Here is a 54,718-nt window from a genome sequence, read left to right on the forward strand (position 1 = left end):
CGGGAAAGAGCACCACGGCCGGGACTCCGAGCGCGTAGGCTTCACCTGCTTCCTTGACCAATCCATCGATCGACCAGCGGGTGCAGCCGGGCATGGAGTCGATGGCTTCATCGACGTCTTTATCGTGCACAAAGAGGGGATAGATGAAATCGGAGGCCGAGATGGAATTCTCGCGAACGAGGGCTCGGACGGCGGGTGACTTGCGGTTGCGGCGTGGGCGGATCATGGGAATGGTGGATTAGGTAAGAATACTTTGGAGACGGACAGTGGTCGTCTGGCGATTGATTGAGGATGAAGCGACGTCGAGCACGAGCTGTTCCCAGTCGTCGATATCAAGCTCCATGGAGGGCAGCTGTCCATTTTCGCTTAAAACGACGAGGCAGGATGCGAGAGCGGTGCGTTTGTTGCCATCGAGGAAGGGGTGATTTTTACAGAGGTAGTAAAGATAGGCGGCACCAATTTCGATGATATCACTCATGATCGGCTCGCCTCCGAAGGTCGCTTGTGGGGCAGCAATGGCACTTTCGAGCAATGACTCTTCTCTCAAGCCCGGCATGCCACCGTGGGCGGAAAGCACGGCATCGTGAATAGCGAGCACGGACTCCAAGGTGAGATGCTTGATCATCTATTTGGACAGACGGTCGAAAAGTTTGTCGTTTTTGGCGATGATGTCTGTGGCGAGCTGTTTGGCTCGATCAGGATCGACTGTGGCGACTTCAGGAGTCATCGAAATCGTGCCACCTCTGTGCACGGTGATGTTGACCTTGTCGCCTTCCTTGAGATTGGCGAGCTCGAGCAGAGCGGCATCGAGGATGATGCCACGCGAGTTGCCAATTTTTGTGATGGTCTTGATCATGTTGTAACAATGTATTACATCATTGGATTTGTCAAGCTGGCGCTTCCGTCCCTGCGCTGGCAAGGGCTGTGCTAGGATGGTGTCAGCTCGTAGCCGTCGGGGCTGTCTTTGATGGTCCAGCCGAGGGCGGTGATTTCATCGCGGAGCTGATCGGAGGCGGCCCAGTCTTTGTTTTGCTTGGCGGCCAGGCGTTGATCGGCGAGGTCTTTGACTTCGGCGGGGATGTCGCTGCTTTCATCGTTGGCTACCGGGAGCTCGAGGCCGAGGGCTCTGAGGATGGCGTCGAAGGCGGCCAGGTTGGCGGCGGCTTCTTCACCTTCCAATTTCTGGGCGGCTTTGAGACCGGAGAAGAGGTGACCAAGCGCGGCCGGGGTGTTGAGATCGCGGTTGAGCGCGTCCCAAGCCGGCTGGAATTCCTTGAAGTCATCCGAGCTCAGTTTGGCATCTGAGTCTTGGGAATTGGAACTTAACACCTCGCGGCCTTTGGCGAGTTTGGCGAGCGCTTCCTTCGCGGCGTGCAGTGAGTCCAGGGTAAAGTTCAGCTGTTTGCGGTAGTGGCCGGAGATGAGGACGTAGCGCACTTCCATGGCGGTGTGGCCTTTGGCTTCGAGGTCATCAATGGTGTAGAGATTGCCTAACGACTTCGACATCTTACCGCCATCGACCATCAGGTGGGTGATGTGGAACCAGTGGGCTGCGAAGTCGCCACCGCAGGAGCATTGGCTCTGGGCGATTTCGTTTTCGTGGTGTGGGAAGACGAGGTCGACACCACCGGAGTGGAGGTCGAAGCTTTCGCCGAGGTATTCCTTGATCATGGCAGAGCACTCGAGGTGCCAGCCGGGTCGGCCTTCGCCCCATGGGGAGCTCCAGTAGTTCTCGCCGTCTTCCTCTTTTCTCGATTTCCACAGCACGAAGTCGGCGATGGAGTCTTTCTCATACTCATCGGCATCGGCGCGCTGGTTCTGAGTTTTTCCGAGATCGAGCTCGCGGGTATCGAGGTGGGAGAGCTTTCCGTAGTCGGGAAACGAGGAGACCTTGAAGTAAACCGAGCCGTCCTCGGAGGCGTAGGCGTGGCCTTTTTCGATCAGCTGCTCGATCATGGCGATCTGCTGGGGAATGTGCTCGATGGCACTGGGTTCGATGTGTGGTGGCTGGCAACCGAGCGCGGTGCAATCGGCGTGGAATTTCTCGGTCCACCCGGCAGTGAACTCTTTCAGCGTCTTACCGGCGGCCTGGGAGTCGCGGATGGTTTTATCATCGACATCGGTGATGTTTCTCACATGCAGAGTCTTCATGCCGCCTGTTTCCAAGACACGACGGAAAACATCGTGCATGACGAAGGTGCGGAAGTTGCCGATGTGGGCCGGGCCATAGACGGTGGGGCCGCAGCAGTAGAAGCGGAAGGTTTCGCCATCGAGGGGTTTCAGCTCGCGGTTACTGCGTGTCAGGGTGTCGTAGAGATTCATGGAGTGGTTGATTGATTGACTGGGCATTGGTTGACTAGTCATTGGTTGCGCTCTTGCGGATCGATGTGATGTAGGCGTTGAGTCGTTTGTGGAGAATTTCGAGTTGTTGGTAAAGCTCTCGACCTTGTTCTTTTGGGATCAGGTTTCTGTGGACGGACTTTTCGATCCAGGTCTGGGTTTCGGTCAGTGAACCACGTGAATAATGGCAGAATTTGATGTTCTCCTTGTAGTGATAGCGACCATGGCCCTCGGAGATATTGGCTGCAATCGAGCCGGCAGAGCGCACGAACTGTAGACCTACCGCATTTTTCGAAAAATGATCCCACTGGGCAACCAACGACCAGACCGTCTCACCAATGGTCATGGCTTCGCGGTAAACCTCTAGGTTATTGATCGAATCAGGCATGGCGTATTAGGATGTGAACCAATTAACTAGTCAACCAGTGAACTAGTCAACGCCGACATCGAGCCGTCTGACGGCGACTGGAAAGCCCTCAGGCCGAACTCGGGGAGGACGGCGAGGAAGTGCTCGAAGATGTCGCTTTGGATGTCTTCGTAGTGGGCCCAGGCGTTGTCATTGGTGAAGGTGTAGAGTTCGATGGGGACGCCGTGAGCGGTCGGCTGAAGCTGGCGCACGAGCAGGGTTTGGCGCTGGGCGATCTTCGGGTGTTTTTTCAAATACTCAAGCATGTAGGCGCGGAAGGTGCCGAGGTTGGTGAGTGCGCGGGAGTTGACTGGGCTAGTGAAGTCATCGCTGGCATGCTCGCTGTTCCACTCGGCGAGTTCTTTTTGTTTCCGGTCGAGATAGGGTTGCAGCAGGCGGATGTTGCGCATTTTTTCCAACATCGCATCGTCGAGCAGGGTCACGGTCGACATGTCGAGGTTGACCGAGCGTTTGATGCGGCGGACCCCGCTGTTGCTCATGCCGCGCCAGTTTTTGAAGCTGTCGGAGATCAGGGCGTAGGTGGGGATGGTGGTGATGGTTTTATCCCAGTTGCGCACCTTGACGGTGGTCAGGGCGACCTCGAGCACTTCGCCATCGGCGCCGAACTTGTTCATCTCGATCCAGTCCCCCCGCGCGACCATGCGGTTGGCCGAGAGCTGGATGCCGGCGACCAGGCCGAGGATGGAGTCCTTGAAAATCAGCATCATCACCGCGGTCATGGCACCGAGACCGGAGAAGATCAGCACGGGGGATTTGCCGATGAGGCTGGAGATGATGAAAATGATCGCCGCCACGATCAGGATGATCTTGATGACCTGGATGAAGCCCTTGATCGGCAGCTCCTTGGAAACCTCGAAACGGAGGTAGATCCTCTCGATGATATTCAGCACCGAGTTGAACGACAGCAGGGAGAGGATAATGATGAACACCTGTGCCGAGATGACAATGAGGTGGGAAACCTGAAGCGATCCCTCGTCCAGGGCATTGATCGCCAGAGGGGCTGCCCTGAGAATGATAGCTGCCGGGATCAACATGGAGATCCAGCTGGATAGCCGACTGTTCAAGATCTCGTCGTCCCAGGAGTTGGCGGTCTTTTTCAAGACCTTGGTGACGATGCGCATCAGCACCTTGCGGATGACCAGATATGCGAGGTAGGCGACCACGAAAACGGCGGCCAGTAGGATAAGATCCACCAAGACGCGTAGCATCCAGTTGACGTCTGCCTTGACGGCATCGCCAGAAAGTAAGTTAGTGAGCTTGTCGTGCCAAGATTGCATCGCGCAAATCCCTGCCACAGCTAGGCCTTGCACGCAAGGGGAATGCTGAGAGGTTGGGTTTTCAACGTTGCAGATCGGCCCCTGCCTGTGCAAGCTGCGTGTTAGATGAAACAAGCCATTCTCACCCTGCTCACCTTTGCGTTGCTCCTGTTGAACTCCTGCATTGATGGTGAAGAGGAGATCTTTCTGCATTCGGATGGCTCGGCCCGACTGAAAGCGGTCTACACCGTGCCGGTGTTGATTTTTTCAGATGAAGATGCGGCGGAGTTGGAGGCGATCATTGCGAAAGAAATCGGGGATGAGAAAGATCTCGAGTTGGTCACCAACACGGTGGCGAAGGTGAATGGTAAGCAGGTGATCACTATTGAGCTGAAAACGGATAACGTGGTCGATTTGGAAGGTTTGTTAGACGATCACGATGATCCGGGTGAAGGAGAGAGCGAGAGTAAATCCGATAAGATGCTACATGCTCTGGTGGGCAAGTTTGTGATCGAGCGCGAGGGGCTTCAGGCAGATATTCACAGGAAAGTCGACCTCGCACCGCTGTTGGAGCAATACATGGGAAAACGAGGTGTCTCCTTGCTCGGCGACTCCGAGTTCCGCTACACTATCCATTTCCCCCATGCCGTGGATTACAGCAATGCGCATGAGGTGCTCAACGAGGGCAAGACGCTGAAGTGGAGATACAAGCTGGCCGAGAGTAAAACCAAGCCGATTGAGCTGGTGATGGTGGCGACGGTGCCGCTGCCGTGGTGGCTCTACGCTGCGGCGGGTTCCGTGCTGGTGGTCTTGCTCCTGCTGCTGTGGTCCCTGATTCGCAGGCTCAGAGCTTGATCGGGGAGCTGTCGACGAAGGCTAGAGTCGCAGACAGAAAAAAACCTGCACCGAACGAACGGAGCAGGCTTTTGAAAAATATTTAAGTCAATTGGGGAAGTAATGACGAGTAACGGTCGGAAACCGTGACTGCGGGATTACTTCACGCCTTTTTTGCTCAGGCGAGTTCCCTTGGTAGCACCTTGACGGGCTTTGAACTTAGGGTTGCTCTTGCAGATCACGTAGAGCGTGCCTTTACGCTTCACCACCTGGCAATCAGTGTGGCGCTTTTTCATGGAGAGAAGTGAGGAAAGAACTTTCATGGTAGAGGTGGTGTTGGAAAACGGTTGACGCATCCGATTTTAAACCCTGATTTTCGGGCTGGGATGCAGGTCGGGGCGGGGAAAATACCCAGATTGGATACTGTGTAAAGCCTATTTCTGGGAAAATCCGGTTAAATTTCAATTGCAGTGACCGAGAGGACGCCCGGTGCGTCGGATAAGCTGGCGACGATTTCAGCGCTTGGGCTGGTGTCGAGCTCGATGACATTGAGGGCATTGCCTTCGGACTTGTTCCGTGCCAGCGAGAGGTTGGCAATGTTCAAGCCGGCGGAGCCGAGGGCACTACCGACAAGGCCAACGATGCCTGGGCGATCGTCATTGCGCACGATGAGGAAGTTCCCCTTGATGTTGGTATCGACGAACAGGTGATCGATTTCCACGATCCGTGGCGACTGACCGATGATGGTGCCGGCGACGCGGAATTTCTTACCATCCTTGCGCAGCTCGGCGACGATGAGTTCGGCGTATTCGGTCTGGGCGGTGATGGTGGACTCGACGGTTTCCAGCCCCATGTCGCGGGCGACTGCCGGTGAGTTCACGATGTTGACCTGGCCGTCCGGACGGGCGGCTTCAAGGTAACCGGTGAGCACAGTGCGGGAAATCAGGGATGTGTCCTTTTCCGCAAGTTCTCCGTGGTAGGAAACGCGGATGGAGTCCGGATTGGCTGGGCCGAGTTTGGCGAGGAACTTGCCGAGTGAGGTGGCGAGATCGAGGTAGCCGCCGATTTCGCTGAGTGCCGCGGCATCGAGCGATGGCATGTTGATCGCATTGCGGATCTCCCCGGTGGTGAGGAAGTCGCGCAGCTGCTCGGCCACTTGGATACCGACGTTTTCCTGAGCTTCATTGGTAGATGCTCCGAGGTGCGGCGTGAAGGAGACATGTTTTGGCAGGTTGAATAGCGGGTGGTCGGCTGATGGTGGCTCGTCTTCGTAAACGTCCAGTCCGCAGCCGGCGATGTGGCCGGATTCGATGGCGGCTTTCAGTGCGGCTTCATCGATGAGGCCACCGCGAGCGCAGTTGACCACCAAGGCTCCCTTGTTCATCAGGGCGAGGCGATCGGCGTTGATGATGTGCTTGGTGTCATCGGTCATTGGCACGTGCAGAGTCACCACGTCGGCGCCGGTGAGGGCTGCGTCAGGGCTCTCGGCGAGCTCGACCTTGAGTTGGTCGGCGCGGGCTTGAGTCAGGAAGGGGTCGTAGGCCACGACGGTCATGCCAAATGCTTGGGCGCGCTTGGCGAACTCTGCGCCGATGCGGCCCATGCCGATGACGGCGAGCCGCTTGTTGTTGATTTCGATCCCTTTGTAAGCCTTGCGTGCAGCAGGGAAGTCGCCAGCCAGCACTCCCGCGTGGGCGGGACCGATGTTGCGGGCTGCGGAGAGCATCAGGGTGAAGGCTAGCTCGGCGGTGGAGATGGTGTTCCCGGTGGGGGTGTTCATCACGATCACACCGTGGTTGGTAGCCGCATCACGATCGACGTTATCAACGCCGACACCAGCACGGCCGACGGCTTTCAGCTCGGTGGCGGCGGCCAGCACCTCGGCAGTGACCTTTGTCTGGGAGCGGATGATCAGGCCATGGTAGGATGGAATGATTTTCAGCAACTCCTCCGGGCTGAGGCCGGTGTTCACGTCCACCTCGATCTCCGGGTGGTTGCGAAGAAGATCTACACCGATGTCTGAAATAGGGTCTGAAACGAGAATGCGCTGCTTGGCCATGGCGTGCATTTACTGGCTGCACGGGGGATTGTCAAAGCGAAGGCGAGACATTTATGATAGATCTCTGTCAGTAGCAGGCTTTTCCATTTCCAAGACCATGAAGCGGGTTCCCAGCATCGCCGGGTGGGTCAAGGTCTGGAACTGGCGTAAAAGGTGGGGCGTCTCCGCAGTCAGTGTTTGTTCCAGTTCCAATAGCCACGACTTGGCGTGATGAGTCAGCCAGCTCGCCTGGGTGCTCAGGTTGAGCAGGTGAAATCCGGCGAGACGGGCTTCCTTTTCCAAGCGGGAAAAATCCACATGGCAGGTGATGTCAATCTCCCCGGGGCTGGCCAGTGGGTTGTCGGATTTCTGATGCTGGTGGTAGGTTTGCAGGGTGCCCTTACTGCGGTCCGGATGATAGTAGTCGTCCGCATGGTGGCCGTAATCGATGGTGATCAGCAGCCCACGCTCAAGCGTTTTCCCCGCGCTTTCGGCGAAGTCTCTGAGGCCGGGGTTGTATTCCGTGGTGTAGCCGTCCGGGTAGCCGTCCGGGTAGCCGTCCGGGTAGCTGGCTCGTTGGTCGAGCGAGTGGCAGAAGTCCGCCAAGGCTGGATCGCCGATAGCGGTTTCGATGAAGCTTAGGCCGTCGTCACCGTGATCCACCCGCAGCTCCTGCCATTGATCGTGGCGACGACGGATGAGGTCGACCGGAAAGGCGTCAATCAGTTCGTTGGAAAGAATGGCGCCGGTGACGTTTTGGATTTCCGAGAATGAGGACCGCGAGCTAAACTTGCCATCGAAGTCGGCCGCGAGCTTCTCCGCATGCTGGGTGCGAAGGCTGGGTGAGGTTTCGATCAGGTGGTAGTGCAGAGCCTGAAAAAAGTCGGGGCTGTTCTTGCGAGCTTCCGTCAAGAGATCGTGACACAGCGCGCCATCGTGAGCCCCTGGTTCGATGATGTGAAAGGCAGATGGTTTGCCAATTTTCGACCAATAATCCGCCAGTCTCCTTGCGAGGATCAGTCCGAAACAAGGGCCGATGCTGACGCTGGTGATGAAGTCGCCCTGCTTGCCCACACGCTGACTGGGTTGGGAATAGTAACCGCGAGTGGAGTCATAAAGTGCCGCCAGCATGAAATCGCGAAACCGCATTGGTCCGTGGGTCATGATCTGCTGACTCAGCGACTCAGCCAAGGGGGCGGTATCTGGAACTTCTTCACTGAAAGCGGGGGTTGCCATTGTCTTATTCTGAGAGTATGAGTTATGAAATCCCGAGGGTCGAGCCGCTGATTCGGTGCCCTCGAAGTCACATTCTATCATGGGTAAAATTCGATCCAGTCAAGGAGGAGCGCGAAGCGGTAACAGCAGAAAGGGCCGCAAGAGACGATTCTTCAAGCTCAAATGGCTGATGTATTTATTCATCCTCGGACTCATCTTGCTGGGCGTGGGGTATTTTGTTTTCCAGATTAAGACCCAACCGTTCAAAGACAAGGCGGCGGAGTATGACTTGAGCATGATCAACGATGTTGAGGTGGTCAGTCTGATTCTCGATCGCAAAGGTCGGGAGCTCGGTCGGATCTTTGTGGAAAACCGAGATGTCATCAGCATTAAGGATGTGCCGCAGACGATGGTGAACGCGCTGGTGTCCGGTGAGGATCAGCGGTTTTTTGAACACGACGGGGTCGATCGCCAAGGTGTGCTTCGTGCTGTTTGGCTCAACTTCAAGGCTGGTCGACAGACTCAGGGGGCGAGCACCTTGACCCAGCAGTTGGCGCGGAATGCATTTCACCTCAAAGAAGAAGCGGACGAGCAAGGCTGGAGTGGGATCGAACGGAAGGCCGTGGAAGCCTTCCTCGCTCAGCGGATCGAGAAGCGCTACAGCAAATCCGAAATTCTCGAGTTCTACCTGAACCGGGTGCCCTTTGGTAGTGGCTTCTACGGTATCCGGTCGGCCTCACTGGGGTATTTCGGCAAGGAGCCTCAAGACCTGACCGTTTCCGAATGCGCCTCGTTAGTGGGGTGTATTAAAAACCCCACCAAGATCTCTCCTTTGAATAATCTGGAGATGAACAAAAAAGCCAGGAACCAGGTTCTTAAGCGGATGGCTGCGGAGGGGTTCCTCTCGGACGGAGAGAGTGCTGAACTGCAGGAAAAGGAAGTGGTGATCAATCCCAAACCTCTCCAGCGAGGTGCCTCGCACTTGTATGAACGCATTGCTTCCGACGTGCGTAAGCGTCTGGGTGAGGATGCCATGACCCAAGGCGGTTTTACCATTCACACGACGATCGATCTGGATGTCCAGAAGGCCATGGAGGCGAGCTTGCTCAAGAGCCTAGCCACCGCGGAATCCGTGGAGGGCTACGATCATCCCAAGTATGAATCGTATCGTCGGGAAGACGGTAAGCCAGACTACCTGCAGGGGGCTGGACTGATGATGGATAACCGGAGTGGCGCCGTGATCGCCTACGTGGGAGGTCGGGACTTCACCCACAACCAATTTGACATCGTGCAGCTGGGCCGCAAACCCATTGGTACTGCCTTTTTCCCCTTCATTTATACGGCTGCGCTCGAGCAAAAGATGTCGGCCGCCTCGCTTCTTCTAGATGCCCCGATGAACAACCGTGCCATCATGCTGGATGGTCGCGAAGGTGTGCTGGGTGAGTGGGGGATGGAGATTCTTCATCCTCAGTATGAAGGCGAAATTACGATGCGCCGTGCCCTTGAGGTCTCGAAAATTGGAGCTTCGGTGAGGTTGGGGAAATCTCTCGGTCTGGGCACTGTGATGGAGACGGCTCGCAAGTTCGGGCTGACATTTCCAGAAACGAAATTGCTTACCCGGATGCTGGTGGGCACCGATCAATTTTCGCTGCCGGACATGGTGCGTGCCTACTCCGCCTTTCCCAACGGCGGTAGAACGACCAACCGGATGTTCATGATCGATCGCATTATCGACTCTTCAGGATCGGTGCGTTATCAGGCAAGTAAGCAGTCGGCGTCCGATCCAATCTTGGACGAGCAGACATCTTTTGTCATGCACAGCATGCTGCAAAGTTCGCTGAAAAGTAATTCAGGAGGAGAAGGGGCCCCCGTCTTGACTGACGATCCGTCGTTGGCGGGAAAAACCGGCACCACCTATGATTTTGCAGATAACTGGTATGTAGGCTACAACAGCCAAGTGACCTGCGCCGTCTGGGCTGGCTTCCTTCATGGTCGTCGCGATCCAATTTACCCCGGAGCATTCAGTCGGGAAACCGTGTTTCCTGTTTGGGCTGCGAGCATGAATGCCGCGGCGAGTGAGTTCCGGGGGCAAGCCATCGAAACTCCTGACGGATTGGTGAGTTTGGAAATCTGCAGGGCCTCCGGCTTGCGCAAAACGAAATACTGCCAAGAGTATAAACGCAATCCAGTCACGGGGAAAGAGACCTATGCCAGCACAGCTTTTCGCGAGTATTTCATCGAGGGCACGGCTCCATCCGGATACTGCGATGTTCACGGGGTGGTTGATGGCACCTTGGCGAAAAATTATGATTTCAGTGCCGATGGCACCAAGGCATCGACGTCACGCGCCATCCCCATCCAGCCCAAGGCTCCGTTGCTCTTGGGGAACGATCCCTATGGCACCGAGCAGCCGGATTTTGTTCCCAGAGATGCTGCGGCGGTCAGTCGTGGTGCCGGCATTGTGAACTTTGATCAGCTTGACGCCGAGGACAAGGATGCGGCGATTATTCTCGATCGTCCGCGCCGCGTCAGTATTCAGGAGGACTGATGACTGGTAAAGGCTTCGCATAGCGCGCTGCCTACAGGAAATCAGGTCAACTGCTGGCTTGCACTTTCAGGCACGCTGGAACATCGTTTTTTCCGTGCCGAATGCTACCCCAAAGAAAAGGACCTGGGCGGCCTGTGCCTGCCCTGTTTGCCGATTTGTTTTTCGCATACCGAAGAATCACCCCGGTGCGGGTGTCGTTTGTCCTGCCTGCCACTATCTTTTGAACATCCCCAAGGGGAAAACCACGCAGGTGCCTTCGAAGCAGGCGTCACACGCCACTCTACCACCAGCGCCTCGATCAGAACGGAAAGAAGGATCCATTCCCGCGAAGCCAATGGGGCAGGGGGATGTCGTGGCAACCGGATCCACGGTTGAGACTTCACAAGGTGCCTCCGATGAGCCACCAAAGGTCACGAAAGCACCGACCGATAGTCAGGAACCGCGTTCTTCAGGGCGCCGCCGTGTGCGCCAAGGTGGCCCCGCAACTGAAAGCAAACCGAACTGGGAGCAGGGTTCGGGTAAAAGCAGTAGCGAGTCAGAGGGTGACAAACCGGTGATGTGGATTGTTGGTGGATCGCTGTTAGGACTCAATGTTGTGGCCGTGGGAGCTTGGCTGATGTTTGGAAATAACGACAAAACCCCGACCTCCGTCGCAGACCCAAGCGAAGAATGGCAGCCCGCCGTGAGCGCGCTGGTTCCGGAGGAAAAGGATGAGCTCAGTGAGGAGGAGAAAAAGGAGAAGCAAGAAATTCAAAAGAACCTCGATCGTGGCAACGACGTGCTCGCCCAAGCGGATGAGGTGGTGAAGAAGTTTCTCAACGTCACCAAGGTGGAAGATTTCGAGTCGGTGGTTAGGCACCCCGAGGTCACCATGCCCAAGATCAAAGCCTGGTATGAAAAACATCCCTTGGAGCCCACACCAGTGAAACAGGTCGGCTACGGCGGTCGCGTCACCGTGAAAGGGAATATGGCCTCGCTGGCCCTACAAATGGAAGACTACACCATCCGACAAGTCGCCATGGTCAAGGGAGACGACGGTTATCGGGTCGATTGGGAAAGCTGGGTGGCTTGGACCGAGATGCCTTGGGACGAACTCTTCGAGAAGCGCCCGGTTGAGCCTCAGACGGTCTTCGTGCGCTGCTCGCTGGATACCTATTACAATCGCTATTTCAGAGACGATAGCAAATGGGTCGCAATCAAGATGACCAACCCTGGATCTGATCGAACCCTCTACGGCTACGCCGACCGCGATGACCCCACCTTGATGCGCTTGCTGGCGGATGTCGGTGGCCATTCCTCGGCCGCGGTCTTGAAAATTCGTTATCCTGAAGAGGCCGTGGCCGGAGACCAGGTCATCATCACCGAGCACGTGTTAAACGGCTGGGTGGCCCCTGAAGACACCGAACCGGAAGAGTGAACGAAGCAAAATTTATGAGCGACTACCAAGGACGGGACACTCCGTCTACCTACGATAAAGCCCTGCGGATCAACCTGGATGCTGAGAAATACGGCACCTTTGCGGAGATTGGAGCCGGCCAAGAGGTGGGCAACTGGTTCTTTCGCGTTTCGGCCTCCGCTGGCACAGTGGCCAAGACTATTTCAGCTTATGACATGACCATGAGCGATGCCATCTACGGCAAAGCCAAGCGTTATGTGTCCCGTCAGCGTGTGGCGTCGATGCTGAAATATGAATACGATCTGCTGGTCGAGCGCCTCTCGGCCGGTCGCGGCGATAACACCACCTTTTTCTCCTTTTGCAACACCGTGCGCGCCCGGGGCTACCAAGACACCGGCGAGTGTCACGGCTGGCTGGGGATTCGGCTGCAGCTTCGTCCCAATACCGATGCCTGTCAGATCCTGATTCACGTCAGATTGCTGGACGACGAGAATGTCGACCAAATGGAGGCGCTTGGCATCATCGGGGTGAACCTGCTGTATGCCGCGTTCTATTACCGGGAGAACTTGGTGAACTTTACCGAGTCGCTGATGGACGGGCTGACCAAGGAGCGAGTGGAAGTGGATATGCTCAAGTTCAGTGGCAAGGGGTTTGAGATGATCGATAACCGTCTCTGCCACCTGCAGCTGGTGCGCAGCGGCCTCACCGATGCGGCGATGTTTCTCCCGGACGGCGAGGTGGTGCCACCGGCGGAGGCGCTGTATCGCAAACCTTTGATTCTACTGCGTGGCAGTTTTGAGCCGGTGACCAACCTGCACATGGACATGCTCAAGCAGACGCGTGAGGTCTTTCAACAGAACCTGCCCGAAGATCAGCGCGATGCCACCATCGAGCTCTGTGAGATTTCCATGAATAACCTGCTGCGTGAAGGGGAGGTGGATCACCTCGCCTTCATCGATCGCGCCGACGCCCTGCAAGCTCTGGGGAAAACGGTGCTGATCTCACGCTGCCCGGAGTTCCATCGCATTGCCAGCTACCTGAGCCGATACACCACCAGTCCGATTGGCATTGTGCTGAGCATCGGTCTGTTGAATGAATTGTTTAAGGAAAAGTGGTCGGAGAACCTTGCCGGCGGGATTTTGGAGTCGTTTGGGCGCTTGTTCAAAAACGAGCTGTCGCTCTACGTCTACCCGTGGAAAAACCGCAAGACCAAGGATTTGGTGACGGCCGAGAATTTCCAGACTCCGGAGAACCTCAGTCACCTCTACACCTACTTCCGCGAGCAGGGGCTGATTCATCCGATCCCTTGCGGCGAGGACCGACTGCTCGATTTCACCGGGCGCGATATTCAGAGAATGATTGCCGAGGGCGATGAAACATGGAAGTCTCTCGTGCCGGAACAGGCTCGATTAGCGGCATTGCATCGCTAGCGGAAGCTTGCACCATTGAAACAATCACGATAATCAAGTTCTGTGTCCTGGGGAGATGTTAGAGGTCTGCTGCAATACGTTCCGCAATTTCGCGGGAAGGTATTTGTCATCCTTGTCGATGCACCGGTGACCGCCCTAGCGGAAACGATGCTGGATCTACTCTCCTTGCAAAACATCGGGGTGCAGCTGGTCATCGGCAGCACCGTGCACAGCACTGATGATCTGCTCGATCGTGCCGCCGAGGTGGAGTTGAAATACAGCCAGGCGGTGTATTCCGGTGGCGACTCCAGTGTGGAGGCTATCGGCGAAGCGCTCGCCGCCCTGCAGCGAGGTCAGGCGGTCGTGGCTGATTTCCATGGTTCCGACGCATTCAGCCCATCCGTGGCGCAATTTGCGGTGGCCATTGATGCCCGCAAGTTGGTTCTGCTGCACCCGGCCGACAGCATGCCGGCGCAAGGCGCCATCCGGGCCGCAGGTGTGAACGATTCCGAAAGCCCATTGATCCTCGCCGCTGCCAAGATTTGTGACTCCGGAGTCCCCCGGGTGCATATCCTCGATGGCAGCCTGCCTGCGGTCTTGCTCGATGAGCTTTTCTCCAATGAGGGGGTGGGCACCATGGTTTATGCCGATAGCTACCGGGTAGTTCGTCCGCTGCGGGAGGACGACATCGTCGAGCTGCTGGGAATGATCAGCCGCTCGGTGCGCAACTCCACGTTGGTTCCGCGGGGCTACAGCGATATTTTAGCCAATATCTCCGATTACTCAGTGATGGATATCGATGGCAACGTGGTAGGCAGCGTGGCACTGCATCACTATGAGGGGGCGGATATGGCGGAAGTGGCCTGCCTTTACGTCAAACAGGCCCACGAGGGACTCGGTTACGGGATCGAACTGGTCCGCCATGCCGAACAACAGGCGCAGCAGGCAGGTGCCGCCTCGGTCTTCGCCTTGACCAACCGGGCGGCAAAATTTTTCCAACAATTGGACTACCGCGAGCTGCCGGCCGATCAGATCCCGGCCAACCGTCATGAGCAGCTGCTTGCCAGCGGGCGCGACTCGCGGGTGTTCGCCAAGGTGGTGTCGACGCCCTAGGCCACCGCATTCACGGCCAGGCCGCAACGATGACGATGCCACCGACCAGCGAAACGCCAAAGGCCGTGCAGAGCGGTTGGATGAGCTGCTTTGGTCCCAGTAGGATGGCGATGCCGGCCTTGAACACGAGGTTGGCCATGCCGCCGATCAGAATAGACCTCCAGCCGGTGGCGGCGTCCAATTTCCCCTCGGCGACCAGCTGCGCGGACGATAGCGTGATGGCATCCATGTCGGTGAGTCCGGAAATGGCTGCAACAATGTAGACGCCCTGGTTGCCCAGGTGGTCGTTGGCGGCGGCTACTCCGATCAAAACCACGGCATAAAGCAGGCCGAAGACCACTGCCGCAGGAAGGTCGGACGGTGGTTTGTGCTGGGATTCCGGTTGTCGCTGCTTGCGTGTGCGCCAAAAAACGGCCGCGGAAACCAGCGCCATCCACAGCATCATCGCAATGATCGGATAAACAAGTTTCTGCCAATGGCTGGAAGCCACCAGGCCGATCTCAAACAGCACGCGGGCGAACACAATGGTCGAGGCAATCATGATCACGCAGGTCACCAATCCGGCGGGGATGCCTTCCTCGGACTTGGCCCGACGGGAAAAGGAGACCGTGGTGGCGGTGCTGGAGATCAAGCCGCCCAGCAGTCCGGCGGCGAGGGTTCCTTTTTTTGCCCCCATGAACTTGGAAACAAAATATGCCAGCAACGAGAGGCCCACGATCAGCACCACCATCATCCAGATCTTGAATGGATTGATTGCGGCGTAAGGGCCGTAGCTCTCGTTGGGTAGAAGCGGCAAGATCACCAGGCTGAGCAGGGTGAGTTTGGCGATCGCCTGCAGGTCAGCCATGCTGAGGTTTTTGGAAAATCGATGCAGCGGTCGTTTCGCCTGCAGCAAAAGCATGCAGCAGCCGGTCAATAGGATAGCAATCGGTTCTTGGCCGACTTTTAAGGTGGCGCCAATGATGAAGGCGAGCAGGCAAGCGATCTCGGTGGTGAAGCCGGGACCGTCTTCCCGCTCCGGATGCACGGAGCTGGCGACCAACATCGCAGCGACAGCTCCCAGGGCGATGGCCATCGACCAGCTGCCGAGCGCCGCCGATGCCGCACCGAGCAGGGTGATGAGAGGGAAGGTGCGGATGCCGGCAATGTGGCCCTTGATCGCTTCGCGCTGCAGACCCAGGAGCAATCCTAGCGCAAGCGCCAGGAGGTATGGTTGGAGTTCAGTCCATGCAATCATCTGAGTTGAAAGAGTGACTGGTCAATCTATCACAGCTTTTCCGGTAGATCGACGGCTTTCTGGGCGGCGCGGGCACAAAAAAAGCGCCGACTCGTTTGAGTCGGCGCTTGGAAATGAGATGAGTGGTTAAGAACGATTACTTGTTCTTCTCTTCCTCACGCTTCTTGACCTCGGCGATGACCTCGTCGGCCACGTTCTTAGGACATGCAGCGTAGTGGGAGAACTCCATGGAGAACTGGCCACGACCGGATGTCATGGTGCGAAGGTCACCGATGTAGCCGAACATGTCGCTCAGTGGAGCATCGGCTTTCACGCGGATGCCGGTAGGTGTGCGGTCCTGCTCCTTGATCATACCGCGGCGGCGGTTGAGATCGCCGATGACGTCACCCACGTTGTCTTCTGGAGTGAAGACGTCGAGCTTCATGATCGGCTCGAGGAGTGTTGGTCCGGCTTTCGGGATGGACTGACGGTAAGCGGCCTTGGCGGCAATTTCGAAGGCAATGGCGGAGGAGTCAACGGCGTGCTGAGCACCGTCAACCAGAGTCACCTTGAAGTTCAAGCAGGGGAAGCCGGCGAGAACACCTTTGTCCTTGGACATTTTGAAGCCTTTTTCAATCGCAGGCCAGAATTCCTTCGGCACATTACCACCGACAACTTTGGATTCGAATTCGAAATCGACACCTTCTTCCGGGTCAAGTGGCTCGATGATGTAATCAATCTTACCATACTGACCGGAACCACCGGACTGCTTCTTGTGGGTGTAGCTGTCTTCGATGCGCTTGGTGATGGTCTCGCGGTAGGCAACCTGTGGTTTACCCACTTCGACTTCCACCTTGTGGGTGCGCTTGAGGATGTCCACCTTAATGTCGAGGTGAAGCTCGCCCATGCCCTTGAGGATGGTTTCGCCGGAGTCCTGATCGGTCTCAACGATGAAGGTAGGATCTTCTTTCACCATCTTGCCGATGGCTGTGCCGAGCTTCTCAGCATTGGCCTTGTCCTTGGCTGCCACAGCGATGGAGATCACTGGATCCGGGAACACCATTGGCTCGAGAGTGGCTGGGTGGTCTTTGTCACAGAGAGTGTGACCGGTCTGGACGTTCTTCAGTCCGACCAGGGCGACGATGTCACCGGCCTGTGCGCCGTCCAGCTCGATACGGTCGTCAGCGGACATCTCAACGATGCGGCCGACACGTTCGGTCTTGCCGGTGAAGGTGTTCAGCACGGTGGCACCTTTCTCAAGTTTTCCGGAGTAAATACGGGTGAAGGTCAGGGCGCCATACTGGTCATCCATGATCTTGAATGCGAGCGCACGGAGCGGGCCGTCCGGGGTGACGGTGGCGAACTCGCCGGTCTCGTTACCTTCGGGGTCAACCTCTGGCTGAGCGGGAACTTCGGTAGGGGAAGGGAGGTAGTCGACCACGGCGTCGAGCACCAGCTGCACACCTTTGTTTTTGAAAGCGGATCCACAGTAAGTTGGGAAGAAGGCCAGCTCGATGGTGCCCTTGCGGATGCACTTCTTGAGGTCTTCGATGCTTGGCTCGTTACCGTCGAGGTATTCCATCATCATCTCATCGTCCTGCTCCACGGCAGTTTCGATGAGTTCGGCACGGTATTTCTCCACGTCGTCGACCATGTCGGCTGGGACGTCTTGGATTTCGTAGTTCTCAGGCTGACCGGAGTCATCCCAGACCCAGGCTTTGCGGGTGAGAAGGTCAACCACGCCGGTCATGTTGTCCTCGATGCCGATTGGCAGGACCATGACGAGCGGCTTGGCTGCGAGCACGTTTTTGATTTGGTCGACTACGCGGTAGAAGCTGGCACCTGTGCGGTCGAGCTTGTTGACGAAGATAATACGGGCAACCTTGGATTCGTTTGCGTAGCGCCAGTTGGTCTCGGATTGAGGCTCAACACCACCAGATCCACAGAACACGCCGATACCACCGTCGAGAACTTTGAGCGAACGGTAAACTTCCACAGTGAAGTCAACGTGACCGGGAGTATCGATGACGTTGAAGCGGAACTTGTCTTTGGCCCACTGATTGCTGCTGCCACCCCAGAAGCAACTGACAGCGGCGGACTGAATAGTGATACCGCGCTCGGCTTCCTGCTCCATGAAATCGGTGGTAGCTTCACCATCGTGAACTTCGCCGATTTTGTGGGATTTACCTGTGAGCTTGAGGATGCGTTCCGTGGTCGTGGTTTTACCAGCGTCCACGTGGGCGAAAATACCGATGTTTCTGTAGAGAGAAAGGTCTGACATTGCTTTGTGTTCTTAGTTGTTTGGGTGGCATCCGAAATTTCGGCTGCTAAAAAGGTGGTGCCGAACGATCGTAACGGCGGCGTGTAACTAGCGGATTATGAACATTTGGCAACCTTAGATTGAAAAATATGGCATTTTTATGCTATTTTTTATGGACAAGGATGAGTTCTCCATCTACTTCGTCCCGCGCCGCGGCAACTACGCCGTGAGCGAGATTGAATGGCAGGGTAGCTCAGGGGTAGAGCAGAGGACTCATAAGCCTTTTGTCGGGAGTTCGAATCTCCCCCCTGCTACCAATCTCTCCCTCGCTTCTTTTAAATACGTGAGGAGGCCCTGACTCTGACCCGGCGATTATGCCGGACTTTTTGTTTCGGCTCTGGTAAGTGTCAGAGAGTCGGTGGTCACGCAAATGGCGCCGGTTTTTATTCGGCTTAACGACCGTTCTGATTGCTTTGGGTAAAAAATATCGAAAAAAATCCAAATACGTCTTGCCAGACGGGGTTTGATTTGTATATTCGCCGCCCCCCGAAGTGGCCTCGGGGTAAAAATAGGCCGCAAAACAACGAAGAAAGCTGCAGGAAAGCAGTTAAACTATCGGGTAGCTCCGGATAAGAGGCGGTTTTCGAGGTCACTTAATATACCTCGTGCCTCTTGGGCGCACCTCGGTGGTTTTTATGATTTCCCACCCGCTGGATTCACTTTCAGGATCGTTTAGCGATTCGACAAACCCAGCCGAATTTTCAAACAAAACAACTCAGACGATATCTCTCTGATACTTTAACCAAAACCAAAGCAGGAATATGCCTACCATCAACCAGCTCGTCCGCAAGGGACGCAAAACACCGGTGACCAAATCAAAGTCACGCGCACTGAACAACTGCCCGCAACGTCGTGGCGTTTGTCTTCAGGTTATGACCCGCACACCTAAGAAGCCTAACTCCGCTCTTCGTAAAGTGGCCAAGGTTCGCCTGACCAACGGCCAGGAAGTGATCGCCTACATCGGTGGTGAAGGTCACAACCTCCAGGAGCACTCCATCGTTCTGGTCCGTGGTGGCCGAGTGAAGGATTTGCCAGGTGTTCGTTACCACATCGTTCGTGGTGCCCTTGATACCCTGGGTGTCGATAAGCGTGGTCAGTCCCGCTCCAAATACGGAACTAAGCGTCCGAAGAAGTAATTTTTTCAACTTAACTTTAACTATATAATACCATGGCTCGCCGCAAAAGAGTTTACAATCGCCCTGAAACACGGGATCCCCGCTACGATAGTCCCGTAGTCGGAAAGCTGATCAGCAAGGTAATGCGTGACGGAAAGCGTTCTGTTTCCGAGCGTATCGTCTATTCTGCTATCGATAAGGCTAACGAAGGAACTGACACCATCGATCCGCTCGAGGTGGTCACCCGTGCCCTTGAAAATGCCAAGCCACGCGTAGAGGTGAAAAGCCGTCGTGTGGGTGGCGCTACTTACCAGGTGCCTCTGGAAGTGGACGCAGGTCGTTCCGAGTCCCTCGCAATGCGTTGGCTCGTGACCTTCGCTCGAAATAAGAAGGGCACACCAATGCACGTCGCTCTCGCTAACGAGATCAAAGACGCTGCCAACAACCAGGGCAATGCCGTTCGCAAACGCGACGACATGCACAAAATGGCCCAGGCAAACCGCGCATTCGCTCACTTCCGCTGGTAACAGTCAACCGTCAGCGGTTTTTTTACGCACCCATTCAACACCTCATCTGTCATGTCTGAGAATCCCAATCATCCCAAGCGCCCATATCCTCTGGAGCGTACGCGGAATATTGGGATTGCTGCGCACATTGACGCCGGTAAGACCACGCTCACCGAGCGTATTCTGTTCTACACCGGAATGATCCACCGGATCGGTGAGGTGCACGATGGTGCTACCGTGACGGACCACATGGAGCAGGAGCGCGAGCGGGGGATTACCATTACCTCCGCCGCTGTCACCTGTGAGTGGATCCAGAAGAAGAACGACGGTGTCTTTAAGCTCTTTGAAAACCAGAAAGAGCGCATTAACATCATCGATACTCCCGGTCACGTTGATTTCACCGCCGAGGTCGAGCGTTCGCTCCGTGTCCTCGATGGTGCGATTGTGGTCTTCTGCGGTGTGGCTGGAGTTCAGCCGCAGACAGAGACCGTTTGGCGCCAGGCCGACAAGTATCAGGTGCCTCGCATCGTCTTTGTCAATAAGATGGACCGCACCGGGGCCGACTTCGAAAGCGTCTTTGCCGACGTGAAGGCGAAGTTCGGTGTCAATGCTGTCCGTATCCTCATTCCGATCGGCTCCGAAGAAAATCTTCAGGGCCAGATCGATGTCGTCAACATGAAGGCCGTCATCTACAAGGATGACGACACCATGGGCTCCACCTTCGATATCAACGATCTCGAAGGTGATCTCCTCGCTGAAGCCGAATCGGCTCGTGAGGAACTCGTTTCCATCCTCTGCGACTGTGACGAGCAGCTCGGTGAGAAATTCCTCATGGAGGAAGAGATCACCTCAGCCGACATCAAAGCCGCCCTTCGCCGCGCTACCATCGCCAATGCGGTGGTTCCGGTTGCTGGCGGTTCCGCTTTTAAAAACAAGGGGGTTCAGTTCTTGGTCGACGCTGTTGTCGACTACCTGCCAAGCCCGCTCGACATTCCTGCTGCCGTTGGTCACGAACCTGGTGACGAAGAGGTGGAGGTGCTCGCCAAGACCGACGATAACGAACCGTTCTGTTCCCTCGCATTCAAGCTATGGGCAGACAAATATGTCGGTAAGCTCGTTTTCTTCCGCGTTTATTCTGGCACCGTCTCCAAAGGGGACATGGCCTACAATCCACGCACCCGCAAGAAGGAGCGCATCGGTCGTCTGATCAAAATGCACGCCGACAAGCACGAGGACATCGAGACCTGTTATGCGGGTGATATCGCCGCCATCGTCGGACTGAAAAGTGTCCAGACCGGCGACACCATCTGTGAGCAAAAGTTCGACATCATGCTCGAACCACCACTTTTCCCAGAGCCCGTCATTTCCATGGCTGTCGAACCCAAAACTGTGGTCGACCAGGAAAAGATGTCCATCGCTCTCGCTCGTCTTTCCGAGGAAGATCCTACCTTCTTGGTGAAGACCGACGAAGAAACCGGCCAAACCATCATCTCCGGCATGGGTGAGCTTCACCTCGAAGTCATCGTCGATCGGATGATGCGCGAGTTCAAAGTGGCTTGCGGTGTCGGTAAACCACAAATCGCCTACCGCGAAACCATCACCCAGCCACACGGCGGTGAAGGCAAGCTGGTCAAGCAGTCCGGCGGCAAAGGCCAATACGGCCACGTTGTGCTCGACGTCGCTCCCGGCGAAAAAGGCAAAGGTCTTACCATCGATAACCAAGTTGTCGGCGGTGCCATTCCTAAAGAATTTATGAATGCCGTCTTCTCCGGTGTTCGCGAAGCCATGACCAATGGCGTCATCGCTGGCTACCCAGTCGTCGATGTCCACGTCAACGTCACCGATGGCTCCTACCACGATGTCGACTCCAACGAGAACGCGTTCAAAATGGCAGCTATCTTCGCCATGAAAGACGCATTCCGCCAGGCCGGCCCCATCCTCCTTGAACCCGTCATGGACGTTGAGGTGGTCACTCCTGAAGAATATCAGGGCGACATCATGGGCGATCTCAACCGTCGCCGCGGTCAGATCCAGGAGATCGAAAACAAACCTTTGCATGCTGTGCTTAAGTGCAACGTGCCTCTCGCAGAGATGTTCGGCTACTCCACCGCCGTTCGCACTCTTTCCAGTGGTCGCGCCGACTACACCATGAAACCAGCCAGCTTTGAGCAAGTCCCACAAAACGTTGTGGATGAGCTCACCAACGACTACGCATACGCCAGTTAATTTAAACCAACCTACCTCTGTAACTCTAACAAACATCCGCCATGCAACAGCAGAAAATCAGAATCCGCCTCCGTGCTTACGATCACCGCGCTATCGATAAATCCGCTCTGGAAATCGTCGAGACCGCTAAACGCACAGGAGCCAAAGTCGCCGGTCCTATCCCATTGCCTACCCGCATTGAGAAGTTCAGCGTTAACCGTTCGGTCAACCAAGACAAAAAGTCAGCCGAGCAGTTCGAAATCCGTACTCACAAGCGTATGCTGGACATCGTTGATCCAACTGCACGCACCGTGGACGAGCTCAAGAAGCTCAACCTTCCTGCTGGTGTAGACATCGCCATCCGCATCTGACCTGTCACCGCGGAATCCATTACGAATCACAAATTATAATTACTAATCCCAAAATACCATGGCACTAGGACTACTAGGAAAAAAAGTCGGTATGACTCGCATCTTCGATGCCGAGGCTGGCACATCCATCCCTGTCACCGTCATCGACGTAGCTGGCAATGAATTTCTCCAAGTCAAAACTACCGAGACAGACGGCTACTCCGCTGTTCAAGTTGGTTATGACGATCAAAAAGAGTTCCGTCTGAATCTCCCTCAGCGCGGACACTTCGGCAAACACAGCGTCGCTGCTAAGAAGCTCGTCAAAGAGTTCCGTTTCGACAGCGATGCCGACATCCCTAACACCGAGGAAGCCCACCCAGGCGCCGAGCTCTTTGAAGCTGGCCAGTGGGTTGACGTTCTCGGAACCACCAAGGGTAAAGGTTTCCAGGGTGTAGTGAAGCGTTACAACTTCGCCGGACAGCCTGACTCACACGGTCACATGATGCACCGTCGTCCTGGTGGCGTGGGTGCAGGCACATGGCCTGGTCGTATCTGGAAGAACAAGAAGATGCCCGGTCGTCACGGTGTCTACAACCGCACTGTCCAGAATCTCAAAGTCGTTCAGGTCCGTCCCGAAGACAACATCGTTCTCGTCTCAGGTGCCGTTCCCGGTCACAAAGGCGCTTACGTCACCATCCGTCCAGCCGTTAAGAAAACAGCGAAGTAGAGTCCATCTACTCACACTAACCATTATCTACTGAGAAAATGTCTAAAACACTCTCTATCAAAGATGCGCAAGCAGCAAACATCAATGTGATCGAAGGTCACAAGGGTGACCAGGCTGTGCACGATCTCATCACCGCTTACCGCGCTAATCGCCGCAGCGGCACCGCTTGCACCAAGACCCGTGGTGAAGTCAAGGGCTCCAACAAGAAGCTCTGGAAACAAAAAGGCACCGGCCGCGCCCGTGCTGGCACCACCAAAAACCCAGTTTGGCGTGGTGGTGGTATCGTTTTCGGTCCCCGTCCTCGCGACTACTCCAAAACCGTCAACAAGAACGTCCGTCGCCTCGCTCTGCGCAAGGTCCTCGGTGACTTGATCGCTGCTGAAAACGTGATCTCTGTCGATAGCTTCTCCATCGCTGACGGCAAAACCAAGTCCTTCGTTGCTGCTGTCAAAGGTTACTCCGAAGCCCGTAACGTGGTTGTTGTCGCTGAAAAGTTCGACGACAAAACCTACCTCGCCGGTCGCAACGTGCCAAACGTTCTGCTGATCACCGCATCTGAGATGAACATCGAGCAGCTTCTGCGTGCCGATACCGTCATCATCGTTGAAGACGCATACGAAACCCTTGCTCGCCGCACCGCTTAATCGCCTCCGGCCTCACATCTAACTAATTTTCATCACCATGAAAGATATCTACCAGGTCATCGACACCGTTCTCATCAGCGAAAAAGCGACCCTTCTTCAGGAGGAGAACAACGAATACGTGTTCAAAGTCGACCGCAACGCCAACAAACTTGAAATCAAGCGTGCTATCGAGCAGCTCTTCGGCAAAAAAGTCGAGACTGTCCGCACCATGAACTGCAGTGGCAAGAAAAAGCGCGAGCGTCGTTCCGATGCTGGCCGCACCGCCAACTGGAAAAAAGCCATCGTCCGTCTGAAAGAGGGCGAGACACTTGATCTCGTCTAATCCCGTCAGACCGACACCTCAATTTCACAACGCTGAAAAACGATAACATCGAACCCAATAGCGAACCATGCCTCTGAAAAAATTCAAACCAGTGACACCTTCGAACCGCTACAAAGAGTGGCCAAGTTACGAAGAGATCACCAAAACAACCCCTGAAAAGAGCCTTACGCGTCCCCTCAAAAAGAGCGGTGGCCGTAACAACCAGGGCCGTATCACCTGTCGCCACAAAGGTGGTGGTCACAAACGCAAATACCGTCTCGTTGACTTCAAACGCAACAAGCAAGACGTGCCAGCAACCGTGATCAGCATCGAGTATGATCCCAACCGCACATGCCGCATTGCCCTCATTCAATACGAGGACGGTGTGAAAAGCTACATCCTCGCCCCTGTCGGCCTGGAAGTGGGTGCAACCGTGATCTCCAGCAACAGCGCCGCGCCAAAACCTGGCAACGCCATGACGCTGAACAACGTGCCACTGGGAACTGCCATTCACAACATCGAGATGAGCCCCGGCACCGGTGGTAAGATCGCTCGTTCCGCTGGTCAGCAAGCCGTCCTTTCCAACCGTGAGGAAGGTGGCCACGCCTTGGTCAAAATGCCATCCGGCGAAATTCGTAAGTTCAACGGCAACTGCCTCTGCACCATCGGTCAGGTCGGTAACCGTGACCACATGAACGAAGTTTCCGGAAAAGCAGGCCGCAGCCGCTGGAAGGGCATTCGTCCTACCGTCCGCGGTATGTGCATGAACCCCGTCGATCACCCCAACGGTGGTGGTGAGGGTAAATCCAAGTCCGGTGGTGGTCGTCAGCACCTCACCTCTCCTTGGGGTCACACCAAAGGTCAGAAGACTCGCAAGAAATACAAGCCGAGTAACAAGTTCATCGTGTCCCGCCGCAAGAAGAAGTAGTAGCGCGAACCATCCATTACTAATCATCAATCATTAATTAACAATGCCACGCTCACTCAAAAAAGGCCCATTTGTTGATCAGAAGCTTCTCGCTAAGATCGACGCCGCTGAAGCCAGCAAGGACAAAAAGCCCATCAAAACATGGAGCCGCAAGTCCGTCATTACTCCTGACTTCGTAGGTCACACCTTCCACGTCCACAACGGCAAGTCATTCGTGACCGTCTACGTGAACGAGAACATGGTCGGCCACAAGCTCGGTGAATTCTCACCAACACGTATCTTCAAGGCACACGGCGGTATCGGTAAGCGCTAATCCGCTTTTCTGAACACACCGTCCACGTCCCACCCATTACCCGCATGTCAGTCAACGCGCACATCACCTCAGCACTCGCCGGAGTCCTTCTCCTCGGCGCTGGGGTTCCGTGCCAGGCGCAGGCGGGTCATGGTGCCGGGGCAGGGGACAAGGATCGCCAGATCCGCCTGCTGGAACGACAGCTTGATAAAGTCAAAAACCAGAACCTCGTATTATCACGTGACCTCGCCGTTTCCAAGAAACGTGAGGCCGAGCTCTCCAAGAGCGTGAACGAGCTTCGACTGCGTTTTGCCGCACTCGGCAATAACCTACTCAACGGTGGCGAGGATGCCATTCTCGAGGCGGTAAAAAATGCAGAAGTGCTCGATAAACGAAATTCTGCTACGGAAAAAGCCGTTCATAACTTGATGGCAAATTTGCGTGAATACCTACGCACAGCTATCACAGCGGACCCTGCAGCCAGGGTTCGTCTGGAAACTTCGATTAGAGAGCTTGACGCAGCCCTCGGTTTAAGGCAAAAGCCGCGCCCGCAGATTGCTCAAGGTAATCTGCAGCAAGCAAAAATCATCAGCATCGACGCCGAAAGCGGACTGCTGGTTATTAATGCAGGTGAGAATCAGTCCGTTCGACGCGGCATGACTTTCGCCATATTGCGCGGTAACCGCAAGGTGGCCGAGGCAATCGTTGCTGAAACCCGCAAGGACTTCAGTGGCGTATTACCCACCGAGCTTGAAAATCCAAAAGACCAAATTCGCGCAGGCGACATTGCATCCATACAAACCGAACAACGATAAACCACTCACCTTCTCAACCCACCTTTAACCACTAGACCGATGGAAGTTAAATCCACTTACAAATACGCCCGCATCTCGCCTAAGAAGGCTCGTGATGTTGCCCGTGCCATTCAAGGCATGCCCGTTTCAGACGCTCTCGATGCGCTTGCTTACACACCTCGTAAAGCAGCTGCGCTGATCGGCAAGACGCTGAAAAGCGCTGTCGCCAATGCTGAGAACAACCACGAGCTGATTGCTGATGACCTCACCGTCAAAGAAGCAACCGTGGGTGACGGTCCTACTTTCAAGCGCTTCAAGCCACGTGCCCGCGGATCCGCAGGTGCTATCCGCAAGCGCACCAGCCACCTTTACATCATCCTCACCGATGAGGAGGAAATCCCTGAGCCACGTGAACGCTCATCCAAGCCGAAGAAACGCAGCGTCGTTGCCAAGCCTAAAGCTAAGAAAGAAGCAGCTCCTAAGAAAGAGGCCGCTCCTGTCGAAGCAGAAGAAGCCAAGGCAGAAGATGCCGCTGAGTAATCGCCCGACTAAACAACTTCAAAAAAACATTACATCATGGGCCAGAAAATCAATCCGATCTCGTTCCGTCTCGCCGTCTCCAAGGACTGGCGCTCCAAGTGGTATGCCACTGGTAACGACTACACCGATAAACTCCACGAGGACCTGAAGATCCGCAAATACATCAAGAAGCGTCTTCACATGTCCGGTATCTCCAAAGTGGTTATCGAACGTGCATGGAACAGCGTGCGTGTCACCCTGTCCACTGCTCGTCCCGGTCTTGTGATCGGCCGTAAAGGATCCGAAATCGAAAAAATGACCAACGATCTCACCAAACTTTGCGGTGGTTCCCAGGTGAAAATCGACATTCTCGAAATCCGTAAGCCTGAGCTCGATGCTCAACTCGTTTGCGAAAACGTCGCCATCCAGCTTGAGCGTCGTATTGCTTTCCGCCGCGCCATGAAGCGTGCTATCCAGACCGCCATGGAATTCGGTGCCGAAGGTATCCGCATCCGTTGCGCCGGTCGTCTCGGAGGTGCAGACATCGCCCGTGCCGAGTGGTATCGCGAAGGCAAAGTGCCACTTCAGACACTGCGTGTGCCAATCGACTACGGCTTTGCCGAAGCGAACACCGTTTACGGTATCATTGGCATCAAGACCTGGATCAATAAGAAGGAAGAAACAGAACAACAAGGAGGCGGCGGTGGACGTCCTCGTGGTGGCCAACGCCGCGATCGTAACGACCGCAACAACAACCGCTAATCGACGGTTCGCCCACAACCATAACATTTAATTAGGAGGAAAATATCATGCCATTAATGCCAAAAAGAGTGAAGTTCCGCAAGACTCAGCGCGGAAACCGCGGCGGAAACGCCCAACGCGGAAACACCGTATCATTCGGTGACTTCGGGCTGCAGTGCCTCGGACGCGGATGGATGACCAACCGTCAGATCGAAGCCTGTCGTGTTGCCATCAACCGTAAACTCAAGCGTAAAGGAAAAGTCTGGATTCGTGTCTTCCCTCACAAATCCATCACCGGCCGTCCACCAGAAACTCGGATGGGTAAAGGTAAGGGTGCTGTGGAAGCATGGGTCGCTGTGATCCGCCCTGGAACCATGCTGTTCGAAGTCGGCGGTGTTTCAGAAACTGCTGCCAAAGGCGCACTCCGTCTCGCATCCTACAAGCTCGGCGTTCCTACCCGTTTCGTCGTCCGTGGAAACCACGGTTAAGAATTCAACGTTAAACATCAACAATTCAACATTCGAAAGCCATGGCTCAGACAAAAATCTCAGAAATCCGCGAGCTCTCCACTGAGGAGCTCACCAGCAAGCTGCGTGACCTCAAGCAAGAGGCACTCAACCTCCGCCTGCAACAGGCGACAGGTCAGCTTGAGAACACCGCACGCCGCCGCCTCGTTCGTCGCGAGACCGCTCGTGTGCAAACCATCCTCAAGCAACGCGCACAACAGGCGTAACTAGGATACTAGCAACCCACATAACATTCAAATCTCATGAGCGAATCAAACACTCAAGCAGCCGGTCTCCGCAAGACCCGTGTTGGCATCGTTGTCTCCACATCCATGGATAAAACCATCGTTGTTGAATACACCAACCGTGTGCCGCACCCACGTTTCAAGAAGATCATCAAACGATCCAAGAAATTCTACGCACACGATGAAAAAGGCGAAGCCGCCGTTGGCGACAAAGTCAGCATCATCGAGACCAAGCCTATTTCCAAGAAGAAGTGCTGGAAACTCCAGGAGGTCCTCAGCCACTAGTCTTCTCTGTCAATGCCGCCCTGGGCGGCACTGGTCACCCACTCACTAACAACCATTTCCCAATACCTATTCTGCTATGATCCAGATGGAATCCAAAGTTCAAATTGCCGATAACACCGGCGCTCGCGTCGCCAAGATGATTGGCGTCATCGGCAAGCGCACCAAGGTGGCTCGCGTCGGCGATGTTATCACCGCCCACGTGCGTGAAGCTATCCCAACCGCCAGCATCAAAAAAGGTGAGGTCGTCAAGGCCGTGGTCGTGCGCTCCGCCTACCCAGTCCGCCGCGCGGATGGTTCAGTGCTTCGTTTCGACTCTAACGCTATTGTCATCATCGACAAGGACGGTAACCCCAAGGGCACTCGTATCTTCGGACCCGTTGCTCGTGAACTCCGTGAGAAGCGTTACATGAAGATCGTCTCCCTCGCACCGGAAGTTCTCTAATTTCCCTAAGCAATCTAATCTTTAACATTCAAAAGACCATGAGAATCAAGACCCACGTCGCAAAAGGCGACACCGTCGAAGTCATCGCCGGTAACCACAAAGGCAAGCAGGGAACCGTGCTTTCCGTTAATGCCGCCAAAGGCCAGGTCGTCGTCGAAGGCGCCCGCGTCATCAAGAAGGCCATCCGCAAGTCTGAAGAAAATCCAGACGGCGGCATCCTCGAACAAGACGGCCCAATCGCCATCTCCAACGTAAAAAAAATCTAACCTGAGAAGAGGTAACTCATCTCTTCTGTTATTAACCATTTAAGAGCTCACAAGGCTCTTTTCCACCGCGCTTAAGCGACCCAATAACAATAAGCTGACCCGCAACCATGACACCTACACTACTAACATACTACAAGGATAAGGTAGTCCCGGCTCTGACTAAAGAGCACGACTACAAAAACCCGCATCAAGTGCCAGCACTTGAGAAAATCGTCGTCACCACCCACGTTGGATCTGCATCCGACCGTAAACAAGCTGTGGAAGACGCCATCGAAGACATCTCCAAGATCACCGGCCAGAAGCCTAGCATCTCCTACGCCCGTAAGAGTGTTGCGAACTTCAAAGTGCGCGAAGGTGAAGCTGTGGGTGCTCGCGTTACCCTTCGCGGTAGCCACATGTGGGAATTCCTTGACCGCTTTATCAACATCACCGCTCCGAACATTCGTGACTTCCGCGGAATTTCACCCAAGAGCTTTGATGGCCGTGGCAACTACGCTGTAGGTATCAACGATCAATCGATCTTCCCTGAAATCGAGCTCGACCAAATCAAACGTCAGCTCGGATTCGACCTCATTTTTGTCACCACCGCCAATACCGACGATGAAGGCCGCGCGCTGCTCAAAGCGCTTGGAATGCCTTATCGTGAAAACAAGAAAAACGACGACGAAGCTGCTTAATCAGTGGATCGCAAATCATAACCATCTAACGAATTACAAGCACTATGGCAGTTTTAAGTGACCCCATTTCTGACTTTCTCACCCGTCTCAAGAACGCATCACGCGCAAGCAATGAGTTCTTCACCGCTCCTCATTCCAAAACCAAGGAAGCCATCGCCAAGATCCTCGAAGACGAAGGCTACATCTGGAACTACGAGGTAAGCACCGACGGCAAGTTCAAAGAACTCAAAGTCAAAGTCAAATACTCCGATAACGGCACTCCCGTTCTCACGGATGTGAAGCGCGTTTCCAAACCTGGAATTCGCCGCTATGTTGGTGCAGGAGAAATCCCGCGTGTCCTCAATGGCCTCGGCATCTCTATCGTCTCCACCTCCAAAGGACTGAAGACAGGAACGCATGCCCGTAAGGAAAAACTCGGCGGCGAACTGCTCGCATTCGTCTGGTAATCACCGCAAGTTTAACAACCTATTTAACCAAAGAAGGATAACACCATGTCACGTATTGGATTAAAAACCATCTCTCTGCCAGAGAAAGTCAGCATCAAGTCTGACAATGCTGGCACCGTCACCGTCGAAGGCCCCAAGGGCAAACTTGAGTGGACCATGCCAAAAGGCATCACCCTCGAGGAAGAAAGTGGCACCGTCACCGTGAAGCGCAACAGTGAGCACCGCGTGGTGCGCGCACTCCACGGCACATCACGCAGCTTGATCAGCAACATGATCGAGGGCGTTAGCAATGGCTTCGTCAAGCAACTTGAAATTCAGGGCGTCGGTTTCCGTGCGGCTGTGAAAGGCAAGGACCTCGACCTCAGCCTCGGTAAGTCACACCCGATTCTTCACCCTATCCCCGAGGGCCTCACCGTCACCGTGGACCAGAACACCAACATTAAGGTGGAGGGAATCGATAAGCAACTCGTCGGTCAGTTCGCCGCAGAAGTTCGCCGTTACTATCCACCAGAGCCGTTCAAAGGCAAGGGTGTCCGTTACGTCGGTGAGCGCGTTCGCCGTAAAGCTGGTAAGAGCGTCCAGTAAGCTCAGTGCCTTAACTACTAACTACTAACTAATTTAGAAACTAATGAGCACTCTCAATCGTAAAGAAGTTCGCAAGCGCATTCACCGCCGCATCCGTAAGAAGGTGTCCGGCACTGCAACTTGCCCACGTCTCGCTGTCAGCTATTCCAACCAGCACATCTACGCCCAGGTCATTGATGACGTAGCCGGTAACACACTCTGTGCCGCCTCCAGCATCGACAAAGGCATTGAAAAGGCAGCCTCCAACCAAGAAACTGCCTCCAAGGTCGGTGAACTCGTCGCCAAGCGCGCCAAGGAAGCCAACATTGAAAAGGTAGTCTTCGATCGCGGTGGCCACCTCTACCACGGTAAAATCAAAGCCCTCGCAGACGCCGCCCGTGAAGCCGGCCTTCAATTCTAACCCATTTATCTATCATGTCTGATAACACAGAAAAAAGTGCACCTAAAGCAGCCGAAGTTGAGGCTAAGCCAACCAATGAAGCTGCACCAGCTGCCAGCGCTACTCCAGCGGCAGCAGCTGAAGCTCCTAAAGCCGACGAACGCCGTGGCGGTCGTGGTGGACAAGGTGGCCGTGGCGGTCGCCGTGAGCGCCCACAGCGCCAGGCTCCTCCCAAGCCAATGACCGACGACGGTAAAGAGCTGCACGAGAAGGTGGTCTTCATCAACCGTTGTGCCAAGGTGGTCAAAGGTGGACGTCGTTTCAGTTTCTCCGCCCTCATGGTTTCCGGTGATAAGGAAGGCCGCGTAGGTGTTGGATTCGGTAAAGCCCAAGAGGTGATCGAATGCATCCGCAAGGGGGGGCAAGACGCCAAGAACTCACTGCAGCGTGTGAAGCTGGTTAACGGAACCATCCCGCACGAAGTGCAAGCTGAGCACGGTGGTGGTGTTGTTCTTCTCAAGCCAGCCTGCCCCGGAACCGGTATTATTGCCGGTGGTGGTGTGCGCGCCGTTTGTGAAGCCGTCGGTATCACGGATGTGCTTGGTAAGAGCCTCGGCTCCAACAACCACGCCAACGTTGTCAAGGCCACCATCAAGGCCCTCTCCCAGCTGCGCACTCGTGAGGACGTCCTCGCTAGCCGTGGCAAACAAGTCAAAGAGTCCCTCTAGGTGATTCTCCAAACTTCCAACTGAATACTTCAAACTAATCTATCATGAATTTGCACAATCTTAAACCACGCCCCGGTGCCAAGCACCGTGTTAAGCGTCTCGGTTGCGGCGAGAGCTCCGGCCTCGGCAAGACTTCCGGTCGTGGCCACAAGGGTCAGAAGTCCCGCTCCGGCGGTGGCGTTCGCCCCGGCTTCGAAGGTGGTCAGATGCCACTTCACCGTCGTCTTCCAAAGCGCGGTTTCAACAACACTCGTTTCCAAGACAAGATCGCAGTCGTCAACGTAGGATCACTCGATGATCGTTTCGAAGACGGTGCGACAGTCACCATGGAGTCGCTGAAAGAGGCACGCCTGGTCAAAGGCACCTACGTCACCGTGAAAGTTCTCGGTGAAGGAGATCTCTCCAAAAAACTCACTGTGGAAGGCTGCAAGGTCAGCTCCTCCGCGAAGGAGAAGATCGAAAAAGCTGGCGGATCCGTCGTAGAAGCCAGCTAATTCAGCAACGTGCTTCGCGAAATGAAATAACTGCTATTTTGAAGGGGAAGTGCTTGCGCACTTCCTCTTCATGCGTATAAACCCTGCGCGCTCCTTTCGCCTTGTGCGGAGGTGCCTCAGCACCCGCCAGTTTCTCTGGCAACTGATAACTTCTAACTGATAACTCTAATTTACCTATGATCTCCGCATTTGCGAGCACATGGAAAGTCCCGGAACTACGGGAACGCATTCTTTTTACCCTGGCGATGATTGTCATCATCCGTCTCGGTGTTCACGTCACTCTTCCAGGAGTTGATGCCAGCGTCATTGCTGATTACCTTGCTGACAAGCAGTCCAAAGGAGGTGACTCCGGTGCGGGTGCAGCCGTTGGTGCCATGCTGGGCTTCTTCTCAGGTGGAGGTCTTCAGAAGATGGGGGTATTTGCCCTCGGTATCATGCCTTACATTTCTGCTTCGATTATGATGCAGCTGATGACCGCTGTGGTGCCCAAGCTTTCCAAGCTGGCACGTGAAGACGGTGGCCGTGAGAAAATCAACCAATACACCCGTGCGATCACCATCATCATTGCTCTGGTTCAAGGTTACCTTCTGGCCATTAGCTTGAAGAACCCTGGTAACATTCCCGGCCTTCAAGGTATTCGCGACTTCGGTGAAGTGGTTCCCAACCACGGATTTGCCTTCATTGCGATGACCGTGCTGACCATCGTCACCGGAACCCTGCTGCTCATGTGGATTGGTGACCAGATCACCGATCGCGGTTTGGGTAACGGAATTTCCCTGATCATTACCGTCAACATCATCTCCGCCCTTCCCGGTGCACTGGTGATCACATGGCAGACTCTGATTTCTGGCAATGCCGGCCCTGGTGCCGCTGCCTTCCTCGTCTTCCTTGTGGCCTTCCTGATCTTCGTGATTGCGGCCACCATTGCCATTACCCAGGCGCAGCGCCGGATTGCGGTTCAATACGCCAAGCGTGTGATGGGACGGAAGCAACTCGGCGGCCAGACCCAGTATCTGCCACTGAAAGTCAACTACGCCGGTGTGATGCCGATCATTTTCGCCACTGCGATTCTCTCACTGCCGACCTTCGTTCTGCAGTCTGCGTTTCCTACGGCTGAGTGGTCACGCAAGATCCAAGACGTGCTTGCCGGTGGTGGTCTCGGTTACTACCTGATCGCCGGTGTAATGATCTTCTTCTTCTCCTACTTCTGGGTGGCAACAATGTTCCAGCCTAGCGAGATCTCGGAGAACCTGAAGCGCAGCGGTGGTTACATCCCCGGTGTCCGTCCAGGAAAGCCAACGGCTGATTTCCTCGATTTCACCATGACCCGTCTGACCTTCGCCGGTGCCATCTTCCTGACCATCATCTTCATCCTTCCGTGGGTGGTGTCGCAGATGCCTCGTGGAATCATCGGCAGTGAGCTGCCGTTCTTGGTGACCTCCTTCTTCGGTGGCACCAGCTTGCTGATCATCGTGGGTGTGCTGCTTGACTTCATGCGTCAGGTCGAAACTCACCTGCTGCAGCGGAACTACGATGGCTTCCTGCGCAAAGGCAAAATCAAAGGTCGCTACGACCGTCTCCAGAACACTGGTGACCGCGCATCTGGAACTTCAATGGTTTACCTCTGGGTATTCATCGCCGTGGTTGTGGTGGTGGGCGTGTCCTACTGGATCTACCAAGGTTAAGACCGAAACACGATCTTTTACAGATTTCAACCCGGCCCGCAGAGATTGCGGTCCGGGTTTTTCTTTGTTGAGGAAATGGCGATCGCACTGATTGGCCGTGGACTAAGCGGGGGATTTGGACTATTGCCATCGCCTATGAAATCAGCTCAAGCGTCAAGTTCGCAGGACTTTGACCACAATCGTCTGTTTGAGGAAATCCTAGCGGCTCGCGAACGCGTTTATTCGGTTGGCGAGGCGACGCCGCTGCAGCAGTTGCCACTGCCCGATCTCGATGCCCAGGTGTGGGTCAAACGTGAAGACCTCGGGCCCATCAAAGCCTACAAATGGCGCGGCGCTTACAATGCGATGGCGGCCCTCACTGCCGAACAGCGCAGCATGGGGGTAGTGGCGGCTTCCGCCGGAAACCACGCCCAAGGGGTGGCACTTGCCGCTAAGGCGCTCGGCTGCCAAGCCGTGATCTTCATGCCGCGCTCCACTCCGGAGGTGAAACAAAGCGAGGTGCGCCGTTTTGGCGGTGACCATGTGGAGATCCGCCTGATCGGTGACACCTACGATGATGCCGGCCATGCGGCACGGACCTATTGTGAGGAAACTTCCGGCGTTTACATCCACCCCTACGATGACGAAGTCACCATGGGAGGGCAGGGAACCTTGGCGGACGAGGTGGTGATGAGCGGTAAAGGGCCGTTCGACCGAGTTTATGTCGCTATCGGTGGTGGTGGACTCGCTGCGGCGCTGGCTTGCTGGCTGAAACGCTATTGGCCCGAGGTGAAAGTCTACGGGGTCGAAGGCGTGGAACAGGCGTCGATGACCGCAGCCCTGGCTCACGGCAGCCCGGTCGAGCTCGATTACGTCGATGTCTTTTGTGACGGCACGGCAGTGAGAAAAGTTGGGTCGATCACCTTTGAGTATTGTCGCAGCTTGCTCGACGGAGTGATCACTGTGACCAACGATGAAGTTTGTGATTCCATCCGCACGCTCTGGGAAACCCTGCGGGTGATTCCTGAGCCGAGTGGAGCCATGGGCCTGGCAGGGTTGAAAAAACACTACCATACTGGAGAAATTGGCTCTGGCGAGAAGGTGCTGACGGTGATCAGCGGAGCCAATATGGACTTCGCCCAACTCAGCGGTATTGCGCAGCGGGCGGGGATCGGTTCCAAACAACGCCGCTTTCTCCGCGTGCCCATCCCCGAGGGCAAGGGCTCGTTGGTCGAGTTCCTCGAGCAATTACCGGAGGAGATCAGCATCGTCGATTTACAATACGGCAGAAACGATTCCGAGGTGCAGTTTCCTGTGCTCGGCTTGATCGGATCCGAGTCCGATTACCAACAGCTCGATGCGGTGCTGGCGCAACGCGGTGCCAATGCCAGCGACGTGAGCACGGATGAAGATGTCGATTACCGGATCATCAACTACGCCCCCGAGCTGTTCCACTATCCACTGTTCATCAACATTGAATTTCCCGAGCGGGCCGGTGCCTTCCTGCGCTTCATGAATGAAGTCAAGGACATCGCCAGTCTGTGTTATTTCAACTACTCCTACTCTGGTGAGAGAGTCGGACGTGCTCTGGTGGGCATGGAATTCAACTCCGCCGATGACCAGCAGGCATGCCTGCAGCGGATCCTCGCGATGTGTGGCAAAAATATCCGCGCTGCCCGTGAGGTCAGTGATGAGACATTCTATCGTCTTACCGGGCATTCACGAGGCTAAGATCGCGACTAAAAAGTAGCCGGAATCCGCTTGAACGCGCGGGATTCCTCGAATTTGAGCTTGCTTGCCATCTCTCCAGACGTTAATCCCCCTGCACATCAATCACTTCCTATGGGTAAGCAACACAAAAAAATCATCAAACGCAGCCGCCGCAAGCAGTATCTGAAGCGCAAGAACGAGCAAGCCAAGAGCAGCGTAGTTCGCAAGGAATCAGCACCAGCTAAGAAGACCGTGAAAAAAGCAGCCGCTAAAAAAGCAGCGACCAAGAAAACGGCTGCCAAGAAGACCGCTAAAAAAGCTGCAACCAAAAAAGTAGCAGCTAAGAAGACCGCTAAAAAAGCAGCGAAGAAAGCTGCCCCTAAGAAGGACGAGGAGTAATCCTCAGCGATTCAAGTTTTCAACGAACAAGGCCGCTTGCGTAATGCAGGCGGCCTTGTTGTTTAAATGGGGTAGGGGGGGGCTGATTAGAAGTTACGTGAGACGTAGTTCCAGCCGGTGACTTTGCCATTGCTGAAGTCCACCGATGAGCCACGGCGGGGGACGTAGTGGACGGACGGAATGTAACCGATGCCATAACGCGGGCCGTAACCGTGACGACCAAATCCGTAGCCGTAGTAGGGGCTGAAGCCGCTGCTGTAAACCGGAACCATCTGGGTGTAATCCCAGCGTTCGTAATCCTTGCCGTCTTTGTTTCCGATGACTTTGCCGTCGGGGTGTCCCATGGCGAGGAAGACAGCCGGTTTATTCATCCCCCGGGCAATCTGGCCCTTGCTCACCAGTTCTTGGTGTTTCGGGCTGAGAGATTTGTAAATAGACGGATTGTCTTCGATTCTGCTCGTGGGGGTGCTGCTGCAGCTGGCTAATAGAGCCAGTAGAGGAAGGCTTAGAAATAGAATAATCTTCATGACAAAGCCAATCTAGCTGAGCAATGGGAGGCTTGCAAATAGGGAATCATCCACAGCGCCAGAGCTGGTCGATGATTTAAATGAAAAAGTTGGAGAAACAAGCTTGCCAAGATAGAGCGAATGGAACCAATCTTGCAGGAGCAACCCAACACACAGATTATTTTATGTCAGAAGAATTGATCCCAGCCGATGAACTAGACGACGCCCTGAAACGCTGCCCGGAGTGGGAAGCTGAAGGAGATAGCATTACCCGCACGATCGAGTTTGAGGAATACATGGAGGGCATCGATTTCGTCAACGACCTCGCTGAGATCGTCGATGAGGCACAGCATTTTCCCGAAATCGATATCCGCGACTGCAAAGTGACCCTGCGTCTGAAGACCGAAGATGCGGGTGGCGTCACCGAGATCGATGTGGAGCTCGCCTCACGGATCGATAATATTGTCGACTAAGTAGAGGCTATCTCCGACTAACAATTTTCATCAGCGTCATGACCTTAGGTGTGACGCTGATTTTTTTTTGGTAGGGCTGATTGGTTTCGCTCAGCGATTTGGGCCAGACGCGGCCAATGAGCCTTTATCGAGGAAGCAGGATTTCCTCGTTGTCCATGCCGGTGAGGTTTCGCAGGCCGGAGACGAAGCGCCACATGGTGACCATCAGAATCACGAGCATCGGCACCCCGATCACGGCAAAACCCCAGCCGGTGAGTTTGGCCACACCATCGTTGAAGGCTTCCTGGGAGCCGGTGTTGCCTCTGAGGAAATACATGGCGAGGAAGTAGTTCATCACCATGCTGATGAAAAAGGAGCCAGCCAGCAGCAGGGTGCCGGAGAAGAGTAGCTTTTTGTATCCCTCGTTGTTTTGTTTTTCCTGCACCCGCTTTTCAATCATGGGGATGTTGAAAAAGTCCGGGTTGTAGAGGAACACGCGGACTAGGGGCGTCTTGGTCCAATGGGAAATCAAAATGGTGACGCCAAAAACGAAGGGGATGGCGGCTTCTTTCAAGGCGAACCATAACGGCGCCTGTTCATCCACGGTGCCATTGTCCCGATACGCCATGATGGCAATGCCTCCGGTGAGTAAGATACTGACGACACCCAAGATCGAAAAGAAGTTCGGCTTCTTGGTTTTGATCAGGTGGTGAATGCCGTAGGCCACTGGCAGCGAGACGGCGATCAGCATGCCGTAGACGGGGCCCACATTCCAGAAGTCATCACCGTTTTTACCAAGAAAACTCAGTGCGGTGATGGGAATGAGCACGTTCCACATGATGTTCACCAGTGGGTTCTCTTGTTGTTGTTTGGCCATGGGATGGGTAGGTTCGACGGATGTCTGGAAGGTGTGTGTAATAAAATAGCGGCGGCTTTTCAACCGCCGCTATGGGAAAAGATCGGTGTCAGTTAGACTTTGCCGTAAACTGATTTACCGGAGGAAAGCAGGTCGTCGCAAGCTTCCTTGAGGCGATCGCAGAGACCTTGTTCGCCTTTTTTCAGGTAGCCACGGGGATCGTAAACCTTCTTGTTGCCGACTTCGCCGTCGATCTTCAGCACGCCTTCGATGTTCTCACACATGTGGGTGACGATCGGGCGGGTGAAGGCATACTGGGTGTCGGTGTCGATGTTCATTTTGACCACACCGTAGTCGAGGGTCTCGCGGATGTCCTCGAGGCTGGAGCCGGAGCCACCGTGGAAAACGAGGTCCATCTCGGCTTCGGCACCGTATTTGTCGGTCACGACCTTTTGGCCGTCGCGCAGGATGGTCGGCTTGAGTTTCACGGAGCCTGGCTTGTAGGCGCCGTGCACGTTGCCGAAGGTGGCGGCAAACATGAAGCGGCCGATGCCGTTCAGTGTTTCGTAGACTTGCATCATGTCCTCAGGAGAGGTGTAGAGCTTTTCAGCGGGCAGGCCGGAGGTGTCGTGACCGTCCTCTTCGCCGCCGACGCAGCCAGCTTCGATTTCGAGGATGATGTCGAGTTCGGCACACTCCTTGAGGAGGTCCTTGGAGATCTCGAGGTTCTCATCGAGCTCAACGACGGAGCCATCGAACATGTGGGAATTGAACAGGGGACCTTTGCCTTCGGCGATGCGCTTACGTGAGGCATCGAGCAGAGGGCGGAGGAAGCTGTCGACTTTCTGCGGGTGGCAGTGGTCGGTGTGCAGACCGACGAGGATGTCGTATTTCTCGGCCAGGAGGTGGGTGGCTTCGGCGAGCACGATGGCACCGAATGCCTCATCGGCAACGGCGGTGCCGGAAGCAAAGCTGCCGCCGCCGGTAGAAACTTGGATAATGCCATCGGAGCCGGCTTCGGCAAAGGCCTTGAGCGCACCGTTGATGGTGGTCAGGGAGGTGATGTTGATGGCTGGGTATGCGTAGCCGCCTTCTTGGGCAGCGTCGAGCATGGCGGCGTATTGTTCAGGTGTTGCAACTGGCATGACGTGCGCGGTTTACCACGGAGTCGGCGCTGAGGCAAGTCATCGTCTATGACATGCAGGGCACGAAAAATCCCCGCCGGATCTGGCGGGGACTGCGTTGCAAAGCGGATTTGGGCCGTTTGCCAGCTCTCCTTGGTCTCCCTTTTCAGGGATGGGATTGCGTTTTTTCAGCGGTGAGTATGGCTCGGGAGTGCTTGGCTTACAGCTCCTCGATCACATCCACGCAACAGCGGGTCCACGTTTCCAAGCGATCGTAGAGTTCTCCGCGGAGTTCTTCGAGGGTGGTGAAAGCGAGGTTGGCGATGGCGTCTTCGTTGGCCGCGACGTCATCGTTTTCCAGGTCGATCATGTGCACCACGCCGAGGTGGACTTGGCCGACGGTATTCGAGTCGTCATTGAGCAGGGCGACGATTTTGTTAGTGTGGCCACCTTCGATGTTGAGTTCCTCATCGATTTCACGCTCCACCCCGGCCATGTAGGTATCGAATCCAAGATGGTCCTCTCGCTGGTCGACCGGATTGATGTGGCCACCAATGCCGATGGAGACTTGCGCGTGCAGGCGTGATTCGCCGCCGGACTTGCCGCGGGTGTAGTGCAGGTAGCGGGTTCCCTGGTCGTCTTTCACGCGGAAGATGCAGTAGGGAATCAGCTGCTTATGAGACGGGTCGTCCTCGGCGGCGCCCCGATCCATGAAAAAGTTGTTTTCCGGATTGAGCAGCGAAGGCAGGTAAGCATCGACATCCGCATTGATCCCTTGGAACTCTCCGAGTTCATCGAACAGGGAGCGGCGCACCACGAGGATTTCCTCGCCTTGATAATCTTTAGCCATGATGATGTGCGGTGTGGATTATCCCTGGCTGTAACACTGGCGGAGATACTCGATCATGTGAGCATCGTCGTCGCCGGAGGCCCAGACGTGGCGGAGGAAGTCGGCCGGGTGGATGTCGCCATGCTTGCGCAGGAATCCACGATCGCCACCGCAGCCATACATCAGGTTCGGGTGCAGTTCACCGGCGAGCTTGGCACGAGCTTTGGCAAGAATGCGGGGGAAGTAGGCCACATTGTCGAGTGTCTCACCCCGGGCAGGGATGTCATCGGAGCTGACTTCCTTCTCGCTGAGCTGGCCGTTTTGCACTGTGTGCAGGTAATCGCGACGAACGGCAGCGACTAACAGAGCGGTCGATTCAGTGGGCTCGCCGCCATCAACCAGGTCTTCTACAAAGTCAAAAAGCTCGCGTGGTTTGTAGCCGATGGATTTCAGAAATGCGAGATCCTCCGGCTCGTAGTAGGAGTGAAAATCGCTGTTGCCACTGCGGTATTTTTCCACACAGCTGCGGAAAAGTTGAAGAAATTGGTCGTTCCAGGTCATGATATGGTGATGGGTGAGATGTTGTGATTGGGAAATGGGGGACGATTGCCACTTGGGGCGACAGCAGGTTATGGTTGGGGCGTTGTGGGCGCAAATAAAAACAGCGGACGGCATGGAGATGCCGCCCGCTGTTGGAAAGGATAAGGACTCAGCCCTTAGTTGGCGCGGCCGGAGTAGCTGCCGTCCGTGGTGTTGATCTTCAGCTTGTCGCCGGGTTTGACGAACAGGGGAACTTGAACCACCAGGCCAGTTTCGAGAGTGGCTGGCTTGGTGGGGTTGTTCGCGGTGTCGCCTTTGATGCCCTCGGAGGACTCGGTGACTTCGAGCTCGACCACGGCTGGCACGTCGACGGTGACAGCGTTGTCTTCGATGAACAGAACCTCAGCGGTCATGCCCTCGACGAGGTAGTTTTTGTTATCGCCGATCAACTCTTCGTTGAGGGTGATGGTTTCATAGGTGTTCATGTCCATGAAGTTGAAACCAGTAGGATCGGAGTAAGAGAACTCGAGCTTTTGGCGATCGGTTTCCACGATCTCCACCTTGTCGCTGGAAGCGAAACGGATGGTTTTGGTTTTTCCGGTTTGGAAGGAACGGATGGTGGCGGCGATCAGGGCGTTGCCTTTTCCGGGGGTGCGGTGCTCGAGGTTGAGCACGATGCCGGTTTCACCTTCATACTTGATGCATTGGCCTTTTTTAACGTTGGTTGCGACTATGGATGCCATGTGAGTTTTAAATGTTGAGTTGTGATTCTTAAAATGGGCGGGGGCGCGCAGTGTGGTTGCGGAGTTTGAAGTTGCAAGAGTGAAATTGCTGGATTCTAAGGCCAAGGGACTTGAACCAGAGGGGCTTCCACAGTGCTGCGCAACTCATCGTAGCGTGAGGGCGCGTGGAGGCGGACACGGAGGTTGATCAGCTCACCTGCTTCACGCTCCTCCGGCATGATCGGCACGGTGTAGTTGCGCGTCACTGGGCCGCTGAGAAGCTTGAGCGGCTTCGGCTCCGCCAGCGTCAGACCTTCCATGGGGCGCCTGCCGGGAATGAGCTTCTGACCCTCAGCATCGCTGAGCCCGACCTCGATCAGGTCGTCCGTGTTGCTGTAAAGGCAGGTGAAGGCCAGGTGTGCGCCGCTGTGGTTGGTCACCGTGTAGTCAAAGCTCAAGGAGTATTGGTTCTCACCTTGCCGCTCTAACACGACATCGCTGATGGTGAGGGAGATTTGCGAAAGGTCGACCTTACCGTGCGGCGGGGTGGTGACGGTGGGGAGCTTCGAGGGATCGGGGGCTCCGCAGGAAACCAATGCCAGCAGGGTTAATGCCGGCAGGATGAGTAATCGATGACGACGGAACATGGTAGGAGGCGTGCGTGGCTTAGATGAGTTTGAGACGGGCGAAATCTTGGGTGTCGATCAATCCTATCGGTCGACCCTCGGTATCTAACACCACGATGTCATCGATGCGGTGCGTGCCGATGGTTTTGACCGCTTCGGCCGCGAGCGAGTCGGAGTTCAGCGTGATCGGCTGGCTGGTCATCAGCTCGCTGATCTGACTGGAGCCGATGGTGGGGTCTTCTTGAAAAGATCGGGCAAAATCGCCGTGGGTAAAAATGCCGGCCAAAGTGCCGTCTTCAGCAGTGATCACACAGGCACCGCTGCGGGCGGCGGACATGGCTTCCAAGGCATCGTGCACCGTGGCGCTGGGTGGAATGCAGGCTAGGGCATCGCCGGAGCGCATGATGTCGGAGACCTTGGTCAGCAGTGCTCTGCCCAGCGATCCGCCGGGGTGGAAGCGTGAGAAGTCCTCCTCGGTGAAACCGCGCGACTCCAGCAGTGCCATCGCCAGCGCATCGCCCATCACTAACATCGCGGTGGATGAGGACGTGGGTGCCAGGTTGAGCGGGCAGGCCTCTCGCTGGATGCTGGTCAGCAGGGTGACATCGCTGTGTTTTCCCAAGGTGGAATTGGCTTTACCGGTGACTCCGACCACTTTTACGTCGGTGCGTTTGATAAAAGGTAAGAGGTCTAACAGCTCGCTGGTTTCTCCGGAGTAGGAAAGGGCGATCACGGCATCACCATCCGAGATGATCCCCAAGTCACCGTGAAGGGCGTTCTGTGAGTTGAGGACCACGGCGGTGGCTCCGGTGGAGTTCAGAGTAGCGGCGATCTTGTGACCGATGTTTCCCGACTTGCCAATGCCGACAACCACGATCTTGCCCCGGTTTTCAATGGCCTCCTTCAACAGCTCGACAGCTTCACAGAAAGAGTCACTGAGCGAGGCGGCAACCCGTTGCAGTTCCTCGATCTCGATTTCAAAGACTCGGCGCCCCTTTTCCACGTAGTTGATGTCCATGTCTGGGTAAGCTTTAGCCAATGCGCTGCGATGCTAAAAGCCCAAAAAACAAAGGTTTGAGAAGAAAATGAAACTTTTATATCATTTTTTCTTGTCGTTCTGAAAATTTATGGCATTTTCCCGCCGCGCCCAGCGCACCACGAAGAAAGCGACCTGTTCGTCTAGTGGTTAGGACTCCGCCCTTTCACGGCGGCAACACGGGTTCGAGTCCCGTACAGGTTGCCATTTCGCCTCAACTCTGATCATCAGAGTTGAGGCGAAATGCTTTATAGGAGGTGCGTTTTTTGAAGCTGCCCGAGAAGAAGGCCAAGGAGTAGTTAGATGCTCCTGCTTGCCTCCTCGCATGAGACTGGAAGCTACGTTGTTTTCCCCTAAACGCAATTCACCCCGACCCTCAATGATAGAGCCGGGGTGAATGTAGTCTGGGACCGCTTCTAGGTGTGAAGAGTGATGAAAAGTTAGACCTGTGACGGCATGCGGAGCGCGGAGGCTGCGGCTTCGTCGAGGTAGAAAACCGCGTTGTCGTGCTCTTGCAGGAAGGAGGCACTGACCTGATCGCAGACTGGGCCTTGCACGGCTTGGCGAACGATCTCAGCCTTCTTCTCGCCCCAAGCCATGAGCACCAGTCGGCGCGCACTGAGAATGGTGCCGCAGCCCATGGTGATGGCTGCGGTTGGCACCTGATCGATGCCTCCAAATGCGGGGGCGGCATCCTCCCGCGTGATCGCGTCCAGCTGGATGGCGCGTGTCACGGAGTCCTTGGGGGATCCTGGTTCGTTGAATCCAATGTGGCCCGTGCGTCCGATGCCGAGGATTTGTTGGTCGATTCCACCGGCATCGATAATTGCTTGTTCATACTCGGCGCAGTGTGCGGCAATGTCTTCCTCGGCGACGGTGCCGGAAGGGATGTGGATGTTTTCCTCCTTGATGTCGATGTGGTCGAACAGATGGGTGTGCATGAACTTCCAGTAGCTTTCCGGGTGTTCGGGAGGGAGTCCGGCATATTCATCCAGATTGAATGTGATGACGTTGGCGAATGAAAGGCCATGCTCCTCATGCAGTCTGATGAGTTCCTGGTAAAAAAGGATGGGAGTATTGCCGGTGGCGAGACCGAGCACCGTGGGTTGGCCTTTGGCATCATTCCGGAGAATGAGCGCGGCAGTTTCGGCTCCGAGCTTGGCAATCGCTGAGTCGGATGAAGAGAAAATTTCTACAGGCACCTTGTTCATGCTGCTTGCTTAAAGGGGAACCAGCTTCCTTTCAATCTCGAACAGGAGGACAAATTTTAGCGAAGGGGGCTATTTCTTGACTAATCACGAAACAAAGCGGGGGTGGCGTATCGCTGTGAGGCTGATGAAATTCTTATTAGGCGCATTGGGCTGGATGTTGATGATTCTGGGAGCGCAGGCCGCAGAGGCCAACTTGGATAAGGCCTTGGCCCTGGCGGGAGAAAATCGTGCCCAGCTGGAGCAGGCCATCGAGCAAGCACCGGCCGCCCAGAAAAAGGCGATGCAATTCCTCATCCGCTACATGCCGGAGCGTGATCTCAAGTCTTTGAAGGCTGATTATCTGCTCAACAACGTCGCCTGGGCTTATCGGGCACGTGAAACCTTCCCATGGGCGAAGGAGGTTCCGGAGGAGATCTTTTTCAACGACGTGCTGCCCTATGCCGCGCTGAACGAGCGTCGCGATGACTGGCGGGAGGACTTTTTCAATCGCTTCAGCAAGTATGTCAAAGGGGCCAAAACTCAGGAAGAGGCCCGACTGGCGGTGTGCCAGAATATCAAGGATGAGGTGAAGGTGAAATACAGCACCAAGCGCAACAAGGCCGACCAGAGCCCTTACGAATCGATGGAGACAGGTTTGGCCAGCTGCACCGGACTCTCGGTCTTACTCAACAATGCTTTTCGGGCCGTGGGGATTCCTTCACGCATTGCCGGAACCCCATCGTGGACGACCAAACGCGGGAACCATAACTGGGTGGAAATCTGGACGACGCATGACCGTCAGTGGCATTTCACCGAGTATTATTTCGATAAAAAAGGTCTCGATCGTGGATGGTTCTTGGCAGATGCCGCCAGAGGCAATGCGCAGAGTTTGTATCACAGCATTTACGCCAGTTCGTGGAAGCCGACGGGGCAGCATTTCCCCTTGGTGTGGGATTTGAAAATCCGCTACGTGCACGCCGTCAATGTCACCGATCGCTACGTTCAGCTGGGCGGGGTGAAGTCCGGTGAGGATGTCTGCGAGCTCCGCATCCATTGGATGAAGGGTGGGGAACGGGTGGCCGCCGAGCTACGCGTGGTCCAGGGTGATGTGAATTTGGGTGAAGGGGTGAGTCCCAAGGCCACCGACGACATGAATCGCTATTTCACCGTCAAGGCGCGCAAAGGCCAGCTTTACATCATCGCCTGGAAAGATCCTGTCAGCGGCAAGATCCTGCAAAAAACGGTGAAGACGCCCAAGGAGGAAGCTTGGTTGACCGTGAACCTGGCGGAGTAAAACCCAGGTGTTTTATCCGATCGCGCGTGGAGGTCGGAGTGAGGCGAAGAGTGTCTTTGTGGAGCCTTCCGCAGCCCAGGGCATCGGTCACGATGCCCTGAGAAAATATTTCACGGAGCCCCCGCATAGAGGCTCGGAGCGCTGAGCTAGCTGCCGCGTTTGTGATCGAGAGAAAGCTGATTGTAGCGATCTCTGAAGGCAAGTAGTGCGGCGAGGTAGGCCAGATACACCATCTGGGAGCCGGCATTACCCCAATTTTCCAGCAGACAGGTGCCAAAGATCAAGGAGATCATCAGCAGTGAGGCGGCGACCAGGGTGTGGCGGGTGAACAGACCCAGAATTAAGAGGATGCCGACGCCGAGTTCCACGAAGGGGACGGCATAGGCGTAAGGTTTCACCATGGCGGCTGGTAGGACGGTTTTCTCAAACTGTCCGGTGATGTGATTGGCGAAACCTGAGAGTTTGGGCAATCGCACCGCGCCGTGGATGAGCAAGTTCACCCCCATTCCGAGGCGGGCGAGGGTGTAGGCCAATGTCTGATCTGATGTGTTCATAGGAAATTGGCAGCAGCATATCACTGAAACGCGATGGCGCTAGTGGGAATCTGTTATTGGGGGGAAATAAAACAGGCGACCCTCAAAGAGGATCGCCTGTGGAAAAATGAGAGCTGCGCGTTAGGGCAGGTTGGGAAGCTCGATGAAGCCTTCCAGTTTGCGAATCCGTGTGGGGTGACGCATTTTCCGCAGGGCTTTGGCTTCGATCTGACGAATACGCTCGCGGGTCACTTGGAACTGACGACCCACCTCTTCGAGAGTGCGGGAGTAGCCGTCCTTGAGGCCGAAGCGTTGCTCCAGCACTTCGCGTTCGCGCTCGGTGAGGGTGTCCAGGACATCGCCGATTTTCTCTTTCAGCATGGCGAAGCCAGCTTCTTCCATCGGGTTTTCAGCGGCCTTATCTTCGATGAAGTCACCGAAGGAGGTGTCGTCTGAGTCGCCCACGGGGGCCTGCAGGGAGATCGGCTGTTGGGCCATCTTGAGAACGGCTCGGACACGCTCGACGGGAAGGTGAATTTCCTCCGCGATTTCGTCGGGGCTGGGTTCACGACCGTATTCCTGCACCAGCTGCTTCTGCACACGCATCAGCTTGTTGATGGTTTCGATCATGTGCACCGGGATACGGATAGTCCGTGCCTGGTCAGCAATCGAGCGGGTGATTGCTTGGCGAATCCACCAGGTGGCGTATGTGGAGAACTTGTATCCGCGGCGATATTCGAATTTTTCCACAGCCTTCATCAGGCCCATGTTGCCTTCCTGAATGAGGTCGAGGAATGATAGTCCACGGTTGGTGTATTTCTTGGCGATGGAGATCACTAGGCGAAGGTTGGCCTCCACCATCTCTGTTTTTGCCTGATAGGCTTCGCGGGTGCGTTTGCGCAGATCGCGGCGAGTGGTGATGAAGTCCTCGGTCTTGTGCCAGGCGAGTTGCTGGATTTCACGAACCTTGGTTTCAAACTCCTTGTCGCCAGGCTTGGCGTTGAGTTTGCGATCGTATTTCCAGAGTTTCTTCTGGTGGTCTTCCACCTGGGCATTGAAGTCTTCGACGACTTTCTGCTTGTAGTAGAAGCGGTTGTAGAGGCGGGTCACGGAGGTGAGGTTCTTCTCAAATGTTTCAACCAGCTTCTTCTTACCCCGTGGGTTCTTGGCCTGAAGTTTGCGGAAAATTTGATCGTTGTCCTCGTGCAAGTTGCGCACTTGTTCGCAGAGTTTCGGCAGGGCGCGCATGTAGCGCTCACGGCTTTCGATTTTCTTGTCCTGAATGACACGGTCGAAACGTTCCTTACCGCGAGTCAGGCGATCGGCGAGGTCGAGGTAGCAGTTGGCAATGAATCCGAACTTGTGCAGCTCGGCATTGGCGGCGATCTCGGCGTCTTCGATGCGCTTGGAGATTTCCACCTCCTGCTCACGGGTCAGCAGTGGCACTTGGCCCATCTGCTTGAGATACATTCTTACCGGATCATCGAGGATATCGAGTTTCTGGTCGGTCTTGGGGCCGGTGGCTTCATCGGCGTCGTCCTTTTTGCGGTCGCGGTAGGAGTCCACTTCGGAGGCATCAATGATATCGAACTCCATCTTGCGGAGACGATCGAGGATGGCTTCGACATCGCCGGGGTCGACCAAGTCGTTGGGCAGCACCTCGTTGACGTCATCGTAGGTGAGGTATTCCTGCTCTTTGGCCAGTTTGATGAGCTCGCGGATCTTCTCTTGGATCTCCGGAGTATCGATGCGGCTCTTAGGAGCTTTTTTGGATGCCTTTTTTGCCGTGGCTTTCTTGGCGGGAGCTTTTTCAGCAGCGGGCTTTGTGGCGGCTGCTTTCTTGGCGGGTGCCTTTTTCTTGGCGGTGGCTTTTTTAGCGGCTGCCTTGGTCGTTGCTTTTTTTGCCGGAGCTTTAGCGGCTTTTTTGCTCGCCTTCTTAGCGGGAGCTTTTTTTGCCGTGGTTTTTTTAGCGGCTGCTTTTTTGGATGCCATAAGAGTGGTATGAAAATGGATGGGATGCGCTGACAGGAATAGTAGGTGTGGATGCATCTTGGATACACCTCACCTATTCTAGGGCCCAGAGGTTAGAAACCAACGGGGCGCGAATCTCTGCGAGAGATTGCCCTAGGTCAAGGGAAAACTTACAATGGCAAGGAGTTATGAATCAACTCTCGAATTATTCTTTCACACGTTCGATGTCTGCTCCGAGCATGACAAGTTTGTCGTCAATGTTCTCGTAACCTCGGTCGATGTGATAAAGGCGGTGGATTTCCGTGGTGCCTTCGGCGCATAGTCCAGAGAGCACCAAGGCAGCGGAAGCCCTAAGGTCAGAGGCCATTACGGGGGCTGCGGAGAGTTTTTTACCCCCTTGAATCACGGCAGTGCCATTATCGACTTTGATGTCTGCCCCCATCCGGCTCATTTCCGCGCAGTGCATGAAGCGTTGGGGGAAAATGGTGTCCTCGACCACCGAAATGCCATCTGTGACGGCGAGTAGGGAGGTAAACTGCGCCTGCATATCGGTGGGGAAACCTGGGAAGGGGGCGGTGACGATGTTCACGCCTTTGGGGGCTGCTCCCGGGGTGACGGTGCAGGAGGTCCCTTGTTCGTTGAATTCCACCCGATGGCCGGCTTCGATGAGTTTTTCGGTAGAAGGTTTGAGGTCCTCTTGGCAGACGCGGTTCAGGGTGACTCCTTTTTCCGGACATCCAGCCATGGCGGCGGCGCACATGAAGGTGCCGGCTTCAATGCGGTCGGGGATGACGGTGTAGTCCACTCCGTGTAGTTTCTCCACGCCTTCGATTTCGATTCTGCGGGTGCCGGCTCCGGTGATCTTGGCTCCCATTTGATTGAGGAAATTGGCCAAATCGACCACTTCAGGTTCGCAGGCGGCGGATTCGATGACCGTTTTGCCCTTGGCCAAGACGGCGGCCATCATCATGTTATCGGTGCCTAACACGGTGGGACCATGTTTGCCTCGGAGGTCGCACTCGTCACCGTGGAGACCGTTTTCAGCCACGATGTGCATGTTGCCACCTTCCATATCAATATTCGCTCCGAGCGCTTCCAGCCCCTTGAGGTGCAGGTCGACCGGGCGGTCGCCAATCACGCAGCCGCCGGGGAGTGAGACGCTCGCCTTGTGCAAGCGGGCGACCAGTGGGCCCATGATGCAGATGGAAGCGCGCATTTTCCGCACAATATCGTAGGGCGCGTCGTGGCTGATGGTGCCTGCGGTGATGCGCACGGTGCCGCTTGATCGTTCCACCTCGGCACCGAGTGCGGTGAGGATCTGGATCATGTAATTGGTATCGGAAACATCGGGCACCCGACGGATGATGCAGGTTTCCCCGGTGAGCAAGGTGGCTGCGAGGATGGGGAGGGAGGCATTTTTGGAGCCTGAGATATGCACGGTGCCTTGAAGCGTGTTGCCGCCTCTTACGAGAAGTTTGTCCATGTTGTCTGGGTGTGAGGAATTGGGATTAGGAAATGGGGGCTGGCTCCGGCTCCGGGGCGCCGGGGAGGACGGCGATGGGGAAGCGTGCGATGCCGTTGAGGTCCTTGTGGGTGGTGATGTGGGTAAAGCCTGCCGCCTGCAGCATCTTTTCCACCGCATCGGCTTGGTCGTGACCAATCTCCAAGGCGATGGTGCCGCCCGGAACTAAATGCGAAGGTGCTTGCTGAATGAAATCCCGCAAGATGTCCAGCCCATCTTTGCCGCCGAAGAGCGCGCTGTCAGGATCTCTGAGAACCTCCACCGAGAGCTGTGAGCGATCGGTCTCGGCGATATAGGGGAGGTTGGCAGCGAGGATGTGGAAGGTTTGGTCCTGCAGTTCGGTAAAGAGATCGGTCTGGACCAGCGAGTAGCGACTGAGCCCTAACAGGGTGGCGTTTTCCTCGGCGAGCGCCAAGGCGTCTTCCGAGATGTCAGCCAGCACGAGTTCATTGCAGCGGCCGCCGAGCTCGGCGGCGAGAGTCAGGCCGAGCACACCGGAGCCGGTGCCCATATCGAGAATCCGCAGATCATCGCCCATGGTGGCATTGAGGATCAGGCTGGCAAGCTCCTCAGTCTCGGGGCGGGGAATCAGCGCGCGGGCGTCGGTTTTAAACTCGCGGCGGTAGAATTCGACGGTGCCGAGGATGTGCTGCAGTGGCTCACCATCGCCGCGACGTTTGAGGTTTTGCCGCAGGGGGATCAGTTCTTCCTCGGCCATCGGGCGATCGAACTGCATGTAGAGTTCCACTCGCGAGCAGCCGAGCTGATGGGTAACGAGCAGCTGCATGTGACGGCGTGCGTCATCGATGCCTTTCTTCTCCAGGTAAACGGTTCCTTTTTCGATAATATCGAGGACGGTGGTCATGTTAGCAAGGGTGGCGGCAGCAGGTTAGAGAAAGACAGGTTTACTGCCGGTGGGAAGAGTGGCTTCGGAGGGTGGGCCAGGGAAATGCTCGCCGATGAATTTGTCCCAGACGTCGCGGGTTTCATCGGAGATGGTTTCGTTTAGTTTGTCCTCGCAGCTGCCGCAGATCAGCATGGGGAAGGGGCCTTTGATCAGATGATCGCCACTGAACATACCTCCGAGGGTGTAGTTGTTCAGGCCTTTGGCATCGACGCCACAGGTGAGGCACTTGGCGATGTAGTCCTCAGTGTCAGAATCCGATCCCAGGGTGGCCTCCCGCTTTTCCATATCGGCATGGTCATGCATGAAGTCAAACATGGCCACGCGAGACTCCTCGGAGAGTTTGGAATTCAATTCTTCGCGACACTCAAAGCACATCGCCAGCTCGAACACACATTCCCCGGCGGCAAAGGATTTGTTCACAATATACATATCCTTCTCACTGAGCAAACCCTCGCAGGCACAGCACTGGGTGAAGGGTTTTCCTGTTTCTAGGGATGTAAAATGATCCGGCACAGAGGCGATGATGGTGGATGCGATGAAGAAATCAAGACAAGAGCGGAAAGCTGGGCATTACGTCAGCTCAATGAGGACCGGGCAGTGGTCGGAACCTAACACATCGGCAAGAATGTCGGCCTTTTCGACGCGCTCCATGAAAGGGGTGGAAACACAGAAGTAATCGATTCTCCAGCCAATGTTCTTGCCGCGGGCCCCCGCACGGTAGCTCCACCAGCTGTAGGCCTCGGTGGTGTCGGGGTGGAAGTGACGGAAGGTATCGGTGAAGCCTGCGGCCACGATGTTGTCAAATCCAGCTCGTTCCTCATCCGAGAATCCGGCATTTTTGCGGTTCTGTTTCGGACGGGCGAGATCGATTTCCTGGTGGGCGACATTCAGGTCACCGCAGAATACGACTGGTTTGTCGTTCTCCAACATTTTGCAGTAGGCCAAAAAATCGGCATCCCAGCGTTGGCGGTAGGGCAAGCGCAGGAGTTCGTTTTTGGAGTTCGGTGTGTAAACGGTGACTAAGAAATAGTCCTCAAACTCGGCGGTGATCACGCGGCCTTCGGTGTCGTGTTCATCAATTCCGATGCCGTTGGTGACCTTGAGAGGTTCTTGTTTGGAAAAAATCGCTGTGCCGGAATAGCCGGCTTTCTCGGCGGAGTTCCAGTAGGTGTGATAGCCGGCGGCCTCAAGTGGGAGGTCCACTTGCTCGGCACGGGCTTTGGTTTCTTGCAGGCAGAGGATGTCTGGCTGATGTTCGGCGAGAAATTCGGAGAAGTTCTTTTTGATCACGGCACGGATGCCGTTGACGTTCCAGGAAATGAGACGCATGGGTGATGTATGGGTGAGTAGGTAAAGGAAATGTGGCTGGTTAGGATCGGTCTAACCGGGAGGCCAGGTCATCGGGCGGCCGGCGAGAATGTGCAGGTGCAGGTGCGGAACCTCTTCTCCTCCATGTGGACCATTGTTGATTACGGTGCGGAAGCCTGCTTCGGCGAAGCCTTCTTGCTCGGCAACTTTGCGTGCTGTGAGCAGGAGGTGGCCGAGCGTTGCTTGATCCTCGGCTTCCGCCCGGGCAATGCGAACGATCGCTTTCTTCGGCACGATCAAGAGGTGCACCGGTGCTTGTGGGTTGATGTCGCGGAAGCACAGGCAGAGGTCGTCCTCATAGATGATGTCCGCCGGGATTTCGCGGTCGCAGATTTTCTGGAACAGTGTTTTTTCAGCCATGGTAAGGAGCGGGTGACAGGAGTTGTGTTAGGCCAGCGTCAATCGGATCTCGCGAGGGTTTGGCAAGGTGGAGTGACCGTGGGTGGTGAGGAAGGTGATGATCTCCTGATGCAGTTTCTCGCAGGGAGCGGTCCAGCGTTTCGCACCGCGGAGAAGTTTGACACAATCGCGGGTGCCTGTGAAGTAGAGCTCTTCGACGCCGTGAAGTTTTAAGTCCTCAATCTCATCGTGTACTTGATTGAAAAAAGCGAGTTCGAAGCCATTGCCGGCTTCCTTGGCTGCCCGCGTGAGGCTGAGCTTCACCGGTGGAGCGAGCAGTGGCAGGGTGTTGGCGATGGCTTCGCAGCCGATCCTTTCTAACATCCGGCGCACCCGCGAGTGCAGCTCCTCGATGGTGAGAACTCGCAGCGGGCATTTGTGTTCGAGGTAGTGGATGATGCCTTCTAACAGGTCGTCAATGAATGGGAAGTCCTCACGCTCGGCGGCGATGGCGCCTCGGTGGATCGCTTCACGCAGCCACGCAGTATCGTAGCCGGTCACTTGGTGACGGCCGATCTGGAGCACGGGGCGATTTCCGACGATGCAAATCATGCTGGGGAGGCGGGCAGGACGGGGGTAATGTTCTGGGGCTTATTCTTTGAAGAGCTTGCGTTGGTGGGGGTCTCTGGAGGCGCGGTGTTCGAGCGCTTGAATTTCGCGGATGAACTCACCCACGTTATCGAACTGACGGTAAACGGAAACATAACGGACGTAGGCCACGGGATCGATCTCGTGGAGTTTGCGCATCACCTTTGGGCCAATGCTGCTGGACGGCACTTCCGTTAGGTGATCCTTGTGCAGTTCGGCGAGGATTTCTTCGACGGCTCGGTCCAGGCGGTCCATGGACACGGGGCGCTTCTCGCAGGCTTTGACCAGTCCGCGAAAAATCTTCTCTCGGTTGATCGATTCCCGGGTGCCGTCGCGTTTGACCACTTGCAGCTCGGTGCGCTCGATCTGTTCATAGGTGGTGTAGCGGTAGTCACAAGCGAGGCAGACCCGCCTGCGGCGGGTCGTGGTTCCGTCCTTCGACATTCGGGAGTCGATGACTTTATCTTTTAGCGAGCCGCACTGGATACAACGCATAGGGGTAATTCTGCTGTTGATGCGGAAGCTAGTGCAGCAGGTAGAGGGGTATCAAAGCAAAAATGCCCCTATATTCAGTCGCTGATGGCGATCGTTAAGGTTTCAATACTATTGTTTTTGGAATTAGTCAAAAACCTCTGTATTTCACCCAAATCATCCGAATTCGGGAGTAAAAAAATGGCGCTCCAGTGAGGTGCGTGGATGGAGAGTAGCTCGCGGGCGGCGATCGCTTGTATGCTCGCTCGCGCGGATTAACCCTTAGCTTCGGCAGGCGTTCAGCAAGCCGTCCAGGTAGTGGGTGATCTCGGTGAGACCATCGCGCCACTCTCCGCTCTCGAGCACCTCGAGGTCTTCACGCGCTTCGTTGAGCATGGTGGAGGCGGTGTCGAGGGCGCTTTCCACAGCTCCTTCGTATTCGGCGATGCCGATCAGCACCGGGAGATCGAGGGGTTGTTGCTCGATGATGCGTTTGTTGAGTTTGTCGCGTTGGGCCGGGTCGGCCTTTTCGATCAGGTTGAGCAGCGGCAGGGTGAGTTTGCCTTTTTCCAAGTCGGTGCGCAGGGTTTTGCCGACTTCGGCTTCGGTGCCGACCAGGTCCAGGCAGTCGTCATAAATCTGATACGCGGTGCCGAGCTTCAGGCCGTAATCATAGAGTCGTTGCTCAATGTCTTCGGAAACCCCGGAGAGTGATGCGGCGATGCCGGTGGCGGCTGCGAACAGGGCACCGGTTTTCATCTCGATGATGTGGAAGTAATCGTCCTTGGTTAGAGTGAGGTCAAAACGACGCTGGGTCTGCATCACTTCACCTTGGCAAACCTCGCGGGAGGCTTTTCCCACCTTGCGGCAGATATCGATGCTGTCGAACTCAGTGGCTAACAGCAGGGAGTGGGAGAACAAGGCATCGCCTAACAAGACAGCCATGCCGTTGCCCCATTTGGCATTGGCGGTTGGCACGTTCCGGCGGGTGTCTGCACCATCAATGATATCGTCATGCACCAGTGTGGACATGTGGATGAGCTCGAGAATGACGCCAATCTTCAGGTGGCCTTCGTCCACGCCCCCGGTGGCACCACCGGCGAGAATGGACAGCACAGGGCGGATGCGCTTGCCGCTGGTGTTGCAGATGTAATCGATATACGGCTCCACGGAAGGGTCAAAGGCACGAACCTGGTCGCGAATTTGCGCTTCCACTTCCTTGAGCTCTTTCTTTACAAGTTTGAAAGGAATTCGAGGAATGGTGCTGGGTTTAATCAATGACATGTCGGAAATGGTGGCTAAATCTTGAGCATAAACCGGTAAGTTTGGCAATGGCGGTTTGCTGCGTTTGGGTGGTGGATCAGGCTGAGCACGAGCTTGAAGGATTTTCTTCTGCATCGTGAGGGGTGCCGAAGTGATAGCGAGCGCTTTCGAGAATTCCACAAGAAATTTCATCAAATTCTAAGCCCGATGTGCTTATTTTCAAATGGGAAGCGTCTTCGTAGAGCGGTGTGCGGTCGCTGAGCATGTGACTGATCAGGCCCATCGGGTCGTTACACTGCAGGAGCGGTCGGTTATTATTGCGCGATGTCCGCTCGTAAGTTTCCTCCGCCGAACAGAATAACCAGACGACAAATCCCAGCTGCTGCAAGAGCTCCCGGTTTTCTGGTCGGAGCACCATGCCTCCACCGGTGGAGATGATGTGGTGGTTGAGCTCATCGTCG

Annotated in this window: 64 protein-coding genes and 2 tRNA genes (2 of these 66 cut by a window edge); 35 read left to right on the forward strand and 31 right to left on the reverse strand. The window is 55.4% G+C overall.

The features are described from left to right. From hemB to JO972_RS14150, 6 genes are all read right to left on the reverse strand, one after another. Positions 1-226: the beginning of a porphobilinogen synthase gene (hemB, locus tag JO972_RS14125; protein WP_309490719.1), read on the reverse strand. The gene continues 749 nt to the left of window position 1, outside the view; 226 of the gene's 975 nt are visible here — the first part of the coding sequence; its start codon is at positions 224-226; the stop codon falls past the left edge of the window. A gap of 12 nt (positions 227-238) precedes the next feature. Continuing rightward, on the reverse strand, positions 239-625 hold the full coding sequence (locus JO972_RS14130; protein ID WP_309490720.1) for a type II toxin-antitoxin system death-on-curing family toxin: 387 nt from the start codon (positions 623-625) through the stop codon (positions 239-241). Continuing rightward, on the reverse strand, positions 626-856 hold the full coding sequence (locus tag JO972_RS14135; RefSeq protein WP_309490721.1) for an AbrB/MazE/SpoVT family DNA-binding domain-containing protein: 231 nt from the start codon (positions 854-856) through the stop codon (positions 626-628). It abuts the gene before it with no gap. Between the two features lie 71 nt (positions 857-927). Further along, the gene (cysS, locus tag JO972_RS14140; protein WP_309490722.1) at positions 928-2,322 is read right to left on the reverse strand and encodes a cysteine--tRNA ligase; all 1,395 of its coding nucleotides are present in this window, start codon (positions 2,320-2,322) and stop codon (positions 928-930) included. A gap of 34 nt (positions 2,323-2,356) precedes the next feature. Further along, entirely contained in the window at positions 2,357-2,728 is a 372-nt protein-coding gene (locus tag JO972_RS14145; protein WP_309490723.1) for a four helix bundle protein, read from the reverse strand. 26 nt (positions 2,729-2,754) lie between these two features. Beyond that, positions 2,755-4,044 (reverse strand): mechanosensitive ion channel family protein, encoded by a 1,290-nt coding sequence (locus JO972_RS14150; protein WP_309490724.1) that lies wholly within the window; start codon positions 4,042-4,044, stop codon positions 2,755-2,757. 105 nt (positions 4,045-4,149) lie between these two features. Between JO972_RS14150 and JO972_RS14155 the strand changes: the two genes are divergently transcribed. After that, positions 4,150-4,878 (forward strand): hypothetical protein, encoded by a 729-nt coding sequence (locus JO972_RS14155; RefSeq protein WP_309490725.1) that lies wholly within the window; start codon positions 4,150-4,152, stop codon positions 4,876-4,878. 137 nt (positions 4,879-5,015) lie between these two features. On the opposite strand, the gene ykgO is transcribed toward JO972_RS14155, so the two are convergent. From ykgO to JO972_RS14170, 3 genes are all read right to left on the reverse strand, one after another. Continuing rightward, positions 5,016-5,180: a type B 50S ribosomal protein L36 gene (gene ykgO, locus JO972_RS14160; RefSeq protein ID WP_309490726.1), complete on the reverse strand. Its 165-nt coding sequence runs from the start codon at positions 5,178-5,180 to the stop codon at positions 5,016-5,018. A 131-nt stretch (positions 5,181-5,311) separates the two neighbouring features. Then, positions 5,312-6,916: a phosphoglycerate dehydrogenase gene (gene serA / locus JO972_RS14165; protein ID WP_309490727.1), complete on the reverse strand. Its 1,605-nt coding sequence runs from the start codon at positions 6,914-6,916 to the stop codon at positions 5,312-5,314. A gap of 51 nt (positions 6,917-6,967) precedes the next feature. Then, on the reverse strand, positions 6,968-8,131 hold the full coding sequence (locus tag JO972_RS14170; RefSeq protein WP_309490728.1) for a class I SAM-dependent methyltransferase: 1,164 nt from the start codon (positions 8,129-8,131) through the stop codon (positions 6,968-6,970). A 79-nt stretch (positions 8,132-8,210) separates the two neighbouring features. Between JO972_RS14170 and JO972_RS14175 the strand changes: the two genes are divergently transcribed. The 4 genes from JO972_RS14175 to JO972_RS14190 all read left to right on the forward strand — a co-directional run bounded on the left by JO972_RS14175 (position 8,211) and on the right by JO972_RS14190 (position 14,576). Then, positions 8,211-10,658, forward strand: a complete 2,448-nt coding sequence (locus tag JO972_RS14175) for a transglycosylase domain-containing protein (RefSeq protein ID WP_309490729.1) — start codon at positions 8,211-8,213, stop codon at positions 10,656-10,658. 352 nt (positions 10,659-11,010) lie between these two features. Continuing rightward, a complete protein-coding gene (locus JO972_RS14180; RefSeq protein ID WP_309490730.1) occupies positions 11,011-12,075 on the forward strand; it encodes a hypothetical protein in 1,065 nt (354 codons plus the stop codon). Between the two features lie 14 nt (positions 12,076-12,089). Next, positions 12,090-13,484: a TonB-dependent receptor gene (locus JO972_RS14185; protein ID WP_309490731.1), complete on the forward strand. Its 1,395-nt coding sequence runs from the start codon at positions 12,090-12,092 to the stop codon at positions 13,482-13,484. Between the two features lie 42 nt (positions 13,485-13,526). Further along, on the forward strand, positions 13,527-14,576 hold the full coding sequence (locus JO972_RS14190) for a GNAT family N-acetyltransferase (RefSeq protein WP_309490732.1): 1,050 nt from the start codon (positions 13,527-13,529) through the stop codon (positions 14,574-14,576). A 10-nt stretch (positions 14,577-14,586) separates the two neighbouring features. Here JO972_RS14190 and JO972_RS14195 read toward each other — a convergent pair whose 3' ends face one another. Beyond that, positions 14,587-15,813, reverse strand: a complete 1,227-nt coding sequence (locus tag JO972_RS14195) for an MgtC/SapB family protein (RefSeq protein ID WP_309490733.1) — start codon at positions 15,811-15,813, stop codon at positions 14,587-14,589. Between the two features lie 136 nt (positions 15,814-15,949). Continuing rightward, positions 15,950-18,073 (reverse strand): elongation factor G, encoded by a 2,124-nt coding sequence (gene fusA / locus JO972_RS14200; protein ID WP_309490734.1) that lies wholly within the window; start codon positions 18,071-18,073, stop codon positions 15,950-15,952. 221 nt (positions 18,074-18,294) lie between these two features. Here fusA (JO972_RS14200) and JO972_RS14205 point away from each other — a divergent pair. From JO972_RS14205 to JO972_RS14335, 27 genes are all read left to right on the forward strand, one after another. Next, positions 18,295-18,369, forward strand: a tRNA-Met gene (locus tag JO972_RS14205). A 504-nt stretch (positions 18,370-18,873) separates the two neighbouring features. Next, a complete protein-coding gene (gene rpsL / locus JO972_RS14210; RefSeq protein ID WP_309490735.1) occupies positions 18,874-19,248 on the forward strand; it encodes a 30S ribosomal protein S12 in 375 nt (124 codons plus the stop codon). A 32-nt stretch (positions 19,249-19,280) separates the two neighbouring features. Next, positions 19,281-19,754: a 30S ribosomal protein S7 gene (gene rpsG / locus JO972_RS14215; protein ID WP_309490736.1), complete on the forward strand. Its 474-nt coding sequence runs from the start codon at positions 19,281-19,283 to the stop codon at positions 19,752-19,754. A gap of 51 nt (positions 19,755-19,805) precedes the next feature. Next, positions 19,806-21,959 (forward strand): elongation factor G, encoded by a 2,154-nt coding sequence (gene fusA, locus JO972_RS14220; RefSeq protein ID WP_309490737.1) that lies wholly within the window; start codon positions 19,806-19,808, stop codon positions 21,957-21,959. A gap of 41 nt (positions 21,960-22,000) precedes the next feature. Next, the gene (gene rpsJ, locus JO972_RS14225) at positions 22,001-22,309 is read left to right on the forward strand and encodes a 30S ribosomal protein S10 (protein ID WP_309490738.1); all 309 of its coding nucleotides are present in this window, start codon (positions 22,001-22,003) and stop codon (positions 22,307-22,309) included. A gap of 58 nt (positions 22,310-22,367) precedes the next feature. Continuing rightward, a complete protein-coding gene (rplC, locus tag JO972_RS14230) occupies positions 22,368-23,015 on the forward strand; it encodes a 50S ribosomal protein L3 (RefSeq protein WP_309490739.1) in 648 nt (215 codons plus the stop codon). A 38-nt stretch (positions 23,016-23,053) separates the two neighbouring features. Next, positions 23,054-23,659, forward strand: coding sequence for a 50S ribosomal protein L4 (gene rplD, locus JO972_RS14235; RefSeq protein ID WP_309490740.1), 606 nt, complete (start codon positions 23,054-23,056; stop codon positions 23,657-23,659). A 37-nt stretch (positions 23,660-23,696) separates the two neighbouring features. Further along, the gene (gene rplW / locus JO972_RS14240; protein WP_309490742.1) at positions 23,697-23,981 is read left to right on the forward strand and encodes a 50S ribosomal protein L23; all 285 of its coding nucleotides are present in this window, start codon (positions 23,697-23,699) and stop codon (positions 23,979-23,981) included. 67 nt (positions 23,982-24,048) lie between these two features. Then, entirely contained in the window at positions 24,049-24,888 is an 840-nt protein-coding gene (gene rplB / locus JO972_RS14245; protein WP_309490743.1) for a 50S ribosomal protein L2, read from the forward strand. A 43-nt stretch (positions 24,889-24,931) separates the two neighbouring features. Next, on the forward strand, positions 24,932-25,201 hold the full coding sequence (rpsS, locus tag JO972_RS14250) for a 30S ribosomal protein S19 (protein ID WP_309490744.1): 270 nt from the start codon (positions 24,932-24,934) through the stop codon (positions 25,199-25,201). A 44-nt stretch (positions 25,202-25,245) separates the two neighbouring features. Beyond that, positions 25,246-25,995 carry a hypothetical protein gene (locus JO972_RS14255; RefSeq protein ID WP_309490745.1) on the forward strand — a complete coding sequence of 250 codons (750 nt, stop codon included), beginning with the start codon at positions 25,246-25,248 and terminating at the stop codon, positions 25,993-25,995. Between the two features lie 39 nt (positions 25,996-26,034). Beyond that, a complete protein-coding gene (rplV, locus tag JO972_RS14260) occupies positions 26,035-26,514 on the forward strand; it encodes a 50S ribosomal protein L22 (RefSeq protein WP_309490746.1) in 480 nt (159 codons plus the stop codon). Between the two features lie 36 nt (positions 26,515-26,550). Beyond that, on the forward strand, positions 26,551-27,255 hold the full coding sequence (gene rpsC / locus JO972_RS14265; protein ID WP_309490747.1) for a 30S ribosomal protein S3: 705 nt from the start codon (positions 26,551-26,553) through the stop codon (positions 27,253-27,255). A gap of 47 nt (positions 27,256-27,302) precedes the next feature. Then, entirely contained in the window at positions 27,303-27,722 is a 420-nt protein-coding gene (gene rplP, locus JO972_RS14270; protein ID WP_309490748.1) for a 50S ribosomal protein L16, read from the forward strand. Between the two features lie 41 nt (positions 27,723-27,763). Next, the gene (gene rpmC / locus JO972_RS14275) at positions 27,764-27,967 is read left to right on the forward strand and encodes a 50S ribosomal protein L29 (RefSeq protein WP_309490749.1); all 204 of its coding nucleotides are present in this window, start codon (positions 27,764-27,766) and stop codon (positions 27,965-27,967) included. A 36-nt stretch (positions 27,968-28,003) separates the two neighbouring features. Further along, positions 28,004-28,270 (forward strand): 30S ribosomal protein S17, encoded by a 267-nt coding sequence (gene rpsQ, locus JO972_RS14280; RefSeq protein ID WP_309490751.1) that lies wholly within the window; start codon positions 28,004-28,006, stop codon positions 28,268-28,270. Between the two features lie 76 nt (positions 28,271-28,346). Beyond that, positions 28,347-28,712: a 50S ribosomal protein L14 gene (rplN, locus tag JO972_RS14285; RefSeq protein WP_309490752.1), complete on the forward strand. Its 366-nt coding sequence runs from the start codon at positions 28,347-28,349 to the stop codon at positions 28,710-28,712. Between the two features lie 38 nt (positions 28,713-28,750). Next, positions 28,751-28,978: a 50S ribosomal protein L24 gene (gene rplX, locus JO972_RS14290; protein ID WP_343221598.1), complete on the forward strand. Its 228-nt coding sequence runs from the start codon at positions 28,751-28,753 to the stop codon at positions 28,976-28,978. A 107-nt stretch (positions 28,979-29,085) separates the two neighbouring features. After that, positions 29,086-29,655: a 50S ribosomal protein L5 gene (gene rplE, locus JO972_RS14295; protein WP_309490753.1), complete on the forward strand. Its 570-nt coding sequence runs from the start codon at positions 29,086-29,088 to the stop codon at positions 29,653-29,655. A gap of 44 nt (positions 29,656-29,699) precedes the next feature. Continuing rightward, a complete protein-coding gene (rpsH, locus tag JO972_RS14300; RefSeq protein ID WP_309490754.1) occupies positions 29,700-30,101 on the forward strand; it encodes a 30S ribosomal protein S8 in 402 nt (133 codons plus the stop codon). 45 nt (positions 30,102-30,146) lie between these two features. Then, complete coding sequence (gene rplF, locus JO972_RS14305; protein ID WP_309490755.1) at positions 30,147-30,686, forward strand: 50S ribosomal protein L6; 540 nt, start codon at positions 30,147-30,149, stop codon at positions 30,684-30,686. A 43-nt stretch (positions 30,687-30,729) separates the two neighbouring features. Next, positions 30,730-31,086: a 50S ribosomal protein L18 gene (gene rplR, locus JO972_RS14310; protein ID WP_309490756.1), complete on the forward strand. Its 357-nt coding sequence runs from the start codon at positions 30,730-30,732 to the stop codon at positions 31,084-31,086. A gap of 14 nt (positions 31,087-31,100) precedes the next feature. Beyond that, a complete protein-coding gene (gene rpsE, locus JO972_RS14315) occupies positions 31,101-31,793 on the forward strand; it encodes a 30S ribosomal protein S5 (RefSeq protein WP_343221599.1) in 693 nt (230 codons plus the stop codon). A 44-nt stretch (positions 31,794-31,837) separates the two neighbouring features. Next, positions 31,838-32,287, forward strand: a complete 450-nt coding sequence (gene rplO / locus JO972_RS14320) for a 50S ribosomal protein L15 (RefSeq protein ID WP_309490757.1) — start codon at positions 31,838-31,840, stop codon at positions 32,285-32,287. A 176-nt stretch (positions 32,288-32,463) separates the two neighbouring features. Continuing rightward, on the forward strand, positions 32,464-33,972 hold the full coding sequence (secY, locus tag JO972_RS14325; RefSeq protein WP_309490758.1) for a preprotein translocase subunit SecY: 1,509 nt from the start codon (positions 32,464-32,466) through the stop codon (positions 33,970-33,972). A 135-nt stretch (positions 33,973-34,107) separates the two neighbouring features. Next, positions 34,108-35,682 carry a pyridoxal-phosphate dependent enzyme gene (locus JO972_RS14330; protein WP_309490759.1) on the forward strand — a complete coding sequence of 525 codons (1,575 nt, stop codon included), beginning with the start codon at positions 34,108-34,110 and terminating at the stop codon, positions 35,680-35,682. 111 nt (positions 35,683-35,793) lie between these two features. Then, positions 35,794-36,060, forward strand: a complete 267-nt coding sequence (locus JO972_RS14335) for a hypothetical protein (protein WP_309490760.1) — start codon at positions 35,794-35,796, stop codon at positions 36,058-36,060. 86 nt (positions 36,061-36,146) lie between these two features. Here the strand turns inward: JO972_RS14335 and JO972_RS14340 are convergent, their stop codons facing one another. After that, positions 36,147-36,587 (reverse strand): hypothetical protein, encoded by a 441-nt coding sequence (locus JO972_RS14340; RefSeq protein ID WP_309490761.1) that lies wholly within the window; start codon positions 36,585-36,587, stop codon positions 36,147-36,149. A 164-nt stretch (positions 36,588-36,751) separates the two neighbouring features. Here JO972_RS14340 and JO972_RS14345 point away from each other — a divergent pair, with 164 nt between their 5' ends. After that, positions 36,752-37,039 carry a 4a-hydroxytetrahydrobiopterin dehydratase gene (locus JO972_RS14345; protein WP_309490762.1) on the forward strand — a complete coding sequence of 96 codons (288 nt, stop codon included), beginning with the start codon at positions 36,752-36,754 and terminating at the stop codon, positions 37,037-37,039. A 124-nt stretch (positions 37,040-37,163) separates the two neighbouring features. Here JO972_RS14345 and JO972_RS14350 read toward each other — a convergent pair whose 3' ends face one another. The 7 genes from JO972_RS14350 to JO972_RS14380 form a co-directional block, all read right to left on the reverse strand. Next, entirely contained in the window at positions 37,164-37,895 is a 732-nt protein-coding gene (locus JO972_RS14350) for a VC0807 family protein (protein ID WP_309490763.1), read from the reverse strand. A gap of 92 nt (positions 37,896-37,987) precedes the next feature. Beyond that, positions 37,988-39,019 carry a class II fructose-bisphosphate aldolase gene (gene fbaA, locus JO972_RS14355; RefSeq protein ID WP_309490764.1) on the reverse strand — a complete coding sequence of 344 codons (1,032 nt, stop codon included), beginning with the start codon at positions 39,017-39,019 and terminating at the stop codon, positions 37,988-37,990. 199 nt (positions 39,020-39,218) lie between these two features. Next, positions 39,219-39,848 (reverse strand): hypothetical protein, encoded by a 630-nt coding sequence (locus tag JO972_RS14360; RefSeq protein ID WP_309490765.1) that lies wholly within the window; start codon positions 39,846-39,848, stop codon positions 39,219-39,221. A gap of 18 nt (positions 39,849-39,866) precedes the next feature. After that, complete coding sequence (locus tag JO972_RS14365; protein WP_309490766.1) at positions 39,867-40,388, reverse strand: DUF5069 domain-containing protein; 522 nt, start codon at positions 40,386-40,388, stop codon at positions 39,867-39,869. 155 nt (positions 40,389-40,543) lie between these two features. Further along, complete coding sequence (efp, locus tag JO972_RS14370; RefSeq protein WP_309490767.1) at positions 40,544-41,110, reverse strand: elongation factor P; 567 nt, start codon at positions 41,108-41,110, stop codon at positions 40,544-40,546. A 95-nt stretch (positions 41,111-41,205) separates the two neighbouring features. Further along, positions 41,206-41,736: a hypothetical protein gene (locus tag JO972_RS14375; RefSeq protein WP_309490768.1), complete on the reverse strand. Its 531-nt coding sequence runs from the start codon at positions 41,734-41,736 to the stop codon at positions 41,206-41,208. Between the two features lie 19 nt (positions 41,737-41,755). Then, the gene (locus JO972_RS14380; protein WP_309490769.1) at positions 41,756-42,733 is read right to left on the reverse strand and encodes a KpsF/GutQ family sugar-phosphate isomerase; all 978 of its coding nucleotides are present in this window, start codon (positions 42,731-42,733) and stop codon (positions 41,756-41,758) included. Between the two features lie 150 nt (positions 42,734-42,883). Between JO972_RS14380 and JO972_RS14385 the strand changes: the two genes are divergently transcribed. Continuing rightward, positions 42,884-42,958, forward strand: a tRNA-Glu gene (locus JO972_RS14385). A gap of 233 nt (positions 42,959-43,191) precedes the next feature. Here the strand turns inward: JO972_RS14385 and nagB are convergent. Next, the gene (nagB, locus tag JO972_RS14390) at positions 43,192-43,962 is read right to left on the reverse strand and encodes a glucosamine-6-phosphate deaminase (protein ID WP_309490770.1); all 771 of its coding nucleotides are present in this window, start codon (positions 43,960-43,962) and stop codon (positions 43,192-43,194) included. Positions 43,963-44,086: 124 nt separating this feature from the next. Between nagB and JO972_RS14395 the strand changes: the two genes are divergently transcribed. Then, complete coding sequence (locus JO972_RS14395) at positions 44,087-45,235, forward strand: transglutaminase-like domain-containing protein (RefSeq protein ID WP_309490771.1); 1,149 nt, start codon at positions 44,087-44,089, stop codon at positions 45,233-45,235. A gap of 146 nt (positions 45,236-45,381) precedes the next feature. On the opposite strand, the gene JO972_RS14400 is transcribed toward JO972_RS14395, so the two are convergent. The 11 genes from JO972_RS14400 to JO972_RS14450 form a co-directional block, all read right to left on the reverse strand. Then, the gene (locus JO972_RS14400) at positions 45,382-45,789 is read right to left on the reverse strand and encodes a DoxX family protein (RefSeq protein WP_309490772.1); all 408 of its coding nucleotides are present in this window, start codon (positions 45,787-45,789) and stop codon (positions 45,382-45,384) included. A gap of 120 nt (positions 45,790-45,909) precedes the next feature. After that, positions 45,910-47,760: an RNA polymerase sigma factor RpoD gene (rpoD, locus tag JO972_RS14405; RefSeq protein ID WP_309490773.1), complete on the reverse strand. Its 1,851-nt coding sequence runs from the start codon at positions 47,758-47,760 to the stop codon at positions 45,910-45,912. 184 nt (positions 47,761-47,944) lie between these two features. Then, positions 47,945-49,222 carry a UDP-N-acetylglucosamine 1-carboxyvinyltransferase gene (murA, locus tag JO972_RS14410; RefSeq protein WP_309490774.1) on the reverse strand — a complete coding sequence of 426 codons (1,278 nt, stop codon included), beginning with the start codon at positions 49,220-49,222 and terminating at the stop codon, positions 47,945-47,947. A gap of 25 nt (positions 49,223-49,247) precedes the next feature. Beyond that, positions 49,248-50,126, reverse strand: a complete 879-nt coding sequence (gene prmC / locus JO972_RS14415; RefSeq protein ID WP_309490775.1) for a peptide chain release factor N(5)-glutamine methyltransferase — start codon at positions 50,124-50,126, stop codon at positions 49,248-49,250. Between the two features lie 24 nt (positions 50,127-50,150). Next, positions 50,151-50,681 (reverse strand): hypothetical protein, encoded by a 531-nt coding sequence (locus JO972_RS14420; protein WP_309490776.1) that lies wholly within the window; start codon positions 50,679-50,681, stop codon positions 50,151-50,153. A gap of 57 nt (positions 50,682-50,738) precedes the next feature. Then, entirely contained in the window at positions 50,739-51,497 is a 759-nt protein-coding gene (locus JO972_RS14425) for an exodeoxyribonuclease III (RefSeq protein WP_309490777.1), read from the reverse strand. Positions 51,498-51,548: 51 nt separating this feature from the next. After that, the gene (locus JO972_RS14430; RefSeq protein WP_309490778.1) at positions 51,549-51,896 is read right to left on the reverse strand and encodes a histidine triad nucleotide-binding protein; all 348 of its coding nucleotides are present in this window, start codon (positions 51,894-51,896) and stop codon (positions 51,549-51,551) included. Between the two features lie 27 nt (positions 51,897-51,923). Next, positions 51,924-52,487: a hypothetical protein gene (locus JO972_RS14435; RefSeq protein WP_309490779.1), complete on the reverse strand. Its 564-nt coding sequence runs from the start codon at positions 52,485-52,487 to the stop codon at positions 51,924-51,926. 39 nt (positions 52,488-52,526) lie between these two features. Continuing rightward, positions 52,527-53,018 carry a transcriptional regulator NrdR gene (gene nrdR, locus JO972_RS14440; protein ID WP_309490780.1) on the reverse strand — a complete coding sequence of 164 codons (492 nt, stop codon included), beginning with the start codon at positions 53,016-53,018 and terminating at the stop codon, positions 52,527-52,529. A gap of 258 nt (positions 53,019-53,276) precedes the next feature. Then, the gene (locus JO972_RS14445) at positions 53,277-54,278 is read right to left on the reverse strand and encodes a polyprenyl synthetase family protein (protein WP_309490781.1); all 1,002 of its coding nucleotides are present in this window, start codon (positions 54,276-54,278) and stop codon (positions 53,277-53,279) included. A gap of 76 nt (positions 54,279-54,354) precedes the next feature. Further along, positions 54,355-54,718: the 3' portion of a shikimate kinase gene (locus JO972_RS14450; protein ID WP_309490782.1), read on the reverse strand. Its footprint extends 233 nt past the window's final position; only the last 364 of its 597 coding nucleotides appear in the window; its start codon lies off the right edge, out of view — the gene reads right to left on this strand; the stop codon is at positions 54,355-54,357.

It is taken from the genome of Oceaniferula flava (assembly GCF_016811075.1).
Taxonomy (GTDB): Bacteria; Verrucomicrobiota; Verrucomicrobiia; order Verrucomicrobiales; family Akkermansiaceae; genus Oceaniferula; species Oceaniferula flava.

Excerpts from the sequence above, each read along its gene's own strand:
- JO972_RS14130 (WP_309490720.1), bottom strand. The coding sequence starts at position 625 with ATGATCAAGCATCTCACCTTGGAGTCCGTGCTCGCTATTCACGATGCC.
- JO972_RS14135 (WP_309490721.1), bottom strand. The coding sequence starts at position 856 with ATGATCAAGACCATCACAAAAATTGGCAACTCGCGTGGCATCATCCTC.
- cysS (WP_309490722.1), bottom strand. The coding sequence starts at position 2,322 with ATGAATCTCTACGACACCCTGACACGCAGTAACCGCGAGCTGAAACCC.
- JO972_RS14145 (WP_309490723.1), bottom strand. The coding sequence starts at position 2,728 with ATGCCTGATTCGATCAATAACCTAGAGGTTTACCGCGAAGCCATGACC.
- JO972_RS14150 (WP_309490724.1), bottom strand. The coding sequence starts at position 4,044 with ATGCAATCTTGGCACGACAAGCTCACTAACTTACTTTCTGGCGATGCC.
- JO972_RS14155 (WP_309490725.1), top strand. The coding sequence starts at position 4,150 with ATGAAACAAGCCATTCTCACCCTGCTCACCTTTGCGTTGCTCCTGTTG.
- ykgO (WP_309490726.1), bottom strand. The coding sequence starts at position 5,180 with ATGAAAGTTCTTTCCTCACTTCTCTCCATGAAAAAGCGCCACACTGAT.
- serA (WP_309490727.1), bottom strand. The coding sequence starts at position 6,916 with ATGGCCAAGCAGCGCATTCTCGTTTCAGACCCTATTTCAGACATCGGT.
- JO972_RS14170 (WP_309490728.1), bottom strand. The coding sequence starts at position 8,131 with ATGGCAACCCCCGCTTTCAGTGAAGAAGTTCCAGATACCGCCCCCTTG.
- JO972_RS14175 (WP_309490729.1), top strand. The coding sequence starts at position 8,211 with ATGGGTAAAATTCGATCCAGTCAAGGAGGAGCGCGAAGCGGTAACAGC.
- JO972_RS14185 (WP_309490731.1), top strand. The coding sequence starts at position 12,090 with ATGAGCGACTACCAAGGACGGGACACTCCGTCTACCTACGATAAAGCC.
- JO972_RS14195 (WP_309490733.1), bottom strand. The coding sequence starts at position 15,813 with ATGATTGCATGGACTGAACTCCAACCATACCTCCTGGCGCTTGCGCTA.
- fusA (WP_309490734.1), bottom strand. The coding sequence starts at position 18,073 with ATGTCAGACCTTTCTCTCTACAGAAACATCGGTATTTTCGCCCACGTG.
- rpsL (WP_309490735.1), top strand. The coding sequence starts at position 18,874 with ATGCCTACCATCAACCAGCTCGTCCGCAAGGGACGCAAAACACCGGTG.
- rpsG (WP_309490736.1), top strand. The coding sequence starts at position 19,281 with ATGGCTCGCCGCAAAAGAGTTTACAATCGCCCTGAAACACGGGATCCC.
- fusA (WP_309490737.1), top strand. The coding sequence starts at position 19,806 with ATGTCTGAGAATCCCAATCATCCCAAGCGCCCATATCCTCTGGAGCGT.
- rpsJ (WP_309490738.1), top strand. The coding sequence starts at position 22,001 with ATGCAACAGCAGAAAATCAGAATCCGCCTCCGTGCTTACGATCACCGC.
- rplC (WP_309490739.1), top strand. The coding sequence starts at position 22,368 with ATGGCACTAGGACTACTAGGAAAAAAAGTCGGTATGACTCGCATCTTC.
- rplD (WP_309490740.1), top strand. The coding sequence starts at position 23,054 with ATGTCTAAAACACTCTCTATCAAAGATGCGCAAGCAGCAAACATCAAT.
- rplW (WP_309490742.1), top strand. The coding sequence starts at position 23,697 with ATGAAAGATATCTACCAGGTCATCGACACCGTTCTCATCAGCGAAAAA.
- rplB (WP_309490743.1), top strand. The coding sequence starts at position 24,049 with ATGCCTCTGAAAAAATTCAAACCAGTGACACCTTCGAACCGCTACAAA.
- rpsS (WP_309490744.1), top strand. The coding sequence starts at position 24,932 with ATGCCACGCTCACTCAAAAAAGGCCCATTTGTTGATCAGAAGCTTCTC.
- JO972_RS14255 (WP_309490745.1), top strand. The coding sequence starts at position 25,246 with ATGTCAGTCAACGCGCACATCACCTCAGCACTCGCCGGAGTCCTTCTC.
- rplV (WP_309490746.1), top strand. The coding sequence starts at position 26,035 with ATGGAAGTTAAATCCACTTACAAATACGCCCGCATCTCGCCTAAGAAG.
- rpsC (WP_309490747.1), top strand. The coding sequence starts at position 26,551 with ATGGGCCAGAAAATCAATCCGATCTCGTTCCGTCTCGCCGTCTCCAAG.
- rplP (WP_309490748.1), top strand. The coding sequence starts at position 27,303 with ATGCCATTAATGCCAAAAAGAGTGAAGTTCCGCAAGACTCAGCGCGGA.
- rpmC (WP_309490749.1), top strand. The coding sequence starts at position 27,764 with ATGGCTCAGACAAAAATCTCAGAAATCCGCGAGCTCTCCACTGAGGAG.
- rpsQ (WP_309490751.1), top strand. The coding sequence starts at position 28,004 with ATGAGCGAATCAAACACTCAAGCAGCCGGTCTCCGCAAGACCCGTGTT.
- rplN (WP_309490752.1), top strand. The coding sequence starts at position 28,347 with ATGATCCAGATGGAATCCAAAGTTCAAATTGCCGATAACACCGGCGCT.
- rplX (WP_343221598.1), top strand. The coding sequence starts at position 28,751 with ATGAGAATCAAGACCCACGTCGCAAAAGGCGACACCGTCGAAGTCATC.
- rplE (WP_309490753.1), top strand. The coding sequence starts at position 29,086 with ATGACACCTACACTACTAACATACTACAAGGATAAGGTAGTCCCGGCT.
- rpsH (WP_309490754.1), top strand. The coding sequence starts at position 29,700 with ATGGCAGTTTTAAGTGACCCCATTTCTGACTTTCTCACCCGTCTCAAG.
- rplF (WP_309490755.1), top strand. The coding sequence starts at position 30,147 with ATGTCACGTATTGGATTAAAAACCATCTCTCTGCCAGAGAAAGTCAGC.
- rplR (WP_309490756.1), top strand. The coding sequence starts at position 30,730 with ATGAGCACTCTCAATCGTAAAGAAGTTCGCAAGCGCATTCACCGCCGC.
- rpsE (WP_343221599.1), top strand. The coding sequence starts at position 31,101 with ATGTCTGATAACACAGAAAAAAGTGCACCTAAAGCAGCCGAAGTTGAG.
- rplO (WP_309490757.1), top strand. The coding sequence starts at position 31,838 with ATGAATTTGCACAATCTTAAACCACGCCCCGGTGCCAAGCACCGTGTT.
- secY (WP_309490758.1), top strand. The coding sequence starts at position 32,464 with ATGATCTCCGCATTTGCGAGCACATGGAAAGTCCCGGAACTACGGGAA.
- JO972_RS14330 (WP_309490759.1), top strand. The coding sequence starts at position 34,108 with ATGAAATCAGCTCAAGCGTCAAGTTCGCAGGACTTTGACCACAATCGT.
- JO972_RS14335 (WP_309490760.1), top strand. The coding sequence starts at position 35,794 with ATGGGTAAGCAACACAAAAAAATCATCAAACGCAGCCGCCGCAAGCAG.
- JO972_RS14340 (WP_309490761.1), bottom strand. The coding sequence starts at position 36,587 with ATGAAGATTATTCTATTTCTAAGCCTTCCTCTACTGGCTCTATTAGCC.
- JO972_RS14345 (WP_309490762.1), top strand. The coding sequence starts at position 36,752 with ATGTCAGAAGAATTGATCCCAGCCGATGAACTAGACGACGCCCTGAAA.
- JO972_RS14350 (WP_309490763.1), bottom strand. The coding sequence starts at position 37,895 with ATGGCCAAACAACAACAAGAGAACCCACTGGTGAACATCATGTGGAAC.
- fbaA (WP_309490764.1), bottom strand. The coding sequence starts at position 39,019 with ATGCCAGTTGCAACACCTGAACAATACGCCGCCATGCTCGACGCTGCC.
- JO972_RS14360 (WP_309490765.1), bottom strand. The coding sequence starts at position 39,848 with ATGGCTAAAGATTATCAAGGCGAGGAAATCCTCGTGGTGCGCCGCTCC.
- JO972_RS14365 (WP_309490766.1), bottom strand. The coding sequence starts at position 40,388 with ATGACCTGGAACGACCAATTTCTTCAACTTTTCCGCAGCTGTGTGGAA.
- efp (WP_309490767.1), bottom strand. The coding sequence starts at position 41,110 with ATGGCATCCATAGTCGCAACCAACGTTAAAAAAGGCCAATGCATCAAG.
- JO972_RS14375 (WP_309490768.1), bottom strand. The coding sequence starts at position 41,736 with ATGTTCCGTCGTCATCGATTACTCATCCTGCCGGCATTAACCCTGCTG.
- JO972_RS14380 (WP_309490769.1), bottom strand. The coding sequence starts at position 42,733 with ATGGACATCAACTACGTGGAAAAGGGGCGCCGAGTCTTTGAAATCGAG.
- nagB (WP_309490770.1), bottom strand. The coding sequence starts at position 43,962 with ATGAACAAGGTGCCTGTAGAAATTTTCTCTTCATCCGACTCAGCGATT.
- JO972_RS14395 (WP_309490771.1), top strand. The coding sequence starts at position 44,087 with ATGAAATTCTTATTAGGCGCATTGGGCTGGATGTTGATGATTCTGGGA.
- JO972_RS14400 (WP_309490772.1), bottom strand. The coding sequence starts at position 45,789 with ATGAACACATCAGATCAGACATTGGCCTACACCCTCGCCCGCCTCGGA.
- rpoD (WP_309490773.1), bottom strand. The coding sequence starts at position 47,760 with ATGGCATCCAAAAAAGCAGCCGCTAAAAAAACCACGGCAAAAAAAGCT.
- murA (WP_309490774.1), bottom strand. The coding sequence starts at position 49,222 with ATGGACAAACTTCTCGTAAGAGGCGGCAACACGCTTCAAGGCACCGTG.
- prmC (WP_309490775.1), bottom strand. The coding sequence starts at position 50,126 with ATGACCACCGTCCTCGATATTATCGAAAAAGGAACCGTTTACCTGGAG.
- JO972_RS14425 (WP_309490777.1), bottom strand. The coding sequence starts at position 51,497 with ATGCGTCTCATTTCCTGGAACGTCAACGGCATCCGTGCCGTGATCAAA.
- JO972_RS14430 (WP_309490778.1), bottom strand. The coding sequence starts at position 51,896 with ATGGCTGAAAAAACACTGTTCCAGAAAATCTGCGACCGCGAAATCCCG.
- JO972_RS14435 (WP_309490779.1), bottom strand. The coding sequence starts at position 52,487 with ATGATTTGCATCGTCGGAAATCGCCCCGTGCTCCAGATCGGCCGTCAC.
- nrdR (WP_309490780.1), bottom strand. The coding sequence starts at position 53,018 with ATGCGTTGTATCCAGTGCGGCTCGCTAAAAGATAAAGTCATCGACTCC.
- JO972_RS14445 (WP_309490781.1), bottom strand. The coding sequence starts at position 54,278 with ATGTCATTGATTAAACCCAGCACCATTCCTCGAATTCCTTTCAAACTT.